Annotated in this window: 41 protein-coding genes; 26 read left to right on the plus strand and 15 right to left on the minus strand. The window is 42.0% G+C overall.

Annotation, left to right across the window (positions count from 1 at the left end; genetic code table 11):
* Positions 1-150 precede the first annotated feature (150 nt).
* The 3 genes from RRG12_RS22395 (at position 151) to RRG12_RS22405 (ending at position 2,589) form a co-directional block, all read left to right on the plus strand.
* A complete protein-coding gene (locus RRG12_RS22395) occupies positions 151-540 on the plus strand; it encodes a PadR family transcriptional regulator (protein WP_420760793.1) in 390 nt (129 codons plus the stop codon).
* A gap of 243 nt (positions 541-783) precedes the next feature.
* On the plus strand, positions 784-1,407 hold the full coding sequence (locus RRG12_RS22400; RefSeq protein WP_420760764.1) for a 4Fe-4S single cluster domain-containing protein: 624 nt from the start codon (positions 784-786) through the stop codon (positions 1,405-1,407).
* Between the two features lie 165 nt (positions 1,408-1,572).
* Positions 1,573-2,589: a FecCD family ABC transporter permease gene (locus RRG12_RS22405; protein WP_420760765.1), complete on the plus strand. Its 1,017-nt coding sequence runs from the start codon at positions 1,573-1,575 to the stop codon at positions 2,587-2,589.
* Between the two features lie 371 nt (positions 2,590-2,960).
* Here the strand turns inward: RRG12_RS22405 and RRG12_RS22410 are convergent, their stop codons facing one another.
* Positions 2,961-3,116 carry a hypothetical protein gene (locus RRG12_RS22410; protein WP_176727176.1) on the minus strand — a complete coding sequence of 52 codons (156 nt, stop codon included), beginning with the start codon at positions 3,114-3,116 and terminating at the stop codon, positions 2,961-2,963.
* 52 nt (positions 3,117-3,168) lie between these two features.
* On the minus strand, positions 3,169-3,489 hold the full coding sequence (locus RRG12_RS22415) for a DMT family transporter (protein ID WP_069073926.1): 321 nt from the start codon (positions 3,487-3,489) through the stop codon (positions 3,169-3,171).
* 646 nt (positions 3,490-4,135) lie between these two features.
* On the opposite strand from RRG12_RS22415, the gene RRG12_RS22420 reads away from it, so the two are divergent.
* Entirely contained in the window at positions 4,136-5,314 is a 1,179-nt protein-coding gene (locus RRG12_RS22420) for a GNAT family N-acetyltransferase (protein WP_420760766.1), read from the plus strand.
* A 599-nt stretch (positions 5,315-5,913) separates the two neighbouring features.
* Positions 5,914-7,230 (plus strand): serine hydrolase, encoded by a 1,317-nt coding sequence (locus RRG12_RS22425; protein ID WP_420760767.1) that lies wholly within the window; start codon positions 5,914-5,916, stop codon positions 7,228-7,230.
* Between the two features lie 67 nt (positions 7,231-7,297).
* On the opposite strand, the gene RRG12_RS22430 is transcribed toward RRG12_RS22425, so the two are convergent.
* Positions 7,298-9,382: a cytochrome-c peroxidase gene (locus tag RRG12_RS22430; RefSeq protein WP_420760768.1), complete on the minus strand. Its 2,085-nt coding sequence runs from the start codon at positions 9,380-9,382 to the stop codon at positions 7,298-7,300.
* A 404-nt stretch (positions 9,383-9,786) separates the two neighbouring features.
* Between RRG12_RS22430 and RRG12_RS22435 the strand changes: the two genes are divergently transcribed.
* The 9 genes from RRG12_RS22435 (at position 9,787) to RRG12_RS22475 (ending at position 27,162) form a co-directional block, all read left to right on the plus strand.
* Complete coding sequence (locus tag RRG12_RS22435; protein ID WP_069069818.1) at positions 9,787-10,710, plus strand: DMT family transporter; 924 nt, start codon at positions 9,787-9,789, stop codon at positions 10,708-10,710.
* 509 nt (positions 10,711-11,219) lie between these two features.
* Positions 11,220-12,929, plus strand: a complete 1,710-nt coding sequence (locus RRG12_RS22440; RefSeq protein WP_069069817.1) for an alpha/beta hydrolase — start codon at positions 11,220-11,222, stop codon at positions 12,927-12,929.
* Between the two features lie 532 nt (positions 12,930-13,461).
* On the plus strand, positions 13,462-14,688 hold the full coding sequence (locus RRG12_RS22445; RefSeq protein WP_420760769.1) for a PQQ-dependent sugar dehydrogenase: 1,227 nt from the start codon (positions 13,462-13,464) through the stop codon (positions 14,686-14,688).
* A gap of 67 nt (positions 14,689-14,755) precedes the next feature.
* Positions 14,756-15,328 (plus strand): YihY/virulence factor BrkB family protein, encoded by a 573-nt coding sequence (locus RRG12_RS22450; RefSeq protein ID WP_420760794.1) that lies wholly within the window; start codon positions 14,756-14,758, stop codon positions 15,326-15,328.
* Positions 15,329-15,632: 304 nt separating this feature from the next.
* Positions 15,633-16,292, plus strand: a complete 660-nt coding sequence (locus RRG12_RS22455) for a hypothetical protein (RefSeq protein ID WP_420760770.1) — start codon at positions 15,633-15,635, stop codon at positions 16,290-16,292.
* 134 nt (positions 16,293-16,426) lie between these two features.
* Positions 16,427-18,022, plus strand: coding sequence for a hypothetical protein (locus RRG12_RS22460; protein WP_420760771.1), 1,596 nt, complete (start codon positions 16,427-16,429; stop codon positions 18,020-18,022).
* A 216-nt stretch (positions 18,023-18,238) separates the two neighbouring features.
* On the plus strand, positions 18,239-19,603 hold the full coding sequence (locus tag RRG12_RS22465; protein ID WP_420760795.1) for an IS4 family transposase: 1,365 nt from the start codon (positions 18,239-18,241) through the stop codon (positions 19,601-19,603).
* A gap of 1,033 nt (positions 19,604-20,636) precedes the next feature.
* Positions 20,637-24,326, plus strand: a complete 3,690-nt coding sequence (locus RRG12_RS22470; protein WP_420760772.1) for a DUF4912 domain-containing protein — start codon at positions 20,637-20,639, stop codon at positions 24,324-24,326.
* A gap of 424 nt (positions 24,327-24,750) precedes the next feature.
* Entirely contained in the window at positions 24,751-27,162 is a 2,412-nt protein-coding gene (locus RRG12_RS22475) for a single-stranded-DNA-specific exonuclease RecJ (RefSeq protein ID WP_420760773.1), read from the plus strand.
* Positions 27,163-27,302: 140 nt separating this feature from the next.
* Here the strand turns inward: RRG12_RS22475 and RRG12_RS22480 are convergent, their stop codons facing one another.
* Complete coding sequence (locus RRG12_RS22480; RefSeq protein WP_420760774.1) at positions 27,303-27,833, minus strand: DM13 domain-containing protein; 531 nt, start codon at positions 27,831-27,833, stop codon at positions 27,303-27,305.
* A gap of 533 nt (positions 27,834-28,366) precedes the next feature.
* On the opposite strand from RRG12_RS22480, the gene RRG12_RS22485 reads away from it, so the two are divergent.
* The 4 genes from RRG12_RS22485 (at position 28,367) to RRG12_RS22500 (ending at position 33,747) form a co-directional block, all read left to right on the plus strand.
* Positions 28,367-29,365: a helix-turn-helix transcriptional regulator gene (locus RRG12_RS22485; protein WP_420760775.1), complete on the plus strand. Its 999-nt coding sequence runs from the start codon at positions 28,367-28,369 to the stop codon at positions 29,363-29,365.
* 100 nt (positions 29,366-29,465) lie between these two features.
* The gene (locus RRG12_RS22490) at positions 29,466-32,069 is read left to right on the plus strand and encodes a TonB-dependent siderophore receptor (protein WP_420760776.1); all 2,604 of its coding nucleotides are present in this window, start codon (positions 29,466-29,468) and stop codon (positions 32,067-32,069) included.
* 14 nt (positions 32,070-32,083) lie between these two features.
* Complete coding sequence (locus RRG12_RS22495) at positions 32,084-33,037, plus strand: iron-siderophore ABC transporter substrate-binding protein (RefSeq protein WP_420760777.1); 954 nt, start codon at positions 32,084-32,086, stop codon at positions 33,035-33,037.
* Positions 33,038-33,369: 332 nt separating this feature from the next.
* Positions 33,370-33,747 carry a DUF1636 family protein gene (locus tag RRG12_RS22500; RefSeq protein ID WP_420760778.1) on the plus strand — a complete coding sequence of 126 codons (378 nt, stop codon included), beginning with the start codon at positions 33,370-33,372 and terminating at the stop codon, positions 33,745-33,747.
* A gap of 408 nt (positions 33,748-34,155) precedes the next feature.
* Here RRG12_RS22500 and RRG12_RS22505 read toward each other — a convergent pair whose 3' ends face one another.
* The 4 genes from RRG12_RS22505 to RRG12_RS22520 form a co-directional block, all read right to left on the minus strand.
* The gene (locus tag RRG12_RS22505; protein ID WP_069073544.1) at positions 34,156-35,976 is read right to left on the minus strand and encodes an ABC transporter ATP-binding protein; all 1,821 of its coding nucleotides are present in this window, start codon (positions 35,974-35,976) and stop codon (positions 34,156-34,158) included.
* 234 nt (positions 35,977-36,210) lie between these two features.
* Entirely contained in the window at positions 36,211-37,071 is an 861-nt protein-coding gene (locus RRG12_RS22510; protein WP_420760779.1) for an ABC transporter ATP-binding protein, read from the minus strand.
* Positions 37,072-37,146: 75 nt separating this feature from the next.
* Positions 37,147-38,187, minus strand: coding sequence for a FecCD family ABC transporter permease (locus RRG12_RS22515; protein ID WP_420760780.1), 1,041 nt, complete (start codon positions 38,185-38,187; stop codon positions 37,147-37,149).
* Complete coding sequence (locus RRG12_RS22520; RefSeq protein WP_420760781.1) at positions 38,184-39,215, minus strand: FecCD family ABC transporter permease; 1,032 nt, start codon at positions 39,213-39,215, stop codon at positions 38,184-38,186. The genes RRG12_RS22515 and RRG12_RS22520 overlap by 4 nt, the downstream gene beginning before the upstream one ends.
* 447 nt (positions 39,216-39,662) lie before the next feature.
* Between RRG12_RS22520 and RRG12_RS22525 the strand changes: the two genes are divergently transcribed.
* Positions 39,663-41,768 carry an acylase gene (locus RRG12_RS22525; protein WP_420760782.1) on the plus strand — a complete coding sequence of 702 codons (2,106 nt, stop codon included), beginning with the start codon at positions 39,663-39,665 and terminating at the stop codon, positions 41,766-41,768.
* 133 nt (positions 41,769-41,901) lie between these two features.
* Here RRG12_RS22525 and RRG12_RS22530 read toward each other — a convergent pair whose 3' ends face one another.
* Entirely contained in the window at positions 41,902-44,793 is a 2,892-nt protein-coding gene (locus RRG12_RS22530; protein WP_420760796.1) for a beta strand repeat-containing protein, read from the minus strand.
* Between the two features lie 121 nt (positions 44,794-44,914).
* Here RRG12_RS22530 and RRG12_RS22535 point away from each other — a divergent pair, with 121 nt between their 5' ends.
* The 4 genes from RRG12_RS22535 to RRG12_RS22550 all read left to right on the plus strand — a co-directional run bounded on the left by RRG12_RS22535 (position 44,915) and on the right by RRG12_RS22550 (position 49,450).
* A complete protein-coding gene (locus RRG12_RS22535) occupies positions 44,915-45,037 on the plus strand; it encodes a hypothetical protein (RefSeq protein ID WP_256091275.1) in 123 nt (40 codons plus the stop codon).
* Positions 45,038-46,171: 1,134 nt separating this feature from the next.
* Entirely contained in the window at positions 46,172-46,630 is a 459-nt protein-coding gene (locus RRG12_RS22540) for a Mov34/MPN/PAD-1 family protein (RefSeq protein ID WP_420760783.1), read from the plus strand.
* A 139-nt stretch (positions 46,631-46,769) separates the two neighbouring features.
* Positions 46,770-47,942, plus strand: coding sequence for a molybdopterin-synthase adenylyltransferase MoeB (gene moeB, locus RRG12_RS22545; protein WP_420760784.1), 1,173 nt, complete (start codon positions 46,770-46,772; stop codon positions 47,940-47,942).
* Positions 47,943-48,250: 308 nt separating this feature from the next.
* Complete coding sequence (locus tag RRG12_RS22550; RefSeq protein WP_420760785.1) at positions 48,251-49,450, plus strand: MFS transporter; 1,200 nt, start codon at positions 48,251-48,253, stop codon at positions 49,448-49,450.
* Positions 49,451-49,574: 124 nt separating this feature from the next.
* On the opposite strand, the gene ftsH4 is transcribed toward RRG12_RS22550, so the two are convergent.
* From ftsH4 to RRG12_RS22565, 3 genes are all read right to left on the minus strand, one after another.
* Positions 49,575-51,440: an ATP-dependent zinc metalloprotease FtsH4 gene (gene ftsH4 / locus RRG12_RS22555; RefSeq protein ID WP_420760786.1), complete on the minus strand. Its 1,866-nt coding sequence runs from the start codon at positions 51,438-51,440 to the stop codon at positions 49,575-49,577.
* A gap of 94 nt (positions 51,441-51,534) precedes the next feature.
* The gene (locus tag RRG12_RS22560) at positions 51,535-51,720 is read right to left on the minus strand and encodes a DUF2949 domain-containing protein (protein WP_229554896.1); all 186 of its coding nucleotides are present in this window, start codon (positions 51,718-51,720) and stop codon (positions 51,535-51,537) included.
* Between the two features lie 445 nt (positions 51,721-52,165).
* Positions 52,166-52,843, minus strand: a complete 678-nt coding sequence (locus tag RRG12_RS22565; RefSeq protein WP_420760787.1) for a DsbA family oxidoreductase — start codon at positions 52,841-52,843, stop codon at positions 52,166-52,168.
* Between the two features lie 184 nt (positions 52,844-53,027).
* Between RRG12_RS22565 and RRG12_RS22570 the strand changes: the two genes are divergently transcribed.
* On the plus strand, positions 53,028-53,153 hold the full coding sequence (locus RRG12_RS22570; RefSeq protein WP_218107986.1) for a TIGR03032 family protein: 126 nt from the start codon (positions 53,028-53,030) through the stop codon (positions 53,151-53,153).
* A gap of 146 nt (positions 53,154-53,299) precedes the next feature.
* On the opposite strand, the gene RRG12_RS22575 is transcribed toward RRG12_RS22570, so the two are convergent.
* A complete protein-coding gene (locus RRG12_RS22575) occupies positions 53,300-53,746 on the minus strand; it encodes a TOBE domain-containing protein (RefSeq protein WP_069072724.1) in 447 nt (148 codons plus the stop codon).
* A 387-nt stretch (positions 53,747-54,133) separates the two neighbouring features.
* On the opposite strand from RRG12_RS22575, the gene RRG12_RS22580 reads away from it, so the two are divergent.
* Complete coding sequence (locus RRG12_RS22580; RefSeq protein ID WP_069072725.1) at positions 54,134-54,931, plus strand: hypothetical protein; 798 nt, start codon at positions 54,134-54,136, stop codon at positions 54,929-54,931.
* A 21-nt stretch (positions 54,932-54,952) separates the two neighbouring features.
* On the opposite strand, the gene RRG12_RS22585 is transcribed toward RRG12_RS22580, so the two are convergent.
* Positions 54,953-55,231, minus strand: coding sequence for a hypothetical protein (locus tag RRG12_RS22585; protein ID WP_420760788.1), 279 nt, complete (start codon positions 55,229-55,231; stop codon positions 54,953-54,955).
* 60 nt (positions 55,232-55,291) lie between these two features.
* Positions 55,292-55,846, minus strand: coding sequence for a 1,2-dihydroxy-3-keto-5-methylthiopentene dioxygenase (locus RRG12_RS22590; protein WP_069072727.1), 555 nt, complete (start codon positions 55,844-55,846; stop codon positions 55,292-55,294).
* Positions 55,847-56,095: 249 nt separating this feature from the next.
* Between RRG12_RS22590 and RRG12_RS22595 the strand changes: the two genes are divergently transcribed.
* Entirely contained in the window at positions 56,096-57,541 is a 1,446-nt protein-coding gene (locus RRG12_RS22595; RefSeq protein WP_420760789.1) for a deoxyribodipyrimidine photo-lyase, 8-HDF type, read from the plus strand.
* Positions 57,542-57,671: the final 130 nt, after the last annotated feature.

Raw genomic sequence — 57,671 nt, forward strand, 5'->3', positions numbered from 1 at the left:
ACGCCAGCTAGAAGAAAAATAATCTGGAAGCAATTCACGAGAGTTGCCACGATTATAAGCACATGAGCAAAAGCGCAAGCTAAGAACATCGGGAGCCGTGTACACGGAAACGGGTACGCACGGATCTAACTGAGAGGTGCGGGGAATAATATCCCCCATCGACTCAACCAAACTCGCTATGGTGGTTTCCGTCGCCTCAGTCCTGGCTCAGTGTATCCAACACTGCAATTGCTGGAAGAAGGTGGTTATCTCAAGAGCGCCCAGGAAGGTGGCAAGCGGATTTACACGATTACCGATGAAGGTAGACAATTATTGGCAGAACGTGCCCAACAAGAAACTTCAAACTCTCCTTGGGATAGCTTCAAAAGTTTTGTCAAAGGTAAGCCCCAAGAGTTTATTGAACTGCGGAATGCCGCAACAGAATTAGCTGCTGTTGTGGTGCAGGTTGCTCGTAGTGGCAATATGGAGCGAATAAATCGGGTTCGTGAGCTTTTAGAGCAAGTTAAACGGGAAATTTACGCGATTCTGGCTGAAAAATAAGTTGCTTCATCGACCAACATTGCTGCCATCGCTATGCTCAATTTTGCTCGTTGGTCAATTCGTCACTCACTTGTATTCATCTCATCACCTCCGTATCGGGTAGCTGAGAGGCAACTAATGTTTAAGCTAAAGCCTGCCTCCTGCCTTTTTTATTCTCCTGTATATAACTATTGTCACGGTTATATAACTGGAGATTCGCTATATTTAACAGTTAACAGGCAACGGCTCAAAGGAGTTAAAGAGATGGAAATTAAGCCAACTGACCCATCGCTAGCACTCATGGAAATTCCCCCTGGCTATCTCAACATTATGGGTTATGTTGATCAGTCAGAAGTTAATGGCCCTGGTTGTCGTGCAGTCGTCTGGGTACAAGGTTGTCTTCGTGAGTGTCCTGGCTGCTTTAATACTAACTCCTGGTCATTTGAGGCTAACCAGTTGATTGCTGTTGATACTCTTGCCGAGAATATTCTTAGCAATCCCCGCAATATGGGTGTAACATTCTCTGGTGGAGAACCATTTTGGCAAGCAACTGCCCTGGCATCTTTAGCCCGGAAAGTCAAAGCTGCTGGGTTAAATGTAATGTCTTTTACTGGGTTCACTCTTAAGCAGCTACAGTCCCAATCCGCACCACCAGGTTCCCAAGAATTGTTAGAACAACTCGATATCCTGATTGACGGGCCTTTTGTACAATCTCTGGCAATTAATTCTCCCGATTCTCCAGTTTCTTCCAGTAATCAACGGGTTCGTGTGTTAAACCCAGCTTTCCAAGACCAAATTACTTGGGCTAGCGACCAGATAGAAGTCCACATCCTCAAAGATGGTGGTCGCATTGTCACTGGCTATCAAGGTGGGCTGGAATTGACGTAGTGGGGCATTGGGCATTGGGCATTGGGCATTGGGAGTTAAAATTTAAACGTTCAGCTTTAGAGGCTCAACGTCCAAGTTTTAATTCTTCTCCCTCCTGTCCCATGCCCTATCCCCAATGTATTTGTGTTTGAGACGGATTATATTAAAAAAAATACATATTTAAATTTGACTAGACCATTTGAGACAATTTTTACTAAACACCGTGTATTTTGGGCTGTTTTCCTCCTTGGTACAGCATTGGTGGTAACGCTAGTACTGTCGCTTTCTCAAGGAGCAGTACCTTTAAATCTGTCGGAATTGTGGCAAGCCATTCTCCACAAAGGCGATCCAATTAAACAGACAATTCTCTGGGATTTGCGTCTTCCACGCATTACAGCGGCTCTCATTGTCGGTGCAGCTTTGGGAATGTCAGGAGCATTGCTACAAGGAATGTTACGCAATAGTCTGGCTGATCCATTTATTTTGGGCATTTCAGCGGGTGCAGGATTAATTGTGATTCTGATGATTGTGTGGCAGATATTCCCGATCGCAATTCCTTTAGCAGCGTGGATGGGGGCAATTTTGACTTCTGCGATCGTTATTTTACTCGGTCGTGCGGGGTCGGGAATTTCAGTTGAGCGGTTGATTTTAGGTGGAGTGGCGGTGAGTTCTTTATTTGGTGCTGTACAAAGTACATTGCTGCTTTTAGCTGAAGACGGTCAAATTCAAATTGCGCTCAGTTGGTTAGTTGGTAGTCTTAATGGACGGGGTTGGCAAGAAATTGCTACACCTGCCCCTTATATCATCGTTGCATTGATCGGAGGATGCTTGTTGGCGCGATCGGTAAATGTGCTGGCTTTGGGAGATGATTTGGCTGTGGGTTTGGGGGTTTCGTTGACGCGATCGCGCCTGTTAATTGGTGGTGTCGCCACTCTATTAGCCGCAGGTGCCGTCAGCATCAGTGGCTTGATTGGATTTGTTGGTCTTGTTGTCCCTCACGGTGTCCGCCTCATCGTTGGTACAGATCATCGCTTTGTTTTACCACTTTCCGCCCTTGCAGGTGCATGGTTACTGACTTTTGCAGATTTACTCTCTAGGCTAGGAGCAGTAGAACTACCAGTAGGTTCCGTCACTGCTTTGCTGGGTTCACCGCTGTTTATCTGGTTACTTTATCGTCGTTCTGCTGGGTTCAGTAAATTTTGACCTAATAAGCTAGTACTGCAAGGCGGAATTAAAAATTAAAAATTAAAAATTAAAAATGAATACAGCATAAGGGTTTCGTTGATTTGGAATGATTGGTTTATTTCCGCCGTGCTGTACTAGTGCTAAAGCCTTTTTCATCTATTTGAAGCACAATCCGTTGTGTGGATTCACAATTGTGCATCCCTAAGCTATGGTTGAATTCCTAAAAATTGCTTTCAGTTGATACTATTATGCAATGTTCTTTACGCCTCAGTGTATAAAAAACTTGCCATTTTGGCTGCATTACTTTGAGCGTCTCTGCTAAAGTATTAAAAGTCAATTACTTGTGGGCTATATTTACCGAGGTTTACTATACTTTTAAAAGCATTTAGTTAAGTCTGTTCATTTTGCTCTGCTAGCGGAACAATAAAAATTGCTGGTGTATTCCCTACAACAGCAACCAGCAAAATGATCAGTTTTGGTTTATTTACCTCGTCTATTTTAACATTGACGAGGTATTTTTTAATCTGGGTAATGTCTAATATCATGTCCGTTTAATTTATCGAACAGAATAAAGGCGTCAGTCGTCAGAATTCTTCTTCAATCACTTGCGTTTATACCAATTACCCCTATGATTATTAAGGCGATCGAAAAAAGTTTCATTAATGTGGCAGATTCGCGAAACCAGATAATACCAATAAGCGCAACTAGGATAGTTCCCAATCCAGCCCAGACAGAATAAGCTACACTCACTTCAAGTCTCTTAAGAGCAAAAGTCAAAAAAGTAAAACAAAGTCCATAGAAGACAAATATTAATACCGAAGGAACTGTTTTAGTAAATCCCTGCGATAATTTCATGCAAGTTGTGCCTGAAACCTCAAAAACGATTGCTATGATGAGGTAAATCCAACTGATTGACATATTTTTTGTAAGTGATGTGTTAACAGCAACCGACGGGTGGTACACCAGGCCCTATGAATAGAAGAAACAGTTCTGAAGCCACTCATTAATAGATAAGTGTAAGTGTCCTGACAGTTAAAATTGAACGCGCAGTAGTGTAGTTTAGCGTGACTAGGAGCATGATTCTGGGGCTTTATAGCTGATTGGTGAAAGAAAAAGCTTCCTCTCTCTATGAAGAGATTATCTATTACTACATCTCAAGTCAGAACGATCCGAAAATTTATTATATCAGGGTTGCTGTAATAAAGCTTAAGTAGATACTGCTGTTACCCTAGCTATGTATTCAATTAGACTTTTTAGATCGATGTAATGATATGTTGATTTCTGTCATTGTGTACTAAATAGCCATCATTAACTGAGTATATAGGACTCATATTTGATTTGGTGAAAAAACTCAGTACAACTAAGAAGCCTTCTTTACTGTTGCCTGTTGCCTATTCCCTATTGCCTGCCTACGCAAATTAGTTCAGAAATCAAAGCGGATTCCTATACCAAGACATATAATAAATCTTTTTTCCCAGTCTCCATTTTCAAGCTAGTTGGTGAACCATTGGGGTAACGACTGCTGTAGTATGATTGTGATTTTGTACTAATCATGGTATAAGAAATGACGGCTCAATTTGAATACAGCACTCTTTCTCATCCACAGGATATTAAGCAGCTTGAAACTATCCTTGAGCAGTGTTTTATCAGCGGACTTGGTGGTGAGGAAGCTTATATCAACTTGATTGGGGTAGAAAATTTCCGCATTATTCGGGGATTGGAGCAAGTAGTTGGTGGATTGGCAACTCTGGATATGGGTCAGTGGTGGGGTGGTGTGCGTGTACCAATGACAGGAATTGCCGCAGTGGGCATTGCTCCAGAGTATCGCGGTTCGGGAGCTGCGATCGCTCTCATGCAACACACCCTCAAAGAACTTTATGCTAGAGGCGTAGCAATTTCCGCTCTTTATCCAGCTGTTCAAACTTTGTACCGAAAAGTAGGGTATGAGCAGGGAGGTAGCTGGTGTATTTGGGAAGTTTCTACCAGGAATATCCAAGTGCGGGAGCAACCCCTACCTTTAGAACCAGTAGTGAGCATCAATCATGAAGTCTTTCATGAACTATATCAGCAGCAAGCGAGACTAACGCATGGATATTTAGACCGACATCCAGCAATCTGGCAGCGAATAATCCAACCAGATGAGAAAGAAATAGTCTATGCCTATTTTATTGGTACTAAAGAGCAACCCCAAGGCTATATCATCTTCACTCAAGAGCGAACGGAAGACGGTGAAATCCTTTGGATAAAAGATTGGGTACTTCGCACAGTTGATGCTGCACAAACTTTCTGGTCTTTTCTGGCAAATCATCGCTCCCAAATTCATCAGGTGCGATGGAAGAGTTCTGCAATTGATTCTCTGACATTGCTACTACCAGAGCAAACTGCCAAAATATGGCGTGAGAGTCGTTGGCTATTTCGGGTAATAGATGTAGTCAAGGCACTGGAAACGCGGGGTTATCCATCGGAAATCCAAGCTGAACTGCACCTAGAAATTCAAGATAATTTGCTACCTGCAAACAATGGTAAATTTATTCTTTCTGTCGCCAACGGACGTGGTGAAGTCACAAAAGGCGGAAAGGGCGAGTTACAGTTAAATATCCGCGAATTGGCACCATTGTATACAAGTTTGTTCACCCCCTACCATTTGCAACAAGTGGGAAAACTTGATGGGACAGAAAAAGCTATCTTAGCAGCTACGCAAATATTTGCAGGTGCTTCGCCTTGGATGCCTGATTTCTTCTAAAGGGAGTGGGGCCCCCTCTGGGGATAAGGGGTAATGGGGAAGCGATTAAACTGTTGTGCCTCCAGTTTTGGCTCAACTAGTCGCCGCTTCGGTACTGGGTACTGGGTAATGGGTACAAGGAATTGTTTTTTAAAATTTGGTGGTGGGTAAGAGCAAGCATCATAATTTTTCGATTTTACACCCAGTCCCCAATCCCTAATCCCCAGTCCCTTTTACCTCACATCGCCAACGCTCCCCAATCAACAAAACATAAGTTGGAAACATAATTAATCATTAGTTCGTCCTTCGGCTAGATTAGCAATTTCTGTTGTCAATTCACACCATAAAGAAGGATACCAGCGATTTTTTTTGATAAATTCTGATTATCTGATCCTAGATAAGTAAGTAGAGGTGAATAAATTAAGGTTTGTAGTTTGCATTTGAGCGAGAATAACGCAAACTCCGAACCAGAAATTTGGATGTTTTCTACTTATTTATCATCAAAAAAAATAAGTCAATGGAATTTATGCTTTTTGTCCGGAATTTCAGTATGATCATCAGAAAACAATCTAAGGTAAAGTTGATTAGTTGCTACATAGTTGCATACCTACAATCACAAAATGAAATCACATTTACTTGCGATCGGTTTAAGCAGTTTGCTTCTAGTTGCAGGACAGGCTAAAGCTTCACGATTACAGTCTTGGTATTTTGATTCTAAGCAAAATCAATTACACCTAACTACAACTTCTGGAATCCAACCAAAAGCCTTTTTATTAGATAATCCTAATCGATTGGTAATTGACTTACCTGGAACTAGTTTTAATTCAGATAGTGTTAAAAAAGCTTTTGGTAATGCAGTCAAAGAAATTCGTATTGGAAAACTAGATAGTAAAACAACTCGTTTTGTCGTAGAATTAGCTCCAGGCTATCATATTGATTCCCGTAATCTATCCATCAAGGGAGATTCTCGTTCTCATTGGATTGTAAAATTTAATTCATTTGACCGCCAAAGCAATAACATCCCTGGGGAAAATAGACAAGATATTGCCATTAATTCCACAGATGCTTCAACATTTGCAGGAGTTGTAAATCTTGGTCAAGAAATGCCGGGTATCAGTTCTCAGATTCGGGCATTGTTAGCAACTTATAAATCATTAAACCCTGGAATATTTTTCTTAGATTTAGATACAGGTAACTATATAGATATTAATGGCGAAAAAAGATTTGCTGCTGCCAGTACAATAAAATTTCCTTTGTTAGTAGCCCTTTTCCAAGAAATAGACGCTGGTAGAATTAAGCTAACAGATAAATTAGTGATGCGGCGCGATTTAAGGGTTGGTGAAGCTGGAACTATGAAATACAAACCCGTTGGAACTAAATTTAGCGTCCTCCAAACCGCTACCTTGATGATGACCATTAGCGATAATACCGCCACAAATATGGTTCTTGATCGTTTGGGTGGTGTAGCAAAAGTTAACCAACGTTTTCGTGGCTGGGGATTGCAAAATACAGCAATGCAGAATTTACTTCCAGACATTCCTGGCAAAAATACAACCAGTTCCAAAGATTTGGTCAGATTGGCGGCGTTAGTTTCTAACAATCGTTTGCTATCTCCAAACAGCCGGAATCAAGTTTTAGGGATCATGCGCCGTGTCAAAACTAATAGTTTGCTACCGGCTGGTATTGGTAAAGGAGCTACCATTGCCCACAAAACTGGTACACTGAGATTTATTATTGGTGATGCAGGTATTATTGAAATGCCCAACGGGAAAAGCTATTTAGCAGGCATTTTGGTGCAAAGACCAAACCACGATCGCAGAGCTGGAGATTTTGTCCGTGAAGTTTCTCGCAGAGTCTACAATTACCTAAACCAAACCAGAGTTAGCAATACTGCCAGCCCTCATCAGTCAATTGATCCTAACAACCATAATTTCTGAAATTTTAAATTTAGGGACGTACAGGTGTACGCCCCTAAATTTATCTGTATAAGATATTTCGTGGGGATTAACTCAGGAAATTTGGGGTACCACTACCACCATTCTTACCAACAGCAGGAATTTCCAGTAGATCATCTGTGGCTTTGCCAGTACCGTCATCGTTAACGTATGTAGGCCCACCTGGGTGTCCATTGGGGATGAACAGTTGCGGATGGTCAAAAGGCGCTTTGTCATACCGAACTCGCTCATCAGTCATTCCCTTTAAAAAGGCGACCAATTGCTGTTTCTCTTCTGGTGAGAGATTCAGTGGGGGAAGAAGTCCAAAATCACCACCCCGATTGTAAAAATCAATCACTTGTTCTAAAGTCGCGTGACCTCCATTGTGAAAGTAGGGAGCAGTGAGTTCCACATTGCGAAGTCCAGGTGCTTTGAAAGCTCCGTCTGCAAACACAGTTTCACTAGAACTCAACGGTGGATTGAGGATTGGGGGGTTTTCGCCGAGAAGAAGCTGAAATTTGTTCAACTGAGCCAATCGTGCTTCTGAAAGCGGATTACCGAAAGCGTCATTACCACCCAAACTTGGATCTTCCGTAGCACGTCTGACGCCGATATTGAAGAAGCCAGTGTCTTCAGGGGATCTTGGGCCGAACGGCGCACGTTTGATTCGTCCGTCTTTGGCCACGTTGCTCACTGAAGCAGCTGTTAATTCTGATCCAACGTGACAACCAATACACAAAGCTTTGCCCTCAAACAGTCGTTTTCCTTGTTGCTGTTGAGGGGTTAGGGCAGTAGTGTTTCCTTCTAAAAAGCGATCAAAAGGCGTATTATCGGAAATGAGTGTAGACTCGTACAACTGAACTGCCAGCCCAAAGAATAGCGAGAAGTTGTACTCAGTTAATGTGTACTCATTAGTCTCCAAGGAGCGATCGGGCTTTTTGACAAAAGTCCGTCTACCTTCAGCGTCAACTTGGATGAGTTGATTAGACTTCCACCATTCCGACTTGAAGGCATCTTGAATCATCTGCTCATAAGTCTTATCTTTGAGTCCGGGTTTGGGCGATCTACTATCTGCGCCTAAAACGCTGTCTTGTGGATGCACAATCTGTTTACCTAGCGGTCTGAGAGGTAATAACTTTTTCGCAAGTTTGCGGGGGAGCTTTTTACCCCTAACCCTAGCAGTTCGCCCGAACTTATCACCAATTTCTTGAAAAGTGCGACCATCTGCGGAAGACTCAAAGGAACTTAGTGGCGGGCCGACCGCTTGGGATGCCAAAGACGAGTTCTTCAGGCTAACTTTCACAAATTTTAGATTATTTGGGGTTAGTGCTTTGACGACAGCAGCATTAGGATCTCTTAAACCGAAAGGATTCACCCCATTAAAGATGTTTTGTGCCCTTCCATCCCAGAAGTTACGAAAGTTGAATGCTGTATTAATCACGGTTGGGGTGTTGCGCGGTTCGACGCGGCGCACATTTACACCTCCTACGTTAAAAACCGGATCTGGCTCATTTTTCACTTGGTCTTCCGCATTACCAGGTGTGACATCCACAAACTTTGTATTGAAAACCCCCTGAGAGGAACTGACATCGTTACGGTCACTGTGGAAGGGAAAATCTTCTGGTTTTAGTTGGTAGTTTGCTAGACCACCGACATCAAAAACTGTATCTGGATTCTCTGTACCATTAGGGTTAATCCGCAAAAGTCCCGGAGCAATCTGATTTTTGGATCTATTGTCGGCTCCAGCATGGAAGTGACAACTAGCACAGGCGGTCACTCCGTCGCTCCCAACCTGCATATCCCAAAAAAGAGTTTTTCCTAACTTTATTGCAGCTACTTTGTCTTTTACGAAGTCTCCAAGATTGTTAGGCTCTGGAACTGATATGCTCTTGAGCGAAGCTAGAGGTGGCGGCGTAACCTGTGCTGATACACTATTTCCAGCTATTACTGCTGCCATAATAATGACAGCAATTGTTATAGTCTTTGAAAATCTTGATCTCAAATAGTTAAGCTGGCCATATCTGAATCTCCACTTTTGGTGCTTTATTTTCATCACCACAGATTTAAGCCAAAATCGACCTTTTGAGGTCAGTAGCAAGTAAATGGATAAGCCCGTAATAAATATTACTGGGCTTACGATGGGTAAAAACCCCATAGTTTTTTATACTAAAAGTACGCCGAAACAAATTATACACTTACGTGAAGGTCTGAAATTTAATATTCATGTAAAGTAATTACGTAATTTACTAATTTTATGTAAACAGAAAACGCCATCTTCTCGCTCAAAAGAAATTGAGTAGAGTAGATAAGTTGTTCTATAGGAATCCGCTTTGATTTCTGAACTAATTTGCGTAGGCAGGCAATAGGCAATAGGTAATAGTCAAGAAGGCTTCTTAGTTGTACTGAGTTTTTTCACCAAATCAAATATGAGTCCTATATATTGAATTTATATTAACTAAGCTATTAAGATATTTTATCAGTAAGAAGTTGTAAAATCTAGATATGCAAATTAGATACGTTTTAATTTATTGTCAGCCCTACTTTGAGTAGGATATTTAAATGTCACTACATCAAAGTTCTGGCCGCTGGCGCTTAGGGCTAGCGTTATCGCTATTGACGGTTTTATTGTGGGGAATTTTACCTATTGCTTTGACGATAGCTCTGCAAGCACTTGATGTCTATACCGTTATTTGGTTTCGCTTTTTGACATCATTTATACTACTTGCTTTGTATTTAGGAATACGCGGTAAATTACCAAAGTTAGAACAACTACGCTCTGCTTCTTGGAAATTATTAGCGATCGCTACACTTTTCTTAGGGATTAATTACTTTCTGTTCATGCAAGGTTTAGCACTAACATCACCTGCTAATGCTGAAGTTCTCATTCAATTATCTACCCTTTTATTAGGTTTAGGAGGGTTAGTGATTTTTAAAGAACGTTACAGGCTGTATCAATGGATTGGTGTAAGTGTAATGATTTGTGGTTATCTTTTATTCTTTCGTGAACAACTAACAAATTTGATTACAGCCCAAAACACATACATACTAGGTAGTGTTTTGATTGCGCTAGGAGCAGTAGCATGGGCGATTTATGCTTTGGCACAAAAGCAGTTATTACAATCTTTATCTTCCCCTAGTATCATGTTGATTATTTATGGAGGATGTGCTTTATTATTCACTCCTCTAGCCAGAGTAAAATCACTTTTTATACTTAACAGCTTCCATTTGGGAATGTTGATTTTTTGTGCGTTGAATACTTTAATTGCTTACGGTGCTTTTGCCGAATCCTTAGAACATTGGGAAGCATCACGAGTAAGTGCGGTAATAGCTTTAGCTCCCATTGTGACATTAATATCAGTCGCAGTTGTATCAGTTATTGCACCTAATTGGATACCATCAGAACACTTCACTCTCATAGCAATATTAGGAGCGGGTTTAGTAGTCACAGGTTCAGTAGCGATCGCCTTGGGAAAAGCTGATTAATTAGAATATTTTTCCGGATTTTTACTGGGTTTTTCATCTAGTAAATTCGTGCAAGATTCAAAGCTACAACATAAATACTGAGGCAGAATATTTTTTATTTGTTATGATTTAATAGTGAAGGCAAACTACTGAAATCATCTGGATACTTTACTTATCTCTGTGACTCTGTAGTGTTTAATTGTTGACCTGATAACCGAAAAAATCCTTGAATAATAATTCAGAAATCAGAATTTAGGAGTCAGAATCTATTACTAGGCATTGGGAATCACTACTTTTTTGTTTACTACCAGAAACTAAGTTTGGTAGGGATTTGAAACCGATTTATACCCATTATCTTAAGCAAGCTACATTCGCAAGTCATACATAATTCATCTTGAATTATCACTCCTGACTCCTAAATTCTGTTCTGATAAAATTGAGGCTAAGAACTTTAAGTAAACCAAGCAGGGCGCCCGAATAACTACCAAAGCCAACACCTGATAAAACCAGACCACCGAAAAAGTTGAGCGATGAATAGTTTGTTTGGTAATTGGGCCAGCACCCTAAGAAAAAATTCTCTATTGCTGGTTCTTTCAATGGTGCTGCCAACGTTTGGAATTAGCAATTCTGTCTTGGCAGCAGAGCGGATTTATGCATCTTATTCAGCTTTAGAGCTTTCCATTTCAGTCACGACTTTAGAAAACTACGCCAAAACAGGCGTAATTAACGAAGACTTGGCAGGATATCAGCAATATCTGCCTCTACAACAGCTTCAAGAATTGCGGCGGATTTTACTCAATCGTGTGAAAGTTAGTCCGGTAGTAGTTTCACAACTTCTTTACACACCACAAGGAGAATTTTTACTGCATCGGTTGGCGCAAGTCATTAAAACCAATCAGTCAGAACCAGGATTTGGTGCTTTGCGTTCGGCGCTAATTTTAGCCTCTGCTGAATCGGGAGGCTTGACACTTTTGAATGTGTTGCGTAAATACCCTAGCAGCAGCATTCGTCTTGATGTCGCCGAGACTCTGGCAATAGCTACAGAATTGGAGAGACTTGTTAGCCAAACCCATCTTGCGATCGCAGCAGTTTCCCAAAAGTCTAAAATAGAAGCTGATACCATTTCACAACCAAATTTCTCGCAATTACCGGATTTAAAGGTTCCGGGAAAGTTGAAGTCGCAAAAATACACTCTGAAGTTTTTCGACTCAACGCGCAATCGGCTTCTATTAACTGATGTTTACATTCCCAATGTTCAGAATGTTGCACCCATAATTGTAATTTCTCACGGCTTGGGTTTAGACAGCAGCAACTTTCAATATTTAGCCACTCATCTAGCTTCCCACGGATTTGCCGTTGCCGTTCCCAATCATCCTGGTAGTGATACTAAACAATTGCGTTCGCTGTTAAATGGACGCGCCGTTGAAGTAGCAGAACCAAGTGAATTTCAAGACCGACCAATGGACGTAACATATATACTGAATCAATTGGAAAAAGGTAATCAATCTGATTCACGGTTTAAAGGTCGGTTAAATCTGCAACAAGTCGGAGTACTTGGTCAATCTTTGGGAGGCTATACAGCCTTAGCTCTAGCAGGCGCTAAAATCAACTTCAAGCAGCTAAAACAAGACTGTGAACCAGCAGCACTGCAAAATACCTGGAATATGTCTTTACTGCTTCAGTGTCGGGCTTTGGAATTGAGCATCAGCAAGTCTGGCAAGGATTATAACCTGCGGGATGAGAGAGTGAAAGCTGCGATCGCAGTTAATCCCATTACTAGTTCTATTTTCGGCAAAGCTGGCTTAAGTCACATCCAAACTCCAGTGATGATTGTCAGCAGTAGTGATGATACAGTTGCACCAGCTTTATCCGAGCAAATTTTACCTTTTTCCTGGTTGGCGAATTCACAAAAGTATCTCGTCATGCTTGAAGGTGGTACTCACTTTTCCACCATTGGCAATGGAAACCCTGCAAATCAACAAGTAGCATTACCTGCCGATATGATTGGTGATGCTTCCCAAGCGCGTCGTTACATGAATGTTTTAAGTTTACCTTTCTTCCAAACCTACGTTGCAGGAAGGTCACAATACATCCCTTACCTGAATGCAGGCTACGCTCAAAGTATTTCTAGTAAATCGCTTGGGTTGAGTCTTGTCAAGTCATTAAGTACAACCGAATTGGCACAATTACTGGATATCAAAGGAGCCAAACCCGCAAAAAAAAACTCCCCAACACCATAGTCAGTTTCGGATTTTGGATGTTGGATATTGGCGTTACATTGCTGCATGTGATGATTTTTATTTGACGTAAAGAAAATTTGGCGTTGCTGAATCAAGTATGAATTTGGATGTAGAGACGTTGCAATGCAACGTCTCTACAAGGATTTTGAAATCACACAAAATTATTTTTCATACCGCAATCAGCAACTCCGAAAATTTAGTGGTGGGTATCGATTTGACACCCACCACTAAGTTTTCCAACCTCTTTCCGAGAAACTACTTGCCTTCGACTCTGTTAGGCTTGAAGTAGGTCTGTGGATAGAGGCTATGAGGTTGAGTATATTTATAATAGTAACTGGATAGTCAAAACACCACTTCTATCCCTAGTAAATTTACAGAATGTTTCTATAACACTGTTATCTAATGGATAAATCAGAATTCAGGAGTTAGGAACGGAGTCTTTGCCTTTGTTCCTAAATTTTGAATTTTTAAGTCTTCTTCAATTAGCTATTTGAAAGGCTACACAAGCAGAAATTTTTGGAAAAATATACTTATGAACATGACAAGAATTGTTGTAGGAAAACTACTTGTTGCCATGTTTGCACTGGGAATTTCTTCTTGTGCTTCACCAACATCTGAGTCGGCAAACACTAACAATCAAGAAATAGAAACAACTGAACCAGTCAGTCAAAAAACTTCTACCAACAATCAAGTGTGTACTCTCGTTGACAATGGCTTTGGTTCACAAGGGGAGGTAAATGTACAGGCTGAAGAAGTGGTAACGGGTCTTGAAGTTCCTTGGGGAATTGCCTTTCTCCCAAACCAAGATATGTTAATCAGTGAAAGACCTGGACGCGTTCGCCTCGTGCGGGATAGTAAACTTATCCAAAAACCTGTAGCCACTATTAATGTTACAGATAGCGGGGAAGGTGGTTTACTTGGCATTGCGACTCATCCCAACTTTGCCGAGAACCGACTTTTTTACGTGTACTATACTGCTGATAGAAATGGGTCGCAGGTGAATCGCGTTGAACGATGGCAATTATCCGAAAATGGACTCAGTGCCTCGTCAGATAGAATAATTCTCGACAACATTCCCGTAGCAGTGTATCACAATGGTGGTCGCATTCGCTTTGGTGCTGATGGAATGCTCTATATTGGGACTGGCGATGCGAGAGATCCGCAAAGTTCCCAGGATGTTAATAGCCTTGCTGGGAAAATCTTGCGTGTGACGCCAGACGGACAAGTGCCGCAAGACAATCCCTTTCCCAAAAATCCTGTATATATCTCTGGTATTCGCAACACTCAAGGGTTTGATTGGCATGATGCATCAACACTATGGGTAACAGACCACGGCCCCAGTGGTGAGTTAGGTAGAAGTGGTCACGATAAAGTCAGTGTCGCCAGAGCAGGAGACAACCTCGGCTGGCCTACCATCTACCGTTGTGAATCAGGAGAAGGACTTATCACTCCGTCCATTGTTTGGCGTCAAGCCTTACCTCCAGGTGGAGCAGCAATTTATACTGGAAATTCTATTCCTGAATGGAAGGGTAGTTTAATCATTCCTACCCTTCGTTCCGAACACTTGCAGCGTGTCGTTTTCAACCCACAATCACCCCAGAAAGTCGAGCGTCATGAGGTGTATTTGCAAGGTAAATACGGACGACTCCGAGAGGCAATTATGGGGCCAGATGGCGAGTTGTATGTCACAACTAGTAACTGTGATGGACGAGGGAGTTGCCCTTCACAGCAGGATAAAATTCTCCGCATTACCAAATGAAAAAGATGAAAAGCTCACGCACAGATATAGAGAGCAAGAGTATCGAAGTCTATGAATATCTTGACAAATCTTTCATTTCTTACGGAAACGAGTTTTATCTTTTGCAATGGTGTTAGTCATTGCTTTTTTACTATTTGTTTCTTATATAGTCAGAAACCTTTTATTCGTCACAGTTAATTACTTAAGCGATTTATTACCTGGCTTAAGTTTTCTGTGGCAATTTCTCAGCTTTTTACTTTCATTTGGTATTTTGACATTTCTATTTGCCGCAATATATACCATTTTACCCGACGCTCAAGTTGCATGGCGGTGTGCTGGAGTGGGTGCGGCAATTACCACCATCTTATTTATGATTGGTCAGTTTTTCTTTGGGTTATTTCTCAGTCAGACTGACATTGGTTCTGCCTATGGTGTCGCTGGCTCGTTTGTAATTATAAATACATGGATTTATTATGCCGCTCACATCTTATTTCTAGGAGCAGAATTTACTAAAATTTACGCTAAAATAGACGGCTCTCCGATTGTGCCAGAAGAATATGCTATCCATACTTCCGGCAAAAATCACAACGAATCTCCAGAATCTCAAGAACCTAATTCGGATAGAGATAATAATCAACGCAGACACAAGCATTCTCGATAAAATCTTTCTTTATTTCATCCAAATCAAATTATATAAATTATAAGCCAACTATCAAAAGATATAAATTTTCTTTCTGGTTAATTTGTGCCTAAAGAATTATACATTTGCAGTATCCAGACAGATGAATTATTTAATAAGTTAGGCATTTTACTTTTAACTATGTTTTCTACTTGAATAAAGCCATCACAAAATCAAACAATTTTCACCAAATTATGAGCAAAAAGTTAATATCTAATATCTGTCACTTTCTCTTCACATTTGTTGCCAATACTAGAAACAAGAGGATGAAAAGCAAGGAATATTTATGATTACAACTCTTTTCCAGCGCACTTCTATTCTGCTAGCGAGTGCTACTGTGGCTATTATTGGTAGTATTTTACCAGCTAGTGCTGAAAATACAAATTCTCCCTCTACTAATGCTCTTACAAATCAGGCAGAACAAATAAGTGAAACTCCTGCGGCTAATCTTAATTCTGCATCTGACTTAGTTATAGAATCAACACAGCCTTCCTCAGCCATTCAATCTGAGAAGGTAGCTCAAACTTTTGAACCTGGTAGAGCCACCCGTTCGGGTTCTAGCTATTTTGGTGTTGCTGGTAACATTGGTTTAACGGGCAATACACGGGTAGGTGAAGGTTCATTTGCTGTAATTAGCAAAATAGGACTTACACAAAATTTGTCTTTTCGTCCTGCGGCTCTAGTTGGAGATAATACAGTTTTTCTCGTGCCACTCACTGTAGATTTTCCTGTAGAAAATTTGGAAGTGACCCAGTTGAGTATAGCCCCTTATATCGGTGGTGGTGTTGCAATTTCTACAGGTAGAGATAGCACTGTAGGTGCATTAATTTCTGGCGGTGTAGATGTGCCTTTATCTCCACAGATTACAGCAACGGGTGGGGTAAATATCAGTTTTATCGATGAAACTGATGTAGGAATTTTACTGGGTGTTGGCTACAACTTCTAAGTATTTTCAAGTCGCAAAAAGTAAGTTTTTTGCATGAATTAAAAGCTTTTATCATAAATCCTTCTCCTATGCGTGGGAGAGGGATTTAGAAATTAGCTAGCTCCCCAGATAAAACAAAGATAAAAATAAATTAAATGGCGCAATTAGAGCATGATTCTCCTGGTAAATTGCTGGGGGCTGGTAGGTCAGGACAGGTATTTTTAGTCTCTAGTCAAGAAGGTTTAATAGCAAGAAAAATATTTTATACAGACAAAATTGCTAGCATAATTCATTATTTTTTCTTTGGCTCTCCGAATCCTTATGTTTGGAATGAAGATGCAATAAGATGTGCTTTTTTTCGTCGTCAAATTCTCCGTGAATTAGTCCAGTTTTGGTTCGGCGATAATTTAAAAGTTGCAGAAGCGATCGCTACCTCTTGGAATCATGAATTTAAAGCCTATCAACTAGATACAGAATTTATTTTAGGGAGACACGTTGCTTTACGTCAGCCTTGTAATGACGAGCGAATAGACGAATTACATGCCTTAGTTTCTGATATTATGCTGCCATTACAGAAAAAATTAATTGCAGCAGGGCTTGATGGACTAGTTTGGCAAGCTGGTAAAGGAACACCTACAGCTTTAAATAATTTTTTATTAGCAAACGATACCCCAGGGAATTATGTTTTTGTTTGGATAGATTTAGAATCGGGTGTACCAGCTTTATTTGGGTTGAATCCCTTAGCACTTTTTTCATTTTATTTGCCTAAATCAATAAAATATAGAAGGGCGTTATTCGATGATGTAGATACGGATAAATTAAACCGATATTTAAATAGATATAGGGATGAATTAGAAAATAAATTTGGTAGTCAAAAGTATGCTGAAGTTTTAGGGTATGTTTTCCAATTAGAGTTTCACCAAAAAAAATGGAAGTCAATGAGGAGGGTTGATCGCAGTATTCAATACCAATTCAAAAAAGGGGTCATCGACGAGCAACAAGTTCAATGGTATTCTGAACACCCATTATTTTGGTACGGACGAGAGTTGCTGAGAATAATAGTTCAATTAGTGTATAAGCTTTTCATAGACTTACCTGTTGCTATTATCAATAAACTCGTCAAAGTTCCTTACTTACAATTTTTCTATCAGTTGTGGAAATTTATATCATCTCATCGCTATCGGTCTAATATCGCCAGAAATTATATAGCTAAAAGGATCGAATATTGGCGAAATAGAAAACAACTAATGAACGAAGAAGCTAATAGTCTATTGCAACAATTGAAGCAAGAAAGCACTAGCGATTATTTAAATGATTTCAGCGTTCATCTAGGTATAAAAATCTTTTTCAAAATTATTGAATACTTGTTAATACCACTTCTTTATGTATTAGGGCTAATTGATGAATTTATTTTCATTACATGGCTAATTATAGGAGGCCCGGTTTATCGAACAGCTTATACATCTTGCAGAATATTACAAGCAGCGCTCAGTAGGCATGAAATTCCTTGGATTGCCTTTTTTGTTGGCTTAATCCCTACTCTCGGAATACTTGCCTATCCTTGTCAAATTATTTACTCTGCTAAAGGAAGAAAGAAAAAAAATGCTCAATTTATCATCTATGATTTTTTCACTAGAATAGGCAATAAAATTCCTGGCTGGGGTGGAGAAGATACACAGACAGAACATTTTTTTAATCTTTTCGCAGATAGGATTGCTCACAGCAAAACAAATATAAAAAAAGCTTTTTGAAAGGTAAATCGTCAACGAAAATCGGCGTGAATCCCATCCTAAGTCTTAGAGGATGTTTGAAAAGTAATTGTCTGTGATTTTAGGCACTTGTTGATCCCCCCTAACCCCCCTTTTTAAGCTATGCATTATAAACATCTTTCTTAACAGAAAATTGGACAAAAGCCAGAGATTGTGTATTGTCTATACGAAGAGCCGGAAGCATCGCAAAGTCAGCAAATGGAAGAATGGATCACACAGGAACTAGAAAGAACCGAATTAGGTGACACCAGAAGAACCAAACGATTAATCAAAATAGTCGAAAATTTAAGTGCTAAACCTGAAGCTAGTGTTCCGCAAGCAAGTGAAACATGGGCACAAACGAAAGCCACCTATGACTTCTGGGATTCACCGTATATCAAACCATCCATGATTAGACAAGGACATATCGATGCGACAGTAGAGCGAATTACCCAGCATAGAGTAGTCTTGGCAATACAAGATACCACAGAACTCAACTACACTAGCCACAAAGCTCTATCGGGAACAGGATATCTCGATAGTTCCTATGCCAAAGGGTTAAAAGTCCACTCAGTATTCACTGTCTCGCCACAGGGAATACCATTGGGCATCATTGAGCAAAATGTGTGGTCAAGAAACGAAGAAGAACTAGGAAAAGCTGAACACAGGAAACAAAAACCGACAAAAGAAAAAGAAAGTCAAAGATGGCTTGATGCTTTGAAAACAACTGACTCAATCATTCCCTCTTCAGTACAAGTAGTGACGATTGCTGACCGAGAAGCTGATTTTTATGACTTATTTGCTGATGCTCGTCGTCCTGGGTCAGATTTTCTGATTCGAGCTACTCAAAATCGCTGTCTAGTTGGCAGTGAGCAGCATTTATGGTCAACTTTAGAGTCTGTTGAGTCGGTTGGCACAATGACAGTAGAGGTAAAACGCTCTGCGACTCAAATGCCAAGAACAGCCACCTTGAAGATTCGTCATGCCACAATTACCATTGCACCACCGCAGAATCGCCCCAAAACAGAACTTCTAGCACCGGTGACATTGCAGGCTATTTTAGTCACAGAAGTTGAGCCACCACCAGAGATTGAGCCGATTACCTGGTTACTGCTGACTACCTTAGAGATTACCTGTCTGGAAGATGTTCAACTGTATGTGCGATGGTATAGTTATCGCTGGTTGATTGAACGTTATCACTATGTTTTAAAAAGTGGCTGTGGCATTGAGAAGTTACAACTCGAAACTGCCCACAGAATCGAGATGGCTTTGGCTACCTACAGTATCGTTGCTTGGCGTTTGCTGTGGCTGACTTACTTAGCTCGTTTCCAGCCTGATGCTAGTTGTGAAATGGTTTTAGAACCTCATGAATGGCAAGTCCTTTATACCAATATTCATCATCAACTTTATCCTCATACTACACCACCGACTCTGGCTCAAGTGGTCAATTGGATTGCTCGACTCGGTGGGTTTTTAGGTCGCAAAAGCGATGGTTCTCCAGGTGTAAAAGTTCTCTGGCGTGGATTGAGTCGATTACATGATCTGGTTGAGGGTTGGCTGCTTTGCCAGTCTTTCAATAATTAATTATTGCTCCATCCTATCGTCAGTTTCTGCGGTGTTTTCCTTCTTCCACTACCGATAATTAGTTTTTTACACCAAAGTTGCCATGCGAAAATTTCACTTTTTCAAACTCTGTTGATTCTCGCGCCCATTTTCTCCTGTCACTTGTGATTTTTTGGCTTCCATCCTCTCCTACATAACTACTCTTTTTTGTCAATGTTCTTATTAAGAAATATGTTTATAATGGATAGCTTTTTAAGGGGGGAACCGGAATTAAAGTCCCCCTTTTTAAGGGGAGCCAGTGCGGTCTTGGGGGTTTCCCCCATGAGCAACTGGCGTGGATTTAGGGGGATCTAAAACTTTTGATACCGAGAAGAGGACTTTTCAAACATACTCTTAGAGACGCTGCGCGAACGAGGGATGGGAGGGATAGCCGCCCGCCGATTTAGTCATTGGTGCTAATGACTAATGACCAATGTGACCAATGACTCGAAATCCCCCGTCTTGAAGCCGGGGGATGAATTAAATCGTAAAAAACAAAGCGGAGTACTCAATAGACACATACTCCTGCAAAGAAGCAAGCTACGCGTTGACGCAGCCTCTCTTAGAGAAGCAGCTACACTTGCGAGAACGCTTTCAGCAAACCCGCAGGGTATTTCGGCTTTTATTTGCGTAAGTCCTGCATGAGTACTTATTTAAGACAAGAGGATACTCAGAACTCAGTACTACTGAAAATAATATTGTTAAAAAATATTGAATTTGCTACACTTTACCAGTTTTAGTAATTCAATAATTCATAATTGTGGCCATAAGCTACTAACTTGGTATAAGTTGCAATATAACTTAGAAGAATTTATAGTAAACAGACTTTGGCAATTAAAGTATAAATTATCATCCTATGCAAGCTAAAACGAAGTATAAAACAGTACAAGTAATTTGAAGTAATTAGAACTAAAGATAACTCAGATGTATAATTAGCGCGTCTCCTCCATCATCCTTAAAAAGATCGCGATTTAGGACTGGCAGGCTTTCTATTTTTTACTTTAATAATGGGCATATGTGGCAACAAGAAAAAAAAGATACTTCGATAGTCAGGCTGGTATTATGGGTTGCCTTAGCTACGACCCCAATGGCAGCAACTTTGATGGGATCAGAACCCATGCTGGCACAATCTACACCTGAAACTCCCTCTTTTGCACTGCCACAAACAGTGCAGAATGGATCAACAGTGCGGATTGACGGTTCAAATAGCTTGGGTGCAATCAACCAAAGCCTGAAAGAAAGTTTTGAAAAACAGTTTGCTGGCACAAAAGTTGAAGTTGCTGCTAACGGCACTGATACGGCGCTGAAAAATTTGCTAGATGGCAAAGTTGACATAGTAGCAATGGGGCGTGGATTGACGCCAGCAGAAAAAGCCCAAGGACTAGAGCAAGTTCGCTTGCGCCGTGAAAAGATTGCGATCGTAGTTGGTGCAGAAAATCCTTTCAAAGGAAGCTTGACTAGTAGGCAATTCGCCCGGATTTTTCGGGGACAAATTACAAATTGGTCACAACTGGGAGGGCCTTCAGGGAAGATTAGGTTAATCGATCACCCTAATACAAGTGAAACTCGCAATACTTTTCGTACCTATCCAGCCTTTAAGACGGCTGAGTTTGCGACAGGAGCCAATGCTACCCAACTAACTGAGGATGATACCGCAGAAGTCATCAAAGAACTAGGCAAAGATGGCATCAGCTATGTATTAGCTAATCAGGTATCGAAGTTGAAAGATGTGCGAGTTCTGCAATTACATCAAGCCTTGCCAGATGATGCTAGATATCCCTTCTCGCAACCTTTAGTTTACGTTTACAAAAAAAATCCTAACTTAACCACAGTAGATTTTCTCGGCTTTACCCTAGCACCCCCAGGACAACAGGCTATAGAACAAGCGATGACTGTTGAAGCAGAGGCGATCGCAACCAGGGTATTACAACCTGCTGTAGCTGCTTCCCCCAGTGCCGAGACAACACCAGCAGCTACGCCTTCCCCTAGTGCCAGTGCTTCTGTATTTGGCGAACAGCCCTTTGTGGCGGCTGCACCTCCACAAAACAGTCCAATTGTCAATAAAGAAACACCAATTTGGTTGCTACTACCTGTCTTTTTTCTGGGTGTAGCTGGAGGCTTACTATGGTGGACTCTGGGAAAACGCTCATTACCCACAGAGAAAACAGACAACTTACCAGAATCAAATCCTCATCCACCCAACACAGAGGATGGAGAAACAACGGTTCTCGATGCCAGCACAGCTTCCTCCCTGAATGGAGCGATGCTTGAGGAGCAACCAGTACCGCAATTCCAAGAGCAAGAAACCCCCGATCGCACTCCTTTCAACATCTATGCTCAAACACAATCTGACCTGACCCAGAATGCTACTCAGGGGACATCAAATTTAGTCCAAGAGGCAACTAATGGCACTTCTAACCTGTATGAAGGCACAACTTCAGGTGTTGCTAATGGATCGCAAAATAACAATAACAACTTAGGAGCCGCAGCTTTAACTGGTGGTGCGGCTCTAGCAACGGGTATCGGGGCGGCTACCTGGCCTGCCTTTACTAACAAAGAAACAGAAATAGTCCCGCTTGATGAGACAATTGAGCTAGACAATTATACTGAGGACAGCAATCCTGAGTCTGATGAAGTTGCATGGGACATAGAAGCCCCAGCTGCGGTAGTTAATACTCCATATCCTCATCTGGCTAATATTCCAGAAGAAACATCTGATGTAGAACTTCCTTCATCTGAGGTGAAAGACCCACTTCCAGAATTACCAGATGTGCCAGAAGCAACATCTAGTTTTGCGTATTGGGACACAGAAGTTAATGAAGATCAGATAGATGAGGAACTTCAGGCAGAATTGAACTGGCTAGATAGTATTACCTCAACTGAAGACTCAGTAGATGAATTTCCCTTACCGGAGTCTGGGGAAGTTGCAGCCGATGTCGCAGATGATGTGGAACCGTCAGCGACAGAAACATCCTCACTGCTAAATTTGCCAGAATTTCCATTTCCAGAAGATGTATTGAATGTGGTGGCGGATGCAGCCGAACCCACCATCGATTTTCCAGAAGAAACATCTCCAGCAGAACCGACTATTGGGGAAGGTGTGGCTGAAGCTGACTCCACAGACTTTGCCACCGCTGCGGCTTTAGCAGCAGGTGCAGGGATGGGAGCCTGGGCTACCACTTTGGGATCAGATGCCCAAGGAGAAACTGATACTACGGTTGACAATGAGCCAATTGCAGCCGAAACAGGTATTAGTTTGGTAGATGCAGATGAAGAGAGCAATATTGTGCTCACACCACATACTTATACATTGGCTTATGTCTCTTGGGAGATTTCCGAAGCCAAGAAAGCAGCGCTACGAGAACAAGGCGGCTATCAGTTGGTAGTGCGGCTCTACGATGTGACTGGCATTGACCTGAGTTATCAAAGTCCTCAGCTTGTAAAGCAGTATGAATGTGAAGAGACAGCAGACGATGGTCTGGTGGATATTCCCGTCACCGATCGCGACTACATAGCTGAAATTGGCTATGCTGCTGATGGCGAACGCTGGTTATTCATTGCCCGTTCAGCTATTGTTCGTGTCTTCAGTCCGATCTATCCAGATCCCATAGTTGAAGATGTAGCAATTGCAGATGAAACAGATATTGACTTGGTAGGTGTCCAAGAAGAGATCGGTGAAGAAGAGAGCAGTGAAGAAGAGAGCAGTATTGTACTCACACCCCGCACTTCTCAATGGGCTGAAGTCTCTTGGGAGATTTCCGAAACCAAGAAAGCAGCGCTGCAACAACAGGGCGGCTCTCAATTGCTAGTGCGGCTCTATGATGTTACTGGGATAGACCTGAGTTATCAAAGTCCTGAGTTTGTCCAGCAGTATGAATGTGAAGAGACAGCACACGATCGTTTTGTGGAAATTCCCATCAGCGATCGCGATTACATAGCTGAAATTGGCTATGTCGCTGATGGCGATCGCTGGTTATTCATCGCCCAGTCAGCGATCGTTCGTGTTTTCAGTCCTGTCTATCCAGATCCCACCACAGATCCCACCGTTGAAGATGTAGCGTTAACAAGCGAAACAGCTATTGATTTGGTAGATGTAGAAGAAGAGAGCAGTGAAGAAGAGAGCAGTGAAGAAGAGAGCTATATTGCGCTCACACCCCGCACTCCCAAATGGGCTTATGTATCTTGGTACATTTCCCCGGCTCAAAAGGAAATGCTGCATCAACAGGGTGGTTCCCAATTGGTAGTGCGGCTCTACGATGTAACTGAGATTGACTTGAGTTATCAAAGTCCCCAGCTTGTACAGCAGTATGAATGTGAAGAGGTAGCACGCGATCGCTTTGTGGCAATTCCTGTTAGCGATCGCGACTACATGGTTGAAATTGGCTATATCGCTAATGGCGATGCCTACGGCGGTAAACTACGCTGGTTACTCATAGCCCGTTCACCTAACGTTCGTGTCTTCAGTCATCCCCACGGAGATTTTTGGTTTGTGGCCGATGCTGAGTTGATTATTCACGGAGCAACCCAACCAAATACAAGCGTAAACATTGGTGGTCATTCCATCAAAATCAAACCCGATGGTACTTTCCACTTACGTCTCCCCTTCTCAGATGGTTTAATGGACTATCTCATAACGGTAGCTGCTGATGGAGAATCCACAAGAACTATCCATAAGAGGTTCTCCCAGGAAACTTCCGAAAGCTAACATTACCCTGCACCCCACACGCCAGATGCTCTACTTGGGGAAGACCGCACTGGCTCCCCTTAATCCCCTGGGGCTAAGGTGTACACACAAGTCCTTCTGACCCCAACTCCTCCTTCGCAAGACTACGGTGTACATACAAGTCCTTCTGACCCCCTCTAACTCTTGCCAAGGGGGAGAGCCAGATATTTCCCCCCTTGGCAAGGCTACGGTGTATACACAAGTCTGAAATAGCTGATTAACCAGGGTTTTACCCCACCCTAACCCTCCCCTTGGAAAGGGGAGGGAACTAGATTTTCCGGTTTCCCCCCTTTCCAAGGGGGGATTAAGGGGGGTAATTCGAGTTGTGTATACACGGTAGCCTTGGCAAGGGGGGATTAAGGGGGGTAAATCCAGGGTTTGGACTTCATTACCAAGATGTATTTATATGCCAGAACAACAGCAGTGGATTATATCTGCAAGTGAACAACCACCAGAGTGGTTTATCCAAGCAGTGAAACAGTATACACCTGCATCAAGTGGACTGTATGCAGCACAATTGTTGTGGCAAAGAGGAATTAAAGATAATCAACAATTAACAGCTTTTGTCAACCATAAAGCTTATCAACCAAAGAGTCCCTTTGAGTTTGGGCAAGAAATGCAGCTGGCGATCGCCCGATTGCAACAAGCACGCAATACTAAAGAAATAATTGCCATCTGGGGAGACTTCGATGCCGATGGCATTACCGCCACATCTGTACTTTGGGACGGATTGGGGCAGTTTTTCGCTCAAAATACTCAATTAACTTACTATATTCCCAATCGCCTGAAAGAATCCCACGGACTTAATCAGCAAGGAATTGATAACTTAGCAAAACAAGGTTGCAAATTAATAGTTACTTGCGACACAGGTAGCACAAACCTTGAGGAAATTATCTATGCCAAACAGTTAGGTATAGATGTAATAGTTACAGACCATCACACCTTACCCGCCGAACGTCCACCCGTCGCAGCAATTATCAATCCCCGCTATTTACCAAGGGAACATCAGCTATTTAATCTTTCTGGGGTGGCGGTAGCTTATAAGTTGGTGGAAGCACTGTATCAAACTCTGCCTAATGTTGCAAAATATCCGTTAGAGGATTTATTAGATTTAGTTGCAGTTGGATTAATTGCCGACTTAGTGCAGTTAAGTGGAGATTGCCGCTACTTAGCGCAGATGGGAATTCAACGACTGCAAGAAGATTTTAAACAGCCACCAGCAGCGCGGCGACGTCCAGGGGTAGGGCGATTATTAGAATTGTGCCAGAAAAATGGCGATCGCCCCACAGATATTTCCTTTGGTTTGGGGCCAAGAATTAACGCCGTTAGCCGCATTCAAGGTGATGCTAGTTTCTGCGTTGAATTATTAACTAGCCGCGATGCCAAACGTTGTAACGAACTAGCCGAAGTTACAGAACTCGCCAACACCCGCCGCAAATCTTTACAAAAAGATGTGCAAGCACAAGTGGCGCAAAAACTCACCCAATTAGACTTATCAACCACCAGCGTCATAGTCCTAGAAGATGCCCAATGGCCTGCGGGTGTATTGGGTTTAGTCGCCGGACAGGTAGCACAAGAAACAGGTCGCCCAACGATTTTGTTAAGCACGGAAGGATTGGGGACTGGGGACTGGGGACTAGGTACTGGAGAAGACTCTTCCCAATCCCTAATCCCCGATCCCCAATCCCTCGTCGCTCGTGGTTCTGCCCGTTCGGTGAATTCGGTCGATTTATACCAATTGGTAAAAGACCAAGCACATTTGTTACACCGTTTTGGGGGACATCCCTTTGCAGCGGGTTTGAGTTTATTGGTAGAGAATATTCCTTTATTTACAGCGGCGATTAATCAGCAGTTGCGGCAAACTTTAGGTAGCACAACTCTAACACCAACCGTACAAGCAGACTTGACGGTGACAGTCGCAGATTTGGGGAAAGAGTTATTTTTAGAACTGAAACTACTAGAACCTTGTGGAATGGGTAATCCTGTTCCAAAATTGCTAATTCAAAACTGCTGGTTTGAAAATAGTTGGCATCGCAATCAGCAGGATTGGCAAGGGAAAAAGGTACAGTACATTAAAACTGAGTTTGACATTCGAGATGATTCCAGCAGAAGTGCTTTTCCTGGTATATGGTGGGGACACTACAAAGATGAATTGCCCATAGGAAGGTGTGATTGCATAGCAGAATTAGACTACAACACCTTCAAAAAACGTTATGAAATCAGATTAATTGCTGTGCGTTCTTCTGTTAATTCAGCACTTAACGCCCCGCTATCGCTAACACCCTTCATCCTAGATTTGCGAAATCAGGAATACTCAGCAGCTACCGCTAACAGCACTCAGCACTGGATTATTGAAGATTGTCCCACTAATTGGGATGATTTACGTATGTGGTTGCGGCGATGTTTAATGACAAGCCGCTCTGGATCTGGGGTTGAAAATCAGCAACAATTAGCGATCGCTTGGTCTAAACCCAAGCACCAACCACCTAATCAAATTTGGCTAACTCTTGTAGGAATTGCCAAATATCTCAGTCGCACAAATCAACTAGTTACCCGCGTACAACTTTTAGAGAAAATTGGCATCAGCGACCAAACCTTACTTGTCGGAATCAAAGCTTTAAAATATTTAGGGTTTACAGTTACACGACAAGACCGTTCTTTGCAAATCACCTGGCATCCAAGCGATAGTGCCGAAAACCTTGCTGACGCAGCCGTTGCACGATTTTTAGCTGCTGTCCGAGAAGAACAATTTCAGCAACAGTATTTTGCGGAAGTGCCTTTATCTACTATTATTGCGATCGCCAGCTACGACAATTAACGAAAATCGGCGGGAATCCCATCCCTTTGAGGGGTGTCCGGGATAGCCGCCCGCCGATTTAGTCATTAGTCATTAGTCATTAGCACCAATGACTAATGACCAATGACTCGAAATCCCCCGACTTGAAGCCGGGGAATGAGTTAACTACTCAAATTAGCAGCACCAAAAGTAGCATTGAACTTGCGACACCAGATAGCGGCAGATTTGTAATCTGCTAAATTGATATTATTAGGAATAGAATATGTTTGAGCGCCGCTATATTTTTTTAATGGAGCAATAATGATATAATCTCCATTTTTTAAAGAATAAGCTGGTGGCTTAGTTGAACCAATTACATTATCTGAACGATGCAAAATTACTACTAAATCCGGGCCTGATTCAGAGGTTTTAAATGACTGTTCAAGCTCTAGAAATGATTTACCGTCTTTGGTTGTAATATTGACTGTTCCCTGAGTTGTATGTTCTCCAGAAACAAAAGTGCCTGACTTAGTAGCAGTTGACCTTTGAGATTGTGCTGAGGAGGCTAAAGACTTCGCCGGAGTTGAAGATGTAGGAACAGATGTATTCACAGCGATCGCACTTTCCTTAGATTGATTACTTGATACTTCTGGAGTACAGCTAACCATAACAATAGAAGAAAAACTTAGGATTAATAAAATTCTGAATTTCATGATTTAAATACCTCAATAATTAATCAACAATATAGCTTTTGAGTTGAACTTTGAACCAATTATTGCTTGAATAATTAGTATAAAAATTATGCATATCTAAGGATTAATATCTAGAAAGCTGAGATTTTGTTTAAAAAATTCTTATGGATTTCTCAGCAAAATCTAAACTTTCAAGGCTTGAATCCTTTAAGTCGTTCCTGGAGCAATAGGCTTGGGTTAAGGGCTAATTGTACAAAATTGTGGGTTTTCAAGACGCTATAAATCGCCGTCTCTACAAGTGTTTTGGTCTTATCTGAACTGTATGGCTTCCTGGGCTGTCGCCTGGGATGTATTCATTGAGCCTCTGGAGATAAGGACAAACTTAAACAGACATTCCGCGACCATCGGTGAGAGATTAAGGTAATTGTACTAGTAATTTTATGCAACAATATTAGAAATATTTCTTATTTATCTCCAAGTAAATTTGACTTAGGTTTAGTCCTTTTGTATAAACTTTTGTTATAAATTTTACTTTAATCTCAGTGGTATTAACTATGACCATCTCCATCTCCAACCAAGCCTTCGATGAGTTACTGCATCAGGGAAAGGTTGATAGTTCCCAACATCCAGACCCCGATGATGGGTTGGATCTGATCTATAATTACCCAAGGTTACTGGGAAAGGGCTACTGGCGGGAAATCCAACTGCGTCCAGGATTGGATCTATGCATTGGTGACTTGCGATTGTGCGATCGCACAATTTTTGAATGCCCAGAAACAGAACATTCGCTACATTACCACTTCCATTTTTCAGGGGGACACGAAGATAAATATACATCCATCCGTGGCGGACAGTATATTTTCCACGGCAGTGGTTTAACTCCTAAAATAAAATCCGAATCTTATCATGAACAGCCATTCCTTGAGGTTGAATTTACAATACAGCCTGAGTTGCTGCGTTCCTTTGCTGGGAATAGTGAAGGTCAACTACCAAAAGAGTTACAGCACTTAATTCGACCCTATGATCAGCTAAAGTACCATCGTTGTGGCACTGCAACCCTACCCATGCAGAGAGTTGCACAGCAAATTTTGCATTGTCCCTATCGAGGAATTGCTAAACGTATATACTTAGAGGGGAAAGTGCTAGAACTAATGGGAATGCTTCTAGGGCAAGAGATTGAGATTCGTGATGGTAAAAGCAATATTCAATCTTTGCAACCAGATGTAGTAGATAGAATTCACCATGCTAGGGAAATTTTACTGCAACGGTTGGACAATCCACTATCTTTGAATGAATTAGCGCGACGAGTTGGTTTAAATGAATGCACCCTTAAACGCGGCTTTCGTTCCTGTTTTGGAACAACAGTATTTGGCTATCTGCGTCACTACAAACTTGAACAAGCAAGACAACTGCTAGACACAGGAGAGATGAAAATTACCGAAATTGCTCATGCAATGGGTTACAACAGTCGCAGTCCGTTTGCGGCTGCATTCCGCAAACAGTTTGGCATGAACCCCAAGGAATACCAAAAACTGCAAAAAAATTCCGTTTAGCTATCGAAAAAATTCCGTCTACCTATCGGATGAGACTTCTACCACACCGATTTTTGCTGTAATTTATTGAAACTAATTCTTATTAATGGTGTGAGCATTGATGTCAAATTATTGCTGGTTGAAGGTATTGATGCTTGGCTCTTTCTTGGGATTGGTTGCCTTGCCAGCTGGGGCAGAAGCAAGTTTTACTAATTCTGATCCAAATACGTCTCCTGTGGCAACTACGGTTAAAAGTAATCAGAAAATTCTTCGTTTAAACGAAATTGAGCGTTCAGCGACTACGGTTAATCAGTGGCTTGCCCAAGGGATAATTCAGGTAACAGGTGTAAAGCTAAGGCCAACAGACAAGGAACTAGAAGTAATTTTAGAGAATACAGGTTCAGATAAGTTGCAGCCTGTAATTAAGAGTGAAGGGAATAATTTTATTGCAGATATTCCCAATGCTCAGTTAAGTTTGGCATCTGGTAGTGAGTTTCGTCAAGAAAATCCTGTCAGTGGAATTACAGGGGTCACCGTAACCAATATCGATGCAAATACTATCCGGTTAACGGTGACAGGTGAGATAAGTTCGCCCAAAGTTGATTTATTTGATAGTGATGAAGGTTTAATTTTTGGGATAACACCTGCTGCAACGGCGACACAGCCACCGGAAATACCACAGAAGCCAGCAAGTGAGACACCGCAAGAGGAACCAGCAGCACAGCAGGATGAGCCAATTGAGTTAGTGGTGACGGGTGAGGAAGATGGGTATAGTGTAACAAATACTACGACTGGGACAAAAACTGATACACCTTTGCGTGACATTCCCCAATCAATTCAAGTAGTACCACAAGAAGTATTGCGCGACCAACAGGTAACTCGTTTAGACGATGCGCTCAGAAATGTTGCTGGTGTCAATCAGAGTTTTAACTTTGGCCCATTTACTTTCTATAGCATTCGCGGATTTGATGCAACAGAAACGAATCTTCTGAGAGATGGACTCATTGACACATTGGCTGGACAGGTGAGTGAACTTTCCAGTATTGAGCGAGTCGAAGTTCTCAAAGGCCCTGCATCAGTTTTATTTGGTTTGGGTAATCCAGGGGGAAGTATCAACCTCATATCTAAACGTCCTTTGCCCGACCCTTTTTATGCTGTTGAAGCAACTATTGGCAGCTATAGTTTTTATCGAGGTGCGGTTGATTTATCGGGGCCGCTAAATGACTCGAAGACAGTCTTATATAGACTCAACTTAGCCTACAGAAATTCAGGTAGCTTTGTTGATTTCTTTAATGGTGAAAGCTTCAATATATCGCCTGTAATTAGTGTAGCACTTGGCGAGAAAACTAACCTGAACTTGGAAGCAGAATACATCACAACAAGAGATACGATCGCATCTGGCGTACCTGTGATTGGTAGTTTATTACCTAATCCAAACGGGAAAGTGTCCCGTAATCTCAACCTTTTTGAACCTTCTGATAGCATTGAGCAGACAATTATCAGGCTTGGATATCGGCTAGACCATAAGTTTAACGAAAATTGGTCGTTAAACAATGCGTTGAGGTTTGTATTTCGTGATCTCTTTCAACGCCGCACCGATTCTAATGGTTTAGAACCAGATAATCGAACTTGGAGGCGTTCAGCGTCAGAAGGATCTTCTGAAAATAAAAATTATGCGATGACGACTAATCTAATCGGTAAGTTCTCCACAGGTTCAATTCAACATCAGCTACTATTTGGGTTTGATTTAAATCGTTTTGACAACTTTAATCCACCAATTGATGAATTCGAGGCGGCATCAATTGATATCTTCAATCCTATATATGGTCAACCGCGAGGAGTACAAGTCCCTTCTTCTTTTGCAGTTCGACAGCAGACGAACTCATTAGGAATTTATCTGCAAGACCAAGTTTCCCTGACAGATAACTTGAAAGTGCTATTAGGTGGGCGGTTTGACGTGATTGATCGAAAATATGAAGATTTAATCAGTAACACAGAAAGCAGTGGGACAGATAGTGCATTCAGTCCTCGTTTTGGCATTGTCTATCAACCCATCCCCGCTATCTCTCTCTATACCAGTTACACAAGTTCATTCACTCCACCAGGCGGCTCATACTTTTTTGGTGTTGACTCTTCCTTCGAGCCAGAACGCGGTAATCAGTATGAGGTTGGGGTAAAAGCAGATTTGAATGATCGCCTTTCCGCAACCCTAGCCTTATTTGATTTAACCCGTACCAATGTCACGACAGAAGATCCTAACAGACCAAACTTTTCTATCCAAGTAGGTGAGCAGAATAGCCAAGGGGTTGAACTGAATCTGGCGGGTGAACTTTTACCAGGATGGAATATTTTTGCTGGCTATGCTTATATCGATGCCCGCATTACGAAAGATAATACTTTGACACCAGGCAACCGATTGTCAAATAGTGCCAATCATTCTTTCAACTTGTGGACGAGCTACGAAATTCAAAAAGGTAACTTACAAGGCTTAGGGGCGGGAATAGGCTTGTTTTTTGTAGGCGATCGCGCTAATTTTGATAACACTTATACTGTACCTAGCTATTTTCGGACTGATGCCTCTATTTTCTACAAACAAGATCGATTCAGAGCCGCACTCAACTTCAAAAATCTATTTGACATAGACTATTTTGAAAGCTCACTAGGTAATCGTGTTTATTATGGACAACCTTTTACAGTTCAAGGAACTATTTCTTGGCAGTTTTAATAATTGAGACAATCATGCGACATTTTTCTTACTGGCTAATATTAGGCATCTTCGGATTTACTCTAGTTACAGCTTGCAATCTCCACACATCTCAAAATATATCATCTTTACCTAAACAACCAACCGCAGAATGTCGCATGGTTAAACACACAATGGGGGAAACCTGTGTTCCCGTTAACCCCCAGCGTGTTATTACCTTATCCTCATGTACTTTAGGCAATGTCTTAGCACTTGGGGTTAAACCCATCGGGACAACTAACGAAATTTACATAGAGGGAAACTCTCTGACATCCATTAATGGTGAAACGGATGGAATAAAATTACTTGGACTTTCACAACCAAATTTAGAAGCAACGTTACGACTCAAACCAGATTTAATTATTGGTGTAGATTGGTTCAAGCCAATTTATCCTTTACTATCTAAAATTGCTCCTACAGTATTAGGTGAGATTGATTACATAAGCTGGCAAAAACATCTGAGTTTTGTAGCTGAATCCTTGGGGAGGCAAGAGGCTGAAAAAGCACTTTGGGATCGCTACTATCAGCGAATAGAAAAGCTAAAATTAGCATTGGGAAATCGCTATCAAGGCAAAAAAATATCCTTTGTAACTGTTGGACGTGAGCAGATATACATTGATTCCAAAAACTCATTTCCTGGCTCCATTATCAGTGATGCACTTTTGCAGCGTCCAGCCTCACAAAATATCGATTCAACCTATGGAGCTTTTCCTATTTCTTTGGAGGAATTAGAAAAAGCTGATGGCGATATTTTATTTGTGACAACTTTTTCGAGAAATGGCAATAAATTTCTGGCAAAAAAACAACAGGAGCCACTTTGGAAAAAACTTAAAGCTGTTCAAGAAAATCACGTTTATTATGTTGATTTTATGGCATGGGCTGCAACAAATATGCTAGGAACTGATGCAGTTATTGATGACTTATTTAAATATCTAGTCAATGCTCACTAACTCAATTTCCCGAACATATCATATTCGTCTGTAAATCCGGCTACTATTTTTCTGATGAAGCAAGATGTTTTTACTACAAAGATATACCTTTTTATTCCTGAAGAATAACTATAGGAGTAGACGGTGATATTATATTTAGAAGAATTTATGAAGATGACAATGAAAAATAATTGAAATAACTCAAACAAAAACCACTATGCAAAACGCTTAAAACCGTTCAGAAAAATCATGTTTACTTAGTAAAAGTATCAACCTTGAGAGAGTCAGTTTTGCTTGCGGCTGATGCCGTAATTGATGATTTATTTAAATACCCAGTCAACACACCTTAACCCATGACTAAACACACGCTATTCGTCTGCAAAGCCTGCCATCGTTCATCTGAAGAACGACCAGAAAATCCGCCTTTTGATGGAAATACTTTACTTGACAAACTAAATAGTTTATGTAACCAACAATTCCATCCTGACGAACTAGAAATTCAGCCTGTAGGATGTCTTTGGGCTTGCAGTCAAGGCTGTGTTGTATCTGTATCTAGCCACGAGAAACCCACCTATCTATTTGTCAATCTTTCCCCAGAAGAAAGTTCAGCAGCGTTAATAGAATTTATGCAACTGTATATCAAGAGTCGTAAAGGTGGCATAGTTTGGGAAAAATTTCCCGAACTTTTGCAGTCTAAGATTTTCGCGCAAATTCCGCCTGCAAAATCATAGCTTTGGTAAGATATGTTTGATTTGACTCTAATACCAATTCTGTATGAAGATGCGCCTTATGAACCCCTCTTGGTAAGGCGGTATATACACAAGTTACCCCCCCTTAATCCCCCCTTGGAAAGGGGGGAAAATAAATCCAGTTCTCCCCTTTCCAAGGGGAGGGTTAGGGTGGGGTAAAAACCAGATTCGTAAACTACTCCAGACTTGTGTTTACACCGCAGCTTCATAAAGAAACTGTATAAGAGGATGTTTGAAAAGTCTTATTTTCAGTATCAAAAATTTTAGATCCCCCTAAGTCACAGCAATAACCCTTTTCAAGCAACCTCTAAATTATCGGATCATCAGGAATCGCACTTACCCGCTACTTCCAGAGGATTGCGATCGCTATTAATCTAATTCATTTCCCTACTAACCAAGATTTTTCATTCCCGATTGCACGTTCCACAAACCAGCATAAATTCCATTCTTCTCCAACAATTTTTCGTGTGTTCCCGACTCAACGAATTCTCCATATTCCATCACATAAATACAATCAGCATTGCGGATAGTGGAAAGACGATGAGCTATGGCTATTGTCGTTCGATTAGCAGTGATGCGTTCCAAAGAACGCTGAATAGCAGCTTCAGTTTCATTATCCACTGCTGAGGTGGCTTCATCTAAAATCAAAATTGGTGGATTCTTTAAAACAGCCCTAGCGATCGCAATTCTTTGGCGTTGTCCACCAGATAATTTTTGACCCCGCTCACCAACCATTGTCTCATAACCTTGGGGTAGACGGATAATAAAATCATCAGCTTCGGCAATTTTCGCAGCTGCAATTATTTGTTCATCGGTAGCATCAAAAGTACCATAGGCGATATTTTCAGCAACCGTACCATGAAATAAGAATACGTCTTGGCTAACCAAACCGATACTGCGACGCAAATCGCGTAAGTTTAATTTTTGGATATCAATACCATCAATAGTAATTGTTCCAGAAGAAATATCATAAAATCGCAGTAGTAATTTAACTAAGGTACTTTTCCCGGAACCTGTAGACCCAACAATAGCAATAGTTTTGCTATAGGGAATATGTAAAGATAGTTTTTTAATTACTGGTTCTCTATTTTGATAAGCAAAAGTTACTTGCTTAAAGTCAATTTCGCCACGTACCTGAGCGACATTTAAAGATATATTTCCTCTAATAATATTGATGGGAGCATCTAACAAATTCATAATCCGATTGGCAGAAGACATTGACCTTTGATATTTGTCGAATATTTCTCCTAATGTGACTAATGGCCACAATAATCTCTGTACTAAAACGAGTAAAACACTGTAATTACCAATAGATATTTGACCAGCATATGCCGCCATCCCTCCCCAAAATAATAAGGCTGTAAACCCTACTAAAACTAACATTCTAATTAAGGGCACAAATGCGGCAGAAAGTTTAATTGCTTTGTTGTTACTTTTTCTATATGCTTCGCTATCTCCTGCTAATCTAGCGCTTTCATAATCTTCAGCAGTGAAACTTTTAATTGTGTTAATTCCACTAAGATTATTTGCCAATCGTGAATTCAAAAAACTTACCTTTTCCCGCACCTCAGCATAACGGGCTTCCAGACGCTTTTGATAAGTAAATGAACCCCAAACAATAAATGGCATGGGCAACATTACTGCTAGGGTAATGGAAGGAGGTAAAACAAAGAAAGCACCAACAGTTAAAATAATGATTGAGGTGCTAATCTGGATGATATCATTAGCTCCAAAGTTTAAAAAATCTTCTAACTGATTGATATCATCATTCAAAATTGACATCAAACGACCAGTGCTGCTTTCTTCAAAGTAAGCTGAATCTAATTCTTGGACATGATTGTAAGTATCTAAGCGTAAACTATGCTGGATATTTTGAGCTAGACTACGCCAAATTCTATCATAGGCGTACTGAGAAAGTGATTCAAATATCCAAATAATGACAGTGACAATAGAAAGCAATAAAAATTGTGAAAATACATCTTTTATTCCCAACTTTGCAATTAGAGAATCTTGCTGCTTTACGAGAATATCTACCGCAGTACCAATCAACCACGGTGGTGCTAAGTCTAAAAGTGTATTGATGATCGAAAATGTTGTTGCTTGCCAAATTTGTTGACGATATTGGCTGCCATAGTTGAGCAAGCGTTGTAAAGGATGGGCTGAATTACTACGATTTTTAGATACTCTAGGAGATTGTGATGTGATTGTCACTGTTTGTTGTTTGTAGTTAGGTGAATGTGAGTTAAAATAATCTGCACTAGAAAGTGTATTTTTAAGCAATGTCTTTAGTAGAAATCTAATCAGTCATTGCAGAAAATTTATAGGAAGAATTCAGAACTCAGGAGTCAGAATTCAGTATGAATTCTGTACGACTGGGTAATGAATATTGATTTAAAACCTGGCCCGCAAGTGGCGCGAAACTAGGATGAATTTTTTTTCACTCATTTAAAACTCTATCCCTTCATGGATAGAGTATTCTGAATTCTGAATTCTGAATTCTGACTCCTTTTTATTATTTACTTTTCCCTTGCGTCCTATCGGTACACACATCGGTGTCTTTACTACTGGGTCAGGGATAATTTGACACTCTAACCCAAAAACCTCCTGAACCATTTCTTGAGTCATCACTAGCTTTGGTTCCCCAGCAGCAAAAATTCGACCATCTTTGACTGCAACTAAATAATCAGCATAACGACACGCCTGATTTAAATCATGTAGCACCATCACAATTGTCCGTCCCTGATTTTGGTTCAACTCATACAATAAATCCAAAATCTCTATCTGGTGCGCCAAATCTAAAAAAGTAGTCGGTTCATCTAAAAGTAAAATATCTGTATCTTGTGCCAATGCCATTGCAATCCAAGCTCTTTGTCGTTGTCCACCAGACAAAGTATCTAATGCTCTATCTGCTAATTTCAACAAATCTGTAATTTCTAGTGCTTGCTGCACGATTTTTTCATCTTTTTCCGACCACTGCTGCAACCAATTTTGATAAGGATAACGTCCTTGTGCTACCAAATCTCGCACTGTTAACCCTTCCGGCGCTACTGGCCCTTGGGGCAAAATACCTAACTGCTGTGCTACTTCTTTGGTGGAAAGATTAAAAATAGATGTTCCATCAAGATATACTGTACCGCCACGGGGTTTGAGTAATCTTGCTAAACCTCGTAATAACGTTGATTTACCACAACCATTAGCACCAACTAAACCACTAATTTGTCCGGTGGGGATTGCTAAATTTAGGTCACGGATAATCAGCGCACCATCGTAAGCTAAAGACAGACTTTTGGTTGAGAGTCCTTTCATAAGTGAAACCATTTTAGATTTTAGATTTTGGATTGATAAAATATGATTTTTAGCAAGTCCCCAGTCCCCAATCCTTTATTTTTTGCGGTTACGAATTAATAAATAAAGAAAATAAGGAGCGCCAATAGCAGCAGTTACGATTCCACAAGGAAGTTCGATAGGTGCAAACAGAGTTCTTCCTAGCAAGTCTGCTATCACAACAATTGCTCCCCCCAAGAGGGCGGAAGTAGGAATCAAGCCTTCATGGGTTCCACCTACCAACTGTCGTCCTAAATGAGGTGCGATTAAACCAATAAAACCAATATTTCCGGCGGTGGCGACTCCCGCACCTGCTAAGGCTACACCCACCAGCACGAGTAAACCACGTTGCCATTCCACTTGACTACCTAAACTTTTGGCGACATCATCTCCTAAATTTAAAGCGTTCAAATGCCTTGCTAGTGTCAAAGCCATTGGGACAAAAACAATTAACCAAGGTAACAGAGAAAAGACTTGCTCCCAAGTCCGGCCGTAGACGCTCCCAGCTAACCAAACCAAAGCATTACTAACGTCATTAATTTCGCCAAAGGTAATCATTAAGCTGGTTATGGCACTGGCGATCGCAGATAGACCAACACCCATTAAAATTAATAGAATCGGGGAACTACCGTTATTCCAAGCCAGCGAGTAAATTAAAATCGCCATCAGCAATGCACCAGCAAAAGCCGACAAAGGCAAGGTATAAATTGGTGCTGATGGAAATAGTACAATTACTATAACTGCTGCCAGACTCGCCCCAGCATTGATGCCGATAATACCTGGGTCAGCCAATGGATTACGCGTCAGCCCTTGGAAAATAGTACCAGAAATTGCCAGCGCCATTCCCACCATAAAAGCTACAAGGGTGCGGGGTAGACGCAGATTTTGAATCACGAATTGATGGTCTGGGTTTCCTGTATCTAAACCCAATATAGTTTTCACGATATCTAAAGGCGAGATTGGATATTCACCACGCCCGACATTGATCACCATCGCCACTGCGATCGCTACTGCCAAACATAGCAGTATGATTGGTACACGTCGGTCAATTCGGAAAGATATCGCCGGAGAACGAATGACTAGCCAATCAAAACTCATTTTTTCACCTTCGACTTAGCCAGGTAGACAAAAAAAGGAGCGCCAACTATTGCTGTCATTACACCTACAGGTAACTCCTGTGGTTTGAGCAATACACGGGCGGCAATATCTGCGACCAAGAGTAAGATAGCACCTAAAACTGCACAATAAGGTAATATCCAACGATAATCGGCTTTAATATAAAATCTCACTATATGGGGAACGACTAAACCAATGAAGCCGATTGGCCCTGCAAGAGCGACGGAACTTCCTGCTAGTAAAACTACGCTGATAGCGGTCAATATTTTGATCCAAGCTGTCTGCTGACCCAAACCTTTAGCGACATCTTCACCTAAACTCATAGTGGTAATTTGTCTGCCGAGGGCAAAAGCTACTACTAATCCGATGCCGACGAAAGGCAGTAGTTGTAAGAATAAATTAAAATCTCGACCAGATAATGAACCAGCTAACCAAAATCTCACTTCTTCGAGTGTTTGTTGACTGACAATGAGGATACCAGTGGTGAAGGAAGAAATCAGAGCAGTTAACGCTGCTCCTGCTACTGTCAGATTCAGTGGGGTGGCTCCTCCCCGTCCCAGAGAACCAAGGATGTAAACTAACACCGCTGTTACTCCCGCACCTAGAAATGCCGCAAGAGCATAAACACTTAGGGATGAGCTACCAAAAATAAAAGTTGCGACAACTACAAAGAGCGCGGCTCCCGATTCAATACCCAGAATACCTGGATCTGCTAAAGGGTTTCGCGTTAAACCCTGCATCAATGCTCCCGATACAGCCAGAGATGAACCTACAAGGATAGCAATTAGCGATCGCGGTAATCTCACAGTCTGAATAACTAAGTGATCGTATGAACCATCAAAGGCTAGAAAAGATGTCAAAATCTTACCTAGAGGTATTTCTGCTGCACCTAGCGTCACACTGTACACCAAGCAAATTAGTAGCATACATATTCCCAAAACCAGACCAAAGAAGGCTGTAATGGGTGGCTTTTTCAATTCTCTAGGTGAGAGTGTAGTTGCTTTTATCATTTGATCCTGCCGTCATTTGAAACTATTACGCTCTGCTGGTTAGTTCTTTTCAATAGGCACTCTCAATATTTAACAGCTTTTTAATCATTAGAATTGATAATCTTTCTTGATAAATATATAGATTACATGATCATGCAGCCTTTTTCCATTTTTTAAACGGAATAAGGGATGTCATTACAGTTTTGATATATTTTCTCAACAAAGTGGTATTGTGAGATCGGCTTAAATCTGCTTTGTCAAAGTTACTTGTGTGTTGAGAGGGGATTGGGAATTAGGGACTGGGGACTGGGGACTGGGGACTGGGGACGAAGTAAGGGAGCAGGGAGAAAAGTTTTCTCATCAGCAAGAGCAGCACCCCGCCCCTCAGCTTCTTTTCAATGCCCATTCCCCAATCCCTAATCCCCAATCCCTAATCCCCAGTCGTTACATCTGTAAATGGTGGTGTTAATGAGGATTGATACTTTACTCAGAGTTTACAAAAGAAAATCAATACGCGTTTTACCCTTAATACTCAGCTTAATACTGGTTTTGTTTATCGGAAGCCGCGCTGTGGCTGTACCAACAAAATCCACAGAGATATTATGGGATACATACGGTGTACCGCATATTTACGGAAAAGATGACCAGAGTGCATTTTATGCCTTTGGTTGGGCACAAATGCAAAGTCATGGAGATTTACTTTTGCGTCTCTATGGTCAAGCACGAGGACGCGCGGCGGAATATTGGGGAGAGGAATACCTGGAATCAGATCGTTGGGTACAAACTGCGGGAGTACCAGAACGTGCTCGTTCTTGGTACAAGGCACAGAGTCCAACTTTTCGTAGTTATCTCGATGCTTTTGCTACTGGGATCAATGCTTATGCAAAACAAAATCCTAACTTAATTGATGATCAAGTTGAGGTGGTGCTACCAGTCAAGGCAGAAGATGTCATGGCTCACTTACATCGGGTACTCAATTTCACCTTTGTGGTCAATCCTGAGCAAGTATTAGGTCTGAGCAAAGAAAAGTTGCAAGCAGGATCTAATGGTTGGGCGATCGCACCAAGTCATTCTGCTGATGGGAATGCTATGTTGCTAGCGAACCCACATCTACCTTGGTCAGATTTATTTTTGTGGTATGAAGCCCAAATCACCGCACCCGGAATAGATGCTTATGGAGCAACACTTGTAGGTATTCCCGTATTAGCGATCGCATTCAATAACAACTTAGGTTGGACTCACACTGTTAATACTTATGATGGTTGGGATATTTATGAACTCACACTGGCCGGGAATGGATACCGGTTTGATGACAAAGTTCGTAACTTTCAGACAAAAACCCTCTCCTTGAAGGTGAAGCAGAAAGATGGCTCCTTACAAGAGCAACCATTAGTAGTGAAAAGTTCTGTCCACGGGCCTATAGTAGCCGAGAAAAATGGTAAAGCCATAGCACTAAGAGTTGCAGGTCTTGATCGACCAGGTGTACTCCAGCAGTGGTGGGATATGGCACGAGCAAAAAACCTTAACCAGTTTGAAAAAACGCTCCAGCGCTTGCAATTGCCAATGTTTACGGTGATGTATGCGGATCGAGAAGGGCATATTATGCACCTATTTAACGGTCAAGTTCCGGTGCGTTCTAGTGGTGATTTTAAATATTGGGAAGGCATAATCCCAGGAAATACATCTAAAACCTTGTGGACAAAAATTCATCCTTACCAAGATTTACCGCGCATAGTTGATCCGAAGAGTGGCTGGTTGCAAAATACAAATGACCCACCTTGGACAACTACATTTCCAGCCGCCATTAAAGCAGATAATTACCCGCCTTACATGGCACCTCGTTTCATGGGTTTCCGCTCCCAACGTTCTGTAAGGATGTTGGCTGAGGATGACAAAATCTCTTTTGATGAAATGGTTGCATACAAGCACTCTACCCGTATGGAACTAGCTGATCGGATTTTGGATGATTTAATTCCGGCTGCACGCAAGTACGGTCAGGACTTAGGGCAAAAAGCAGCAAATGTTTTAGAAGCCTGGGATCGGCAAGCTGATGCAGATAGTCGCGGAGCAGTATTATTTGCTTTTTGGGTTCAACAACTGGACTGGGATAAGACGTTTAGTAAACCCTGGAATGAAAATTCTCCACGCACTACACCCGATGGTTTAGCTAATCCTGAAAGTGCAGTTGCAACTCTGCAAGCAGCCGCAGCAGAGGTAGAAAAGACTTATGGGGCAATTGATGTACCGTGGGGCCAGGTTTTTCGGCTACGGTTGGGTGATGTGGATTTGCCTGGTAATGGTGGGGATGATAGCCTGGGAATTTTTCGGGTACTGAATTCTGCTCCTGGAGCAAACGGTCAGTTCCAAGCATTTGGAGGTGATTCCTATGTGGCTGCAATTGAATTTTCCAACCCTGTACGGGCAATGGCACTCACCAGCTATGGTAATGCAACTCAACCCGGATCGCCGCACATTAGCGACCAGTTAGAAATGTTCGCCAACAAAAAGTTGCGGACTGTGTGGCGCGATCGCTCAGATATTCTTGCCCATCTAGAAGAACGTAAAATATTCTAAGGTGAATGGCACGAAGATAAGCTCAAAATCCTGTGTTGCCTCTGCTCAAGCCACTAGAGGCGGAGCCTCTCAGGATTGGTTCCCAGCCTGGAGGCTGGGAACCAGCCAGGGCAAGGGCTGGTGCTAATTACAATTAAACAACCACAAAATTGTTTTTGGTTAATGACAATCCAGCAGATAATTGTGCAAATTTTACCTGAGCAAATCCACCCGCACTACCATCTTGGTCAAAGTACAGTGAACCTGTAATATTGTCATAGATAAATCGTTGATTGCTTGTCGTTGCAGACGTTCCAAGGGTAAACTGACTAGCCGAAAGTGAAGGTATTGATAACCCACCACCAAAACCAGTAGCCGATACCTGAATCAGTTCATTAGTAGCGTTGAAGTCATAAAGACGATCAACACCTTGATTGTAACTATTGAAGGCAAAGGTATCAGTACCATCTCCTCCATAGAGGGTGTCATTGCCAAAACCGCCTGTGAGGTAGTCATTTCCAGAACCACCATTAAGAGTGTTATTGCCTAATGCACCGTAGGCGGAGAGGGTATCATTGCCATCACCCCCAAACAGGAGGTTCTTGCCTGTTGAGTAATCAACAATTAACTTATCGTCACCAGCACCACCATTAAGGGTGTTATTGCCTGATGCTCTGCGATAAACTCCTTCGCCGTCGTTGCCGTCCTTATCGTATTGGTAACCAGAGGCGGATAGATAATCATTGCCACTGTCTCCAGAGAGCAGATTATTGCCTGATGAATAGTCAACATTCAAGTTATCGTCACCAGCACCACCGTTAAGGGTGTTATTGCCAGTGGTGTTATAAAAAGATCCTCCGAAGCCGTAACCATAACTAGAGCCGGAGAGAGTATCGTTGCCATCGCCACCAGAGAGCAGATTAGCACCTCGTGAATAGTTAACATTCAAGTAATCTTTACCTGCACCACCGTTGAGGGTGTTATTACCACTGGTATTATCAAACCTGTAGCCCTCGAACTCAGAGGCAAAGAGAGAATCATTGCCATCCCCACCAGAAAGCAGGTTATTCCCTGTTGAAATATTAGCACTCAAGTAATCGTCACCAGCACCACCGTTGAGGGTGTTATTACCACTGGCAAGATTGACGGAAAGATTATCCTTGTCATCGCCACCATCCAGTAAGTTATTGCCTGTTGAAAAGAAAGCACTTAAGCTATCATTACCAGCGCCACCTTTAAGGGTGTTATTACCAGACACTTCAGGATCGTAGTAGCCACCAGAGACAGAGAGATAATCATTGCCATTGCCACCAGAGAGTAGGTTATCGCCTGCTGAACCGTCAGCACTCAAGCTATCATTACCAGCGCCACCTTTAAGGGTGTTATTGCCAGACACCACATTGCCATAGTAGTCACCTAATGCCGAGAGAGTATCATTGCCATCACCACCAGAGAGTAGATTATTGCCTGATGAAGAGTCAACAATCAAGCGATCGTCACCAGCGCCACCGTTGAGGGTGTTATTGCCTGACGCTGTGCGATAGCTTCCTTCGCCGACATCATCGTACTCGTAGCCAGAGGCAGAGAGATAATCATTGCCATTGTCTCCAGAGAGCAGATTATTGCCTGATGAATAATCAACATTCAAGTAATCGTCACCAGCACCACCCTTAAGAGTGTTATTGCCAGTGGTGTTCTGAGAAGATCCTCCGAACAAGGTACGGCCGTAAGTAGAGCCGGAGAGAGAATCATTGCCATCGCCACCAGAGAGCAGGTTATCGCCTTCTGATTGATCAACACTCAAGTAATCGTCACCAGCGCCACCCTTGAGGGTGTTATTACCAGAAGGATTGCGGCTAAAGCCACCATCGGCATAGAGAGAATCATTGCCATCGCCACCAGAGAGCAGGTTATCGCCTCTCGATATATAGCTAGCACTTAAGCTATCGTTACCAGCGCCACCGTTAAGGGTGTTATTACCAGAGGCACCATAGACGGAGAGAGAATCATTCCCATCACCTCCATCTAGTAGGTTCTTGCCTATTGAAAAGCTAGCATCCAAATAATCGTCACCAGTACCACCATTGAGGGTGTTATTGCCAGACACCTCATCGCCATAACCTTGATCGCGTTCAGAGGCGGAGATATAATCATTGCCATCGCCACCATTCAGGAGGTTATCGCTACTTGAGAGGTGAACACTCAAGTAATCGTCACCAGCGCCACCGTTGAGGGTATTATTGCCAGACACCACATTTACTTCGTAGTCGTAAGTGCCAGAGACGGAGAGAGTATCATTGCCATCGCCTCCAGAGAGCAAATTATCCCCTGTTGAACTATTAGCACTCAAGTTATCGTCACCAGTACCACCAAGGAGAGTATTATTGCCTTCACCACCAAGGAGGGTATCATTCCCCGCACCACCTCTCAAAAGGTCGTTGCCACTTTTACCGTCGATTTTGTCATTACCCCCTTGACCATTGATGACATCATTGGAGTCGTCTAAACCTGTAATATTGTTGGAGAGGTCATTGAGGAATGTGACTGTGTTTTTGTTGAACAGGCTAGTTTGAGTGGAATTGGCATCAAAGACATCAAAACTGTCGGTGATGCTAGTTTGCCCATCAAACAGGATATTGCCAATAGCTGGTCTTGTACCAGAAGCATTCAGATTTTCTAAGTTTTCTAATTTGAAGTTGTTGAGGAGAACTTTGGCACCATCCACCCCTTCAAAGGTGATTTCTAGATTGCTGCCATTCTGCGTAAGCAGTAGATTTCGGGCACTCAAACCAGCACCTTGGAATTTGATGGTATCCACTTCGGCAATGACTGCTGCTGTTGGATTTGTTCCTTTACCAATGCCACCAAAATCGGTGATGGTATCAGTACCGTCACCCAAGTTATAAACAAATTTATCCTTGCCACCGCCACCAGTCAGGATATCATTACCCTTCTTGGCTGTGATTATATCGTTACCTGGTTTACCGTTAATTGTATCCGCGCCGTTACTGCCCAGTAGAGCATCATTACCGTTAGTTCCAATGATATTTGCCATAACTTTTACCTTCCTAAATCAGTTTTTTCAGTAATTTTTAGTTCTCAGCCCTGAATTAGTGCGTTTCAAAACACAAGAATTCGCCGAGAATTGAAGCTTTCGGAATAATTTGATGTCATCCTTGAAGGACGCTAATTTTTCTCGAAAATCCACTCTGTTGACTAGCTTGCAAGTGACACTTATCAAAGTTTCACAAGCTGTACAAAGTCATGACCATGTAGATGAACTCAAATAGGTTGTTTCAGTTGTCAGTCTTTTTAGAACCATCCTTGATAGAATAGTCGCAGCGATGATTCCCAACTTAGGCATCGCTGAAAAACGTCGTCAAATCAAGCTTAAATGCCTGAAACTCACACAACACCTTGACAGAACTAGTCCTACTGTCTTGGAAATAGAGAACAGTTAACTATATATTGATAGGGAAAGGGATTTTTATACCCTTGTTGTGGGCTATTGCCTGTAAACGTTTTGCTTAAAAATAGAGAACATCTAAATAACCTGATACTAACTAAATACTGAATATTTACTTAGATGTCTATAGCTAAAGAACTATCTTTGCATACTCTTTATATTATATGCCGAGAAATGTATGTGCTAGTAGTGTGTTCTTCACATTTTGAAAATTGATGGTCAAGAACTTACAGACAGCAGCAGTCACAAATAAGTTTGAGCGAAGGCTTTCAAGGCAGCTAACTTTGAGAATGCTCGAAGGATTGATCAGAAAAATACATATTTTCCTTCTTATTTGCGCTGATTGAAGATCAAGCGATGTTTAGGTCGGGCTACGCCTACGCATGGCAATATATTGTATCTAAGCAAGAATTGTTAGAGGTTACTAAAGTTACAAACGCAGACATAATCGAAGCTAGCTAAGAATACTTACAACCATCCGTACTCAAGCAATGCCAAAAATAATACATGGCGTTGCATATTTGCGGGATGATTTTGCTAGTTTTGTGGGATGGGCCGAAAAACCACTGGTGTCTACTTTTGCCAAAAATAGCGTACTGATTGGGTGTTGTTCACCCGCCAGGGATTGTAAATCCCTGACTAATTGCTCAAGTCTACTGAAGTAGACTGAAAATTTTTGCGCTCTAAAGTCTTCTTCAGAGGACTTTAGCGATGAGACAGGGATTTACAATCCCTGGCGGACGTGCGGTTTCGCGTTAAGTTGACACCAATGGGTGAGACGCCCACCCTACAAGAATCATCCCTTGATTCAGCAACGCCTACCTAATACATATTGTCCTTTTTGAAGGCTGCGATGCCTGGATTCGTCTACAGCTAAACTATGATCATGATGGCTAGGTTATATCTTAAAATGCCTGTGCAATAATCGCGATCGCTTACCAAAATTACAAACGCAGAGATGATCAGATTTAGCCAAGAACACTTGCAAACCATCCGCAGCCATGCCGAAAGCACTTACCCAGATGAGTGCTGTGGTATAATTCTGGGCTATTTGGTTAATGAGGGCAAAACTGTGGTAGAAGTCATGCCAACAGAAAATGCTTGGAATACCGAAGCGGTTGCTGAGTTTCCAGGGGAACACACCACAGAAAGTAAAAGACGGCAATATACGATCGCACCCGAAGTTATGCTAAAAACACAAAAGGAAGCACGCGATCGCTCACTGAATATCATCGGCATTTTCCACTCCCATCCAGATCACCCTGCTATCCCTTCAGAATGCGATCGCCTATATGCTTGGCAAGGATACTCGTATATAATAGTTTCCGTCCAAAACGGTAAAGCTGGAGAACTTCAAAGCTGGAGCCTTGATGATACTTATCAGTTCCAAGCAGAGGAAATTGAAAATATAATTTAACTGTTTAGTTTAAAGACATTCACTCGTAACGGTTTTAGCCGCTACCACGGATGAAAATTCATCTTCCCCACTAGACATCTCCATAACAGATACAGTTTTTCGATAGGATAATATTCCGCTCTCCCAGATCATAACTGCTATGCTCAACCCCAATCTGGATGAAATCCAGTTGACCAAAGACGATTACGAACGCTACTCCCGACACCTGATTTTACCGGAAGTGGGACTAGAAGGACAGAAACGCCTGAAAGCCGCCAGTGTATTGTGTATCGGTACAGGTGGACTAGGTTCACCACTACTTTTATATCTGGCGGCGGCGGGTATTGGACGCATCGGGATTGTCGATTTCGATGTTGTCGATACTTCTAATCTGCAACGCCAAGTAATCCACGGGACATCTTGGGTGGGTAAACCCAAAATTGAATCGGCAAAAAACCGCATTCACGAGATTAACCCCTATTGTCAGGTTGATTTATACGAAACTCGTCTGACTTCTGAAAACGCTCTGGAAATCCTTCAACCTTACGATATCGTGGTGGATGGTACTGATAACTTCCCCACCAGATATCTAGTTAACGACGCTTGCGTATTGCTGAATAAGCCCAACGTCTACGGTTCAATTTTACGCTTTGAAGGGCAAGCTACTGTATTTAACTACGAAGGTGGGCCGAATTATCGTGACCTTTTCCCAGAACCACCACCACCAGGAATGGTTCCCTCCTGTGCAGAAGGTGGCGTATTAGGAATTTTGCCAGGAATTATTGGTTTAATTCAAGCAACCGAAGCTGTCAAAATTGTTCTGGGACAAGGTAACACTCTCAATGGACGATTGTTGTTATACAACGCCTTAGATATGAAATTTAGGGAGTTGAAACTGCGTCCTAACCCGATTCGCCCAGTGATTGAAAAGCTGGTAGACTACGAAGAATTCTGCGGAATTCCACAAGCTAAGGCAGAGGAGGCAAAACAGCAGATGGAAAGTCAAGAAATGACCGTTAAGGATTTGAAGGAATTGCTGGATAGTGGTGCAAAAGATTTTGTACTGCTGGATGTCCGCAACCCCAATGAGTACGAAATTGCCAAGATTCCTGGTTCAGTGTTGGTGCCCTTACCAGACATTGAAAATGGGAATGGCGTTGCCAAGGTAAAGGAAATATTGAACGGGCATCGTTTAATTGCTCATTGTAAGATGGGCGGGCGATCGGCAAAAGCCCTCGCCATTCTCAAGGAAGCCGGGATTGTCGGGACGAATGTCAAAGGCGGAATTACCGCTTGGAGTCGAGAAATCGATCCCTCAGTTCCAGAGTATTAAAAAGAGAGGCAGGAGGCAGGAGGCAGGAGGAATACTAGCCTCTGTTTTCTGCCTTGAGCAGAGCGAGTTTGCGGTTTAAGTCCCCACTTCCCATCTCCTAATGATCTTTTTGGAATTAAAAGTTAAAAATTAAAAATTATTCTATTTTTAATTAATTAATTTTGCTATAGAGCTAACAATAGATAGATAGCCTAGTGTTAGCGAGACCACCTACTTCTGCAAAGAAGCAAGCTAGGCGCAGGGTCTCGTAGAAAGCATCTTGAAATTTTTAATTAATAATTTTTAATTTTTAATTGGAGCGAAGCGACTTGACTACCTCAAAATCTCATTTCAATATTTTATGGGTGCAAGTTTGGGTGTTGGCAGCAGTGCAGGGAGCAATTACGCTTTCGTGGTTAATTTATAATATATATTTGCCACAACTTTTGACTCAGTTTGGTTTTCCTGCCTCATTGGCAGTTGGCTTGGTGATAGTCGAAAATGCCTTGGGTGCAGTGCTGGAACCCTTGATGGGCGGACTTTCAGATCAAGCTAGGCGCTGGGTAGGAACTCGGTTTCCCTTCATCTCAGTAGGTATGATTCTTGCATCGGCTTTGTTTATTGCCATACCATGCGTTGTGAGTTTTATCCCACCTACTACCGTGATGCGATCGCTCTTACCTATAGTATTAGTAGCTTGGGCATTAGCAATGACAATATTTCGCTCTCCAGCGATGTGCCTATTAGGAATGTATTCGACACCAGCCCAGTTACCTTTAGCAGTAAGTTTTGTCACTTTGGCAGGTGGCGCGATTGGGGCTTTTAGACCGATAAGCAACAAGTTTATTCTGAGTTTAGGGCCAGTTTATACCTTTGCGATCGGTTCCTTCGTCATGCTAGGTGCGGCGGCTGTGTTGCGGTTAGTCAATCCCCCAGAAGCACCAGTGGATAGACATCAAGCAGAAACAGTAAAGTTGCCGTTACAGAAATTGGCGTTGATTTTAGGAACTGGTTTCGGTGTCGCGTGGGGCATCCGATTTCTCTTTGATGTTTTAGGTAAAGTACTGAAGACTCAACTAAATACTGATAACATTGATGTGCTGATGGTATGGATCGGATTAGCGATCGCAATTGCCAGCATACCAGCAGGAATCTTCGCAGTCAAAATTGGTAATAGTCAAGCAATGCTTTGTGGGATCTGTGCAATCATTCCCTCGTTATTGATAATGATATCTGTAGGCGCACAAATTCCAATAATTATATTAATCGTTGCTGGCTTTAGTTTAATTGTCAATGGGGCAATTCCTTTTGCTTTAGGACTAGTACCTCAGCGATGGGTGGGATTAGGAATTGGGATGTATTTTGGTGGCTTCGCTTTAGCCATGAGTTTGTTTGGCGTCATATTTCCCCAACCGCAAGCAATAACACCTTTGATTGGTGCAGTTGGCGGTGCATTGGCATTTTTGTTAGCTGGTGTTTGCATTATTGTGAGTGGCATTTCTGAAACGCAGAAGAACGCACAGGTTTAACGCAAAAGGACGCAAAGTTTTACTCTGCGTCCCTCTGTGTAGGAATTACGTTAGCGTAGCGTGGCAAAGCCCATTACGAATTACGTTAGCGTAGCGGTAGCGAGTCCGCGAGCGTCATTACGAATTACGAATTAGTTACGGGTTTAACCTGACTCAACAAATCGTGCAGTTTTTCGCCTTCAATGACTTCTGTTTCCAAGAGTTGAGTTGCGATCGCTTCTAGCAAGTCTCTATTCTGTCTAAGAATCTCTAGGGCTTGCTCGTGGGCTGTTTCCACGATTTCCTTGACTTCGCTATCAATGGCTTTGGATGTGTCTTCACTTACCGCCCGTCGGGGATTAGCCCCACCATTACCCAAAAACATCGATTGTTGTCCTTGTTGGTAAGCTAATGGCCCTAAGACTTTGCTCATCCCATAAGATGTTACCATCCGTTCTGCCAAGTCAGTTGCTCGTTGCAAATCGTTGGAAGCACCTGTTGTAATGCTGTTAAACACAATCTCTTCGGCGGAACGTCCACCTAATAGAGTTGCAATCTGACCCCGCAGTTCCTCTTCATTCATCAAAAAGCGGTCTTCAGTTGGTAATTGCAGAGTGTAGCCCAAAGCAGCCATCCCACGGGGAATAATCGAAATCTTTTCTACACGTCCGTTTCCTGTGGTTAGCGCCCCGACCATTGCGTGACCAACTTCATGGTATGCAACAATCTTTTTCTCAGTCTCGTTCATCACGCGGCTCTTTTTCTCTAAACCGGCGACTACCCGCTCAATTGCTTCGGCGAAGTCCTCTTGAGCAACACTTTGACGGAGATTGCGAGCTGCTAATAATGCTGCTTCATTTACCAAGTTTGCCAAATCTGCACCAGCAAAACCAGGGGTACGAGTAGCGATCGCTCTTAAATCTACATCATCTCCTAATTTTACCTTTTGAGCGTGAATCTTGAGAATTGCTTCACGACCGGATAAATCGGGACGGTCTACCAATACTTGGCGGTCAAAGCGACCTGGACGCAGCAATGCAGAGTCAAGGCTTTCGGGACGGTTGGTAGCTGCTAGGACAATCACCGTTGCATCGCCGGCCGCAAACCCGTCCATCTCTGTTAGTAATTGGTTGAGGGTCTGTTCTCGCTCATCATTACCGCCATAGAAGCCGTTACTGCTACGAGATTTACCGATCGCATCTAACTCATCAATGAATACAATACAGGGAGCCTGTTTTTTAGCTTGCTCAAACAAATCCCGGACTCTGGAAGAACCAACGCCGACAAACAATTCTACAAACTCGGAGCCAGAAATACTAAAGAATGGAACTCCTGCTTCTCCTGCTACGGCTTTCGCTAAAAGTGTCTTACCAGTACCAGGAGGGCCAACTAACAGCACACCTTTGGGAATCCTAGCGCCAATTTGCGTAAACCGTGCCGGAGTCTTGAGGAAATCTACAATTTCCACTAACTCAGTTTTCGCTTCTTCGACTCCAGCCACATCTGCAAAAGTGATTTTAGCTGATTCGCCTTCAACGTAAACCTTAGCTTTGCTCTTACCAATAGAAAGCGCACCTTGAGGGCCACCGCCACCACCACGGGCGAGAAAGAATTGCCAAATACCAATAAAAATCAGTGGTGGAATCACCCAACTCAAGAGGGTTGTAATCCAAGTATTCTTGGGTGGAGGTGTAGCGGCGAACTCAACTCCCTTTTCTTCTAGCAGTTTGGGTAACTCTAAATCAAAGATTGGTGTAGTTGCAAACACCGGGCCTGGTTCGGCGTTTTCTGTTTTTAGTTCGTAGAGGATCTGATTTTGACCGACAGAAACGCGGTTGACTTCCCCTTCTTGGACTTGATGAATGAATAAGCTATAGGGAACACCAGTAGGGCCAGAAGCAAATAAACCAGGCAAAAATAAATTTAAGAGCAGGAATAGTCCTGATACTGCCAGTAATATATTAGCGATGATCCGAAACCGAGGTGACTTAGGCTGTTCTTTAATTGCCATAAATGTTGTAACCAATCCTTAGAATGAAAATTGTTGAGAATGTGACTTTCACAAAAAGTCCAATATTTAGCACCCGAATAGTTAAAACCGCAAATTATACTGTTTCCAACCAATCAAAAATTTGGGCTAACTGATCTAGTGTTACCAGCCCATATTGCCAGAGGGTCATGGCCAGAAAGTTGGGAGTCTGCTCACAATGTCGCAAAGCAAGAGAAATTGCTCCACCAGGAATACCCAACTCTTCTTTTAAAAAATGCACCAATTGATCTGTAGCTTTCATCGCAATGTTAAATAATGTTAAATAAGCTTTATTTCTGAGAGAGCTTGACTTGTGTGATGTATTTTCCAGCCTACACCGCAAAGTGGCTCAGTTTGTCTCGATTGTTAAGGATACTAACGCTTTTCATAATTTCTCCTATCTGGCAACGGGTGCAGCTTTTTTTATTTATGTAACTAAACTTAACAATTAAATTAATCTTTGGGAACTAACGAGCAAATACGGTTTACCGTACTCAAAGAGTTAACACCACTGGACATCTCCGAAAATGAATGTAGAGACGTAGCAGTGCTACGTCTCTACAAGGGTTCTGGATATCGCATATTTAATTTCTGGAGATGCCTACTAGAAATAAGAAAATTTTGCTGAAGAAAACGCTGTTACAAAAAAGGCAGATATTATGAGACACAAAGAGAAATCCCATATCCTCTTCCATAAGGCAATATCCCTAACACCAGGATTGTTCTCCCGGCGGATTGTGCAGTAACTCCCGAATATTGGCTTCGATGACCCGATAGCCCACATTGCCGTTGAGTCTCTGCCGTCCTTCATTAAAAATTAGGGTGGGGCTGACTGTAACTGTATGCTCTTTGACTAATTCAAAATCCTGGGATAGCTTGGCATAAGCCTCACCACTATCGATTTGAGCTTCGATAGCTGCGATCGGCAGTCTTAACTCCTCCGCAATTCCAAATTGCACCTTGCGGTCAGAAATGTTTGCCAGTTGAGTAAAAAACGCCTCCCGAAATGCCCAGGTTGCTTTTTCAAATACCTGTTGATTTCGCTCTACTAAACCCTTCGTTTCTAGTAATTGAATCGCATGGAGAAACAAATGACAAGATGTCGATGAAAATGGTGTAACGTGAGTCCAAATATCAGGATGAACGGTGATGTGATCGAACTTTTTCACAACCTCTTGAACATGATTGCTGTATCCTTGCAATCCACCGCGATCGCGCCATCGGTTTTCCAGTTTTTCACGAGCAACACCAAAGACGGGGACAAAGTGCTGTGCGATCGCAATCTTGTCTTCAAAGGTTGTTGTCAACTCATCCAAACGAATCTGAGCAATATAAGCCCAAACGCAGAGAACATCGGAAAAGTAAAAAATACGAATCGGTTCCATATCACTTCATCCTTAGATAGTGTTTATAAAATAAAGATAAAATTTATAGTAGGGTGTGTTAGACTGACGACGGTATATGATTTTGAGAGAAAATATGATTCGGTCGTAACGCACCAAATATACCTTAATATTTGATTTATAAACATCCTCTTATCTCTAATCTGCAAATCTATGAAATTGAACAATGGATCAATTTTTGAAGGCTATGCGTGGTTGTGCATTTCATGGCGACTTTGCGATCGTGGAGATTTCTCAGCCCAGCACAACAAGACCTTGCGACATGGTCTTTGGTAGCAATAGTGGATTTTGAGGCAGTCTAGTTCCAGTTTTATACTTCCTTTGAATCTGCGATGCCGAATAGCCCAACCTAGACATCGCATCAACTACATACACTCAATTTCTCTCGCAGTTCTCCAGAATCAAAAATTAATAGCCAATGCCTAAAATTAAGTATTTCTATTCTCTAGCAATCACAATATCGTTAGATTTAATGACTGCATAAGCTTCTTTTCCCTCAGATAGTTCCAACTCTTCTGCGGAAGCTCTAGTGATAATTGAGGTTAATTCTACTTTATGAATAATCTCCAGAGTTACCTCACTATTAACGGCTCCATAAACAACTCGTTTAACCACACCTTTAAGAATATTGCGAGAGCTAACTTTTAGTGATTTCTTTTGAATACTACTTTCTATGTCAGGCTTTTGAGTGTAATAGATATCTTCCTGTTTTTCCTGCTGAGTTGGTGGTGATATTGGTGTTGAGGAGTGCTGAGTGAGACTACGCACAAGTTCCCGCAGAATCTCAGTCTTGGTGCGTTGAGAGTGTTCGCAGAACTCCTCTAGAATCTTCCGCTCGTCCTCTGAAGTCTGAAATGTAACCCATCCTTGTTCTTTTCTTGGCATAATAATATTATCAATTTTGGTTATCTTGGTAAAATTCTACCAAGTATCAATTCTATATGTGGTTTTAGTAATAACATTTTTTTTTCAAGATTTTCGGCATTTTTACCGCAAATTAATTAACTAATCTCATATAGTTAACTACATATATATTTATTTTTTTCTAGATGCGAAATATTTTGTTACTTGAAATTGTCTAAATCAGCACTAAACACTACCAACTAAGATGGTATAACATGACTCTATGGTATTTGTTGGGATAGCGATGCCTACAGTGGGCTAGGTCTATGCAAGGAAATCTAGCAGAAAATTCTGCTGGCGTAGGCGTAGCACGTCGCAGACATTGCGTGAGTGCCGTAGGATTATTTAACGTGAGTTCACAGCCGGGGGATGAAACACCTAAAATCGCGCTCTCAAGACCTGCGGAGTTTATTCGAGAACAATATCACCATTGAATACGTGGCAGAACCCCTGAAAGCTATGCCAGCTGATGCGGAGGCGAAAGAAGTGCTGCATTGGATGCAGGCACAGAATTTTGATGTTATCGGCGTTGAGACGGGAGATATTATTAGCGGTTATGTAGAACGCTCTAGCTTGATTCCAGGCAAAGAAGGCAAATGTAGCGACTATCAACGGGTGTTTCATCCAAAAGAACTAATTGCCATTTCCACCCCACTCATGAAGTTGCTACCCATTTTGCAACAAACTCCGCGATTATTTGTCTTGGACTGCAATCAGGTAAGTGGTATTGTTACCTGTGGCGACTTGCAGAAAGCACCCGTAAGAATGTTACTGTTTGGCTTGGTAACGCTGCTAGAAATGAATTTGCTGCGGCTGGTGCGGATTTACTATCCCCAAGATTCTTGGCAAAAAGTCCTCAAACCTGAACGCTTAGAAGTTGCTCAACGGCTATGGCGAGAAAGCCAAGAAAGAAACGAAGCTACCGATTTGTTAGATTATCTGCAATTCTGTGATAAGCGAGAGTTGATTTTAAATCAGCCAGAACTTCTCGAACAACTAGGATTAAAGTCCAAACGTTTTGGTGAACGCTTCCTCAAGTCTGCTGAACAGTTGCGAAACCGATTAGCTCACGCCCAAAATCTAGTTAGTGGTTCCTCTTGGATAGAATTGATTTCTTTAGCAGAGGCGATGGAAAAACTGTTAATTCTCTGTGAGGAAGTTGAGTGAATTTTTCAGCCCTACATAACATTATTTAACCAGTTTATCAAGTCGGCTGCTGTCGAGAAATCGCAAGGATTCAGGGGAATCTGTTCGCGCCAGAACTGCTAAGGGTAGAAGACCAACAGACGCTAGCAAAGGAGTGGGGTCTTGCTCCCAAATCCGAATTGAACGGAAGCGATGAACTGGCTCAACGCTCAACTCAGTTTTAAGGTCTTTAACGTCTGCTGGGGTTCTACCTAACAACCAGGTGGCAAAGCTTTTGGGATACTGTTCTGAAAGATAGCGGCAAACGTTATCGATGGACATTGAGTTTTGAATTAAAGCATTAAGTAATAAACATCACAGTTTGCGATTATAAAATAAGCCTTAACGCGGCTTATTGAGGGAATCACTAACTTGAGTACCTGTATAATTAGGAACCCAACCTTCTGCGATCGCAAAATAGCGTATCCCTTTGAAATTCAACGATGCAGTTGGGCTACACCAATGCTCAACGTCGGCGGGAATGTAGAGATAGTCTTGTGCCTGAACTAAAAGCTGTACCTGGCTACCATCAGGTCGCACGAAGCCATAAATCATTTCTCCTGCCAACACGTAGAGGGGTTCAGCCGCAGGATGAGTATGGTAACGGCCGTAGGTTGTTATCAGGTGGTGAAGATTCAAGGAACCTGGATGCACGTTTAGCAAGTCACACCAGAGAGCGCCATTTTCTTGCTGAATAAATTCAAAGACGCTGTTATGGAGTTCTACACAATAACGTTTCTCTGACTCAGTTAAAACGGCCTGGTCTAACAGATTAGGAAAGAGGAGCGATGTTCCTGGGTCGTAATGTCTGAGTTGAATGCCAAGAGGCGCAAGTTCACGAGCTATTTCGCCTAAATCGCTCTCAATCGTACCGTCATCAAGTAGTAGGTTAGCCATGACCAAAAAGACTAATTAACTGTTAAGAAGAGTATACTCAACTTTGAGCTAATAAGCCACTATTCCCGACTGACAAACCGGGGAATGGGGAGTGGGGAATGGGGAATGGGGAATGAGAGAAGTTGCAATAAGTCTTTTCCCAATGCCCAATGCCCAATGCCCATTCACAGAATAAATTTATCGCCAGAATGATGTTCATTGGTACCACTAACATCTAAGCTAGTACGGGTGAACTATATACAGCATGAAATGTCTGACTTAATTCTGTTTTGGCATCGGCGCGATTTACGCATTTCTGATAATACGGGACTGGCTGCGGCAAAACGGCGGAGTCCGAAGGTGGTAGGTGTATTTTGCCTTGATCCGCATATTCTAGAACGGGATGATGTTGCTCCTGTGAGAGTAACTTATATGATTGGCTGTTTGCAGAAACTCCAAGAGCGATATGCTCAAGTTGGTAGCCAGTTATTAATCCTCCATGCTGATCCTGTACAAGCGATACCAGCTTTAGCAGAGGCTTTAACAGCTAAAGCTGTTTTTTGGAACTGGGATGTAGAACCTTATTCGCAAGAACGCGATCGCACTGTTATAAATGCTCTCAAAGAAAAAGGCATTGAGTTTCTTAACCAAAACTGGGATCAAATCCTCAACTCCCCAGATGAAATCCGCACTGGTGGTAACAGTCCTTACACCGTTTACACACCCTTCTGGAAAAATTGGATTACTAAACCGAAGGCTCAACCAGTAGAAACACTGCAAAATGTTGAGGGGTTAACGGAAGCTGAACAGAAAATTGCAAAACTTGCAGGAGCGATCGCATTACCTTCAGCAAAAGATTTAGGATTTATTTGGGATGAACAATTGATTATTCCACCGGGAGAAGCGGCGGCACAAGAACGATTAGAAGAATTTACTAATAAAGCTATTACTGAATACCAAGAACAGCGAAATTTTCCCGCAGTTGATGGAACATCACAACTGAGTGCAGCTTTAAAATTTGGGGTAATTGGCATTCGCACCGTTTGGCAAGCTACCATAGAAGCACTAGAAAATAGCCGCAGCGAGGAAACAGCAGTTAATATCCGCACATGGCAGCAGGAATTAGCTTGGCGGGAGTTTTATCAACATGCAATGTATAACTTCCCCGAATTAGCTGATGGTGCTTTCCGTGAAACCTTTAAGAACTTTCCTTGGGAAACAAACGAAGAACATTTCCAAGCTTGGTGTGAAGGAAGAACTGGCTACCCAATTGTGGATGCAGCAATGCGTCAGTTAAACGAAAGTGGCTGGATGCATAACCGTTGTCGGATGATTGTCGCCAGTTTCCTCACCAAAGACTTGCTAATTAATCCCCAATTGGGAGAAAAATACTTTATGCAAAAGCTGATTGATGGTGATTTATCTGCTAATAATGGCGGTTGGCAATGGAGTGCTTCTAGTGGTATGGACCCGAAACCTGTGCGGATTTTTAACCCAGCTAGTCAAACACAAAAATTTGATCCAGAGGGGGAATATATTCGGCAATGGGTATCAGAATTGCGGTCTGTAGATACCGAATATTTAGTTACTGGTAAAATTCCACCTTTAGAACGTCATGCTGTTGGCTATCCCGACCCAATTGTGGATCATAAAATACAGCAACAGCAGTTTAAGCTGCGTTATCAACAACGAAAAAATATTAGTAGTGGTGAGTAAATTTGTGAGTTTTTTAATGTTTATTTATAGTATGTCCGGTTAATCAACCTTCTTTAAAAATGTTTGTAGTCAGGACTTGAGTCCTGATTTTGTAAAGCCTTTTGGGCATAAATGCGCTTACCGCGTAGCG

The sequence above is a fragment of the Nostoc sp. CALU 546 genome (assembly GCF_048836525.1).

Bases quoted from the DNA above. Each gene is read 5' to 3' on its own strand.
- RRG12_RS22400 (WP_420760764.1), top strand. From the start codon at position 784: ATGGAAATTAAGCCAACTGACCCATCGCTAGCACTCATGGAAATTCCC.
- RRG12_RS22410 (WP_176727176.1), bottom strand. From the start codon at position 3,116: ATGATATTAGACATTACCCAGATTAAAAAATACCTCGTCAATGTTAAA.
- RRG12_RS22415 (WP_069073926.1), bottom strand. From the start codon at position 3,489: ATGTCAATCAGTTGGATTTACCTCATCATAGCAATCGTTTTTGAGGTT.
- RRG12_RS22420 (WP_420760766.1), top strand. From the start codon at position 4,136: ATGACGGCTCAATTTGAATACAGCACTCTTTCTCATCCACAGGATATT.
- RRG12_RS22425 (WP_420760767.1), top strand. From the start codon at position 5,914: ATGAAATCACATTTACTTGCGATCGGTTTAAGCAGTTTGCTTCTAGTT.
- RRG12_RS22430 (WP_420760768.1), bottom strand. From the start codon at position 9,382: ATGGGGTTTTTACCCATCGTAAGCCCAGTAATATTTATTACGGGCTTA.
- RRG12_RS22435 (WP_069069818.1), top strand. From the start codon at position 9,787: ATGTCACTACATCAAAGTTCTGGCCGCTGGCGCTTAGGGCTAGCGTTA.
- RRG12_RS22440 (WP_069069817.1), top strand. From the start codon at position 11,220: ATGAATAGTTTGTTTGGTAATTGGGCCAGCACCCTAAGAAAAAATTCT.
- RRG12_RS22445 (WP_420760769.1), top strand. From the start codon at position 13,462: ATGAACATGACAAGAATTGTTGTAGGAAAACTACTTGTTGCCATGTTT.
- RRG12_RS22455 (WP_420760770.1), top strand. From the start codon at position 15,633: ATGATTACAACTCTTTTCCAGCGCACTTCTATTCTGCTAGCGAGTGCT.
- RRG12_RS22460 (WP_420760771.1), top strand. From the start codon at position 16,427: ATGGCGCAATTAGAGCATGATTCTCCTGGTAAATTGCTGGGGGCTGGT.
- RRG12_RS22465 (WP_420760795.1), top strand. From the start codon at position 18,239: ATGGAAGAATGGATCACACAGGAACTAGAAAGAACCGAATTAGGTGAC.
- RRG12_RS22470 (WP_420760772.1), top strand. From the start codon at position 20,637: ATGTGGCAACAAGAAAAAAAAGATACTTCGATAGTCAGGCTGGTATTA.
- RRG12_RS22475 (WP_420760773.1), top strand. From the start codon at position 24,751: ATGCCAGAACAACAGCAGTGGATTATATCTGCAAGTGAACAACCACCA.
- RRG12_RS22480 (WP_420760774.1), bottom strand. From the start codon at position 27,833: ATGAAATTCAGAATTTTATTAATCCTAAGTTTTTCTTCTATTGTTATG.
- RRG12_RS22485 (WP_420760775.1), top strand. From the start codon at position 28,367: ATGACCATCTCCATCTCCAACCAAGCCTTCGATGAGTTACTGCATCAG.
- RRG12_RS22490 (WP_420760776.1), top strand. From the start codon at position 29,466: ATGTCAAATTATTGCTGGTTGAAGGTATTGATGCTTGGCTCTTTCTTG.
- RRG12_RS22495 (WP_420760777.1), top strand. From the start codon at position 32,084: ATGCGACATTTTTCTTACTGGCTAATATTAGGCATCTTCGGATTTACT.
- RRG12_RS22500 (WP_420760778.1), top strand. From the start codon at position 33,370: ATGACTAAACACACGCTATTCGTCTGCAAAGCCTGCCATCGTTCATCT.
- RRG12_RS22510 (WP_420760779.1), bottom strand. From the start codon at position 37,071: ATGAAAGGACTCTCAACCAAAAGTCTGTCTTTAGCTTACGATGGTGCG.
- RRG12_RS22515 (WP_420760780.1), bottom strand. From the start codon at position 38,187: ATGAGTTTTGATTGGCTAGTCATTCGTTCTCCGGCGATATCTTTCCGA.
- RRG12_RS22520 (WP_420760781.1), bottom strand. From the start codon at position 39,215: ATGATAAAAGCAACTACACTCTCACCTAGAGAATTGAAAAAGCCACCC.
- RRG12_RS22525 (WP_420760782.1), top strand. From the start codon at position 39,663: ATGAGGATTGATACTTTACTCAGAGTTTACAAAAGAAAATCAATACGC.
- RRG12_RS22535 (WP_256091275.1), top strand. From the start codon at position 44,915: ATGTCATCCTTGAAGGACGCTAATTTTTCTCGAAAATCCACTCTGTTG.
- RRG12_RS22540 (WP_420760783.1), top strand. From the start codon at position 46,172: ATGATCAGATTTAGCCAAGAACACTTGCAAACCATCCGCAGCCATGCC.
- moeB (WP_420760784.1), top strand. From the start codon at position 46,770: ATGCTCAACCCCAATCTGGATGAAATCCAGTTGACCAAAGACGATTAC.
- ftsH4 (WP_420760786.1), bottom strand. From the start codon at position 51,440: ATGGCAATTAAAGAACAGCCTAAGTCACCTCGGTTTCGGATCATCGCT.
- RRG12_RS22560 (WP_229554896.1), bottom strand. From the start codon at position 51,720: ATGAAAGCTACAGATCAATTGGTGCATTTTTTAAAAGAAGAGTTGGGT.
- RRG12_RS22565 (WP_420760787.1), bottom strand. From the start codon at position 52,843: ATGGAACCGATTCGTATTTTTTACTTTTCCGATGTTCTCTGCGTTTGG.
- RRG12_RS22570 (WP_218107986.1), top strand. From the start codon at position 53,028: ATGGATCAATTTTTGAAGGCTATGCGTGGTTGTGCATTTCATGGCGAC.
- RRG12_RS22575 (WP_069072724.1), bottom strand. From the start codon at position 53,746: ATGCCAAGAAAAGAACAAGGATGGGTTACATTTCAGACTTCAGAGGAC.
- RRG12_RS22580 (WP_069072725.1), top strand. From the start codon at position 54,134: ATGAAACACCTAAAATCGCGCTCTCAAGACCTGCGGAGTTTATTCGAG.
- RRG12_RS22585 (WP_420760788.1), bottom strand. From the start codon at position 55,231: ATGTCCATCGATAACGTTTGCCGCTATCTTTCAGAACAGTATCCCAAA.
- RRG12_RS22590 (WP_069072727.1), bottom strand. From the start codon at position 55,846: ATGGCTAACCTACTACTTGATGACGGTACGATTGAGAGCGATTTAGGC.
- RRG12_RS22595 (WP_420760789.1), top strand. From the start codon at position 56,096: ATGTCTGACTTAATTCTGTTTTGGCATCGGCGCGATTTACGCATTTCT.